Raw genomic sequence first — 57,671 nt, forward strand, 5'->3', positions numbered from 1 at the left:
TGTAGCCCATTCCGCCTGATGCACCTAAAATAACCGCTTTTTTCATCCTTTTTACCTCCGATCTTAAAATTAACCATTGGTCAATAATATGCAAAAAAGTAAATAAGCTTAAGTGCTTATTACTTTTTTCAACTTAAAAATCCTTTGATTAAAAAAGCAACATATTGTTCAGCAAGTCCTTCCATATCTTTATACTCAGCATCGGTCTGTACATATTTCGTTACAAAACCGCTTACTGCAAGAAACAAACACCAAATGACTGTTGGATTTGCTTTATCTGGAGCAAACTGAAAAATAGCCTGCGCAAAACGTTCATATGACTTATTCGGCTCTTGCTCCATCAGCATATCAAGCTCGAGATTTTGTGTTAAAAACATCAGCTTATAATGACTTTTATATGTCAGCCCGAATTCAATAAACTTTAACAAGATCGTTTTTACAGCTTCTTCTTTAGAAGAATACGAGGCTTGCAGCACTTTTTCTAACAGCCCGTCTAAAAATTGAAAATCCGTCTGCACAATTTTATAAAAAAGCTCTGCTTTATTTTGAAAATGATAATAAAGCGCTCCATGTGTGCAGTGCAATTCTTTGGCGATTTCTCGCATGGAAACATGTTCATATCCATTTATGACAAAAAGCTCTCTAGCAGCATTCATAATTGCCTCTTTCGTTAATTCAGTGTCTTTTTTTCTAGGAGCCAATTGTTCCATTCCTTTCTTAACAACAACAAGCGTGCCTCTGATTTTGGCGTGTTGGCATTTAGCTGCATTCTTATTTATTAACCGATGGTTAATTATATTTTAATCCTTTTTTTGTTTTTAAGCAAATGTTTTTCTCTTCTTATGGTACAAACTGCTATAATGTTGTTATAAAATCTTTACAGCTGGATGGAGGTAACAAAATGACAATGAAAAAAGCCTTGACGATCGCAGGTTCCGATTCCAGCGGTGGAGCAGGTTTACAAGCGGACTTAAAAACGTTCCAAGAATACGGAGTTTATGGAATGACTGCGGTCACTACAATTGTAGCAATGGATCCTCATAACGGATGGCAGCATCAAGTATTCCCTATTGAAATCGATACCATAAAGGCCCAGCTCGCAACGATTATAGAGGGAGTCGGTGTAGATGCCATGAAAACCGGAATGCTCCCGACAGCAGAAATTGTCGAGCTGGCAGCAGATACAATTAAAAAATATAATTTAAAAAACACGGTCATCGATCCTGTCATGGTATGCAAAGGGGCAGATGAAGTGCTTTATCCCGACCATGCGGAAGCGATTCGCAATTCTCTGACAAAAGTCGCGACGGTTATTACTCCAAATCTCTTTGAAGCAGGGCAATTGAGCGGGTTAGGTACTATTCAAACGGTCGATCAAATGAAAGAAGCAGCTGCCATTATTCATGATCTTGGTGCAAAATATGTTTTGGTGAAAGGCGGCGGAAAGCTTGAACATAAATATGCTGTTGATGTTTTATATGACGGAAAGGATTTTGAAATCCTAGAAGGCGAACGAATCGACACAACCTATACACATGGTGCTGGGTGCACATATTCAAGCGCGATTACAGCTGAACTAGCAAATGGCAAAACGGTTAAAGAAGCCGTTTATTCCGCCAAAAAGTTTATTACAGCAGCCATCCGCCATTCCTTTCCTTTAAATCAATATGTCGGCCCAACTTGTCATGCCGCATTAAGATTATACGAATAAATAATAGAGCCGAATCGATTAGCTCACGACCATTGTGGCTGTTCGTTCGGCTCTTTTCATGTTAATAATCCATATTTTTAACTTTTTGCTTTACTTCCTCAATATTTCTCATTTTATTTTCCCAGCACAATTCGCTCAGATCAACAGGGTATTCGGCAGGATTTAAAATGCGTTTATATTCATCCCATAACAGCTCCAAATTTTCTTTTACATATGACCGGATTTCTTCCAATGAAGGACATTCATACGTAAGCTCGCCATCAACAAAAATATCGTGATGCAAATCCTTTGCCGTAAAATCGGTTACATATTTTTTGATAAATGTATGGACAGGATGGAACATTTTCAGCCGCTTTTCTTTTTGCGGCTGTTCAAAATGTAATGTAATATAATCTCCTTCAGCCCTCTTATCCTTGTTGTTGATAATTCGATATACATTTTTCAAGCCTGGTGTTGTCACTTTTTCCGGATTTGATGAAATTTTTATTGTATCGACTAATTTGCCGTCGTCCCCTTCAATGGCAACCAATTTGTACACAGCTCCCAATGCAGGCTGGTCGTAGGCGGTAATCAGCTTCGTTCCAATTCCCCACACATCGATTTTCGCTCCTTCAGCTTTTAAATTGACAATCGTATGTTCATCAAGATCGCTCGAAGCTATAATTTTTGCGTTATGGAAACCAGCATCATCAAGCATTTTTCTCGCTTTTTTGGACAGATAAGCCAAATCCCCGCTGTCAAGGCGAATACCGATAAAATTAATTTTATCGCCAAATTCTTTTGCAACCCGAATGGCATTCGGAACACCGGAGCGAAGCGTATCATATGTATCCACCAAAAAAACGCAGTCTTTATGAGTACTTGCATATTTACAAAATGCAACATATTCATCACGATACGTTTGAACAAATGCATGTGCGTGGGTTCCGGAAACAGGAATTCCGAAAATCTTCCCTGCTCGGACATTGCTTGTCCCATCAAAGCCGGCAATATAAGCTGCACGGGTTCCCCAAATAGCTGCATCCATCTCATGGGCTCTTCTTGTTCCAAATTCAAGCGCTGATTCATTTCCAATAATTTGTTTAATTCTTGAAGCCTTTGTTGCGATAAGCGTTTGATAGTTCACAATATTTAAAAGAGCTGTTTCAATAAGCTGCGCTTCCCCTAGAGGGGCTTCCACACGTAAAATCGGTTCATTTCCAAATACAAGCTCTCCTTCTTTCATGGACCGAATCGTGCCGGTAAAACGAAGGTTCTCCAAGTAACGGATAAAATCTTCTTTGTAATTCAGCTCTTCCCTTAAATAAGCAAGGTCCTCTTCTGTGAAGCGGAAATTTTGTATATAATCAATAATTCGTTCCAGGCCGGCAAAAACAGCGTAACCGCTCCCAAAAGGAAGTCTTCTAAAAAACAACTCAAAAACTGCCTTTTTTTGGTGGATGTCATCCCTCCAATACGATTCGACCATGTTGATTTGGTATAAATCGGTATGGAGCATCAAACTATCATCATTATACATTTTCATCATCATGAAACCCCCATAATATTTAATCGCTGTCTGTTCCATACGGAATGTTGAAATGTCCAAGAGGCCCATTTGTGTCTAGCGGTGATGACAGATGGATGAAGCCTGTTCAGCAAAAATTTGAAACCTTTCAGAGCAGGCATCCCCTTCAAGCTTCCTTGCAATCTATCAGATCTTTCTAACGGGCTTAATCGTTGAAACAAATCTCAAGGACGAATCTCCATTATATTATGAAAGCACTAACCGTATTGTACTCCTTTCTATACCGTCATTCAATATTTGCCAAAATTAGTGTCCATTTTAAAAGCCGAAATTACCTAATCCTGCTTCTTTTACTATAAGAGGGCGATTTTGGCAAATTTGTCAAATAATCGGGATAATCCGTAATAATTCCATCGACATTCATGGCCATCAAATGTTGAATATCGTGTATATCTCTAGCTGTATAAGGCATAATTTTCATGCCGCTCTGATGAATCATATAAACTAATTTAGGGGTTACAAGCGCTTTATTCGGATTGATATATGTCGCAAATGCTGCATATTGCTGTAAATGCTCCTCCGTAATAGCGCCATGTCTATATCCGATGAGCACTCCAAGAGAAATCGAAGGCAAGACACTGTGGAATTCCTGTAAAAAAGCGGTATCAAAGGATTGAACGACCACATTCAGTTGCTGATCCCCTTTTTCGATCAGTTCTTTTGCCAACCTCTCTACAATGCCGAACTGCTTTTTCGGTTCTTTAACTTCTATTAAAAAATTGATCTTCCCCCTGTATTTCTTAAGGACATCGCATAAAAGGGGTATTTTTTCTCCGGAAAATTTTCGATGAAACCAGGCTCCAGCATCAAATTGTTTTAGTTCTTCATATGTGAAATTTTTAACTAAACCTGACCCGTTTGTTGTACGATCAATCGTTTCATCATGAATAACGGCGAGCAACCCGTCTTTCGTCATCCGTACATCCAATTCTAAATAATCCGCCTTCATGTCAATAGCGAGATCAAAGGCTGCAAATGTGTTTTCCGGAGCATATCCAGATGCTCCCCGGTGTGCGACGGCAATTGTTTTGTTAGGCTCTTTTTGAAAATGAAATATTTTATAAAAAAAGCGGTGAACATAATAACGAACATAATCAAGCATGCATAACCATCCCCGTTTTTTTGGATTTATACTAAATAATAATCACTTACATTAATTTATAACATTTTTTTTACAATTTTATTTTTCTTTTGCAGGATATTTCGTTTTGGAATAGAATAGTATTTAGAATATAAAAAAATTTTTAATTAACGCATCTTACAACACACCATTGTTTCCAGCCTGCACCTCATGATGAGAAGTTTTGGCCAAATCTCCTCTTCATAACACCCATTTCGCTTTTGTCCCGGATTATGCCCTATGCAAAAAATCTTAAGTTCAAGGAGAGTGATGGGATGATTAGAAAAGACGTGATGACAAAAACATGGGGAAATAAAGAAATTGTGACAAGTCCGTTTTATGGTGTCATAAAAAAAATTATGACCGAAGCAAAAAACCGGATTTATGAATGGGAACCGTTGTTTACCATTCAAACGGATGAGGGTACTCTTGTCCAAATCAGCGTCGGTATTGGAGGAATCATTGACAAGCTGTTCGTCAAAGAGGGAGATCGGGTTATTCCTGGAGCAGTCTTAGCATATATTGATGAAGATTTAATAGTCACTGGCAGCGATTAAGAATTAGGACCCCTAAGAAGAAAAAAGGGGTCCAGTAATAGCTACTTGTATTGAGCAACAATTTTTCTCAACCGGTTATTTAACGATTTAAGCATCCAATCCCGAAAGATCTCCTGTTTTTCTTCCAATGTTAAATAATACTCGGCGCCAGCTCTCCCCTTTGCAAGATCCGTTATATGTTTAATTGACAAGGCAGCAGCAACGGAAATGTTTAAGCTTTGCACAAATCCTTTCATAGGAATTACAAACGTTCTGTCAGCCATGTCAACCGCCTCTTTTGAAACACCGCTATGTTCATTTCCAAAAACAAGGACAGTCGGTCTGCTTACATCAAGCTTTTCAAGAGGAACAGCCTGTTCACTCAAATGGCTAACATATATTTGATATCCTTTCTTTTTTAATTGACTGATGGCTGCACAAATATCTGATTGATAATCAATTGTCAGCCATTTGTCTGCACTTTTCGTCACCAATTCATTAGGAGCAAAAGGCGCTCTTCCTGTTACAACCGTTACATTCTGCACGCCAAAAGCTTCGGCAGAACGAAGAACAGCCGCTTGATTATGGCCGTCATCCACCGCTTCCAACAATATGGATACGTAACGAGTCCGTTCCTTCAATACCTCATATAAGCGATTCAGCCTTTCCGGCACAATCATATCAAGAATTTGGCGATCCTCATCATTTACAATCTTCTCTTTCAGCAATAATTCCACAATATTATTTTCTTTATTAACATTCACATCCCTTTACCTCCTTGAAAGCACGTGCGGGCAAGAAGATCGAACGTTCTCATTTATTATACGTCTTCTCCAAAAAAAATCTACCTCCTATAGCTGGACACGTTATAGATCAGATTAAATATAAACAGTTTATCCACATTATCTTTGTACTGTTTCGTTCGTACTCATTGGGCAAAAACAACAAAGTATCAAAATTTGTTTTTTAAAAGAAGAGAATTTCCGCAAAGCTTCTTTGTATATATCAACGTATATTCACAGGAAATCCCCCTAATATAAACAGCTTTTACACATATTTTATCCACATATCCACATTAACTATCCACATTTCGTATTGGCACATTTGTTCCCTACTACATATATGATTAAATAATTCACATTTGTTGATAAACTTATCCACTTATGCACAGTTTACAAACGGAAAACACTCAATTGCTTGTTTTGAACAAAAAAATCCCGAAAAGAGGTTTCGTAACCTTTTTTCGGGACGCTTATGTTAATAGTGATGTTGATGGCCTAAGGACATAACCCATATAGACCCTGCAACAATGACAATTGCGATATAGATCCCGTAATAAATCATTGTTGCCTGCCAAGAACCGCTCTCTCCTTCTTTCATATGCATGAACAGCAAAAGCTGAATAAACGCTTGGCAAAATGCTAAAACGACAATTAATGTAATAATCGTATTTGTCGGCAGATCGGTTGAAAATGTAATCCACACCGCCAATAACGTCAATATTATAGACAACAAAAACCCGAAGACATGCTTCCAAGGAAATCCTTTTTCGTTTTGTGCCAAGTTAACTCACCATCCCTGTCAAATAGACGAGTGTGAAGAGGAAAATCCAAACGACATCAAGGAAATGCCAATATAGACTTGAAATAAACACTTTTCTTGCCGTATCCGCGTTAAGGCCTCTTTTCAGCACCTGCAAAATGATAATCAAAATCCAAAATATCCCGATCGTAACATGAAGCCCGTGCGTTCCAACAAGAGCGAAGAAGGATGAAAGGAACGCGCTTGTTTGCATTGTTGCACCTTCATGAACAGCATACAAAATGAACTCTTCTATTTCAAAGTACAAAAAACCGATTCCCAACAATATCGTAACAATCAGCCAGCCGATCATACCGGCTTGCTTGCCTCTTCGCATTTCATAAACGGCAAGACCGCAAGTGAAGCTGCTTGTAAGCAGAAGAAAAGTTTCAATCAAAACTGTTTTCAATTCATACAATTCCTCTGGACCTGGTCCGCCCGCTGTTCTGGAGACGAGAACAAGATAAGTAGCAAAGAGGGTGGCAAACAGGGCAAGCTCTGCCCCGAGAAAAATCCAAAAACCTAAAATATTTAATTGATTTTGTTTCGTTGAATACTCAAGTGGAAGATTCGATTGTTTTGGAGCAATTTCCGACATGTTACTCCCTCCCTGCTTCCGTCTGTTTAATTTCTTCGACCGGCACATAGTATCCATCATCATATTCAAAAGAGCGCAAAATCATGCAGATGATAACGCCGATCAATCCGATGATCGCAACCGGCATCCATTCGAAAACTAAACCGAAGCCGGCTATAAAGAAGAAGATCGACATGATGAAAGGCCGCCCCGAATTTGATGGCATATGGATTGGTTTATATTCCGGCTCCTCTTCTTCTTTTCCTTCTTTCCGTTCCTTCTTCATCATCCACCAAGCGTCAAGACCTTTTACCTGCGGTGTTACGGCAAAGTTGTAATGCGGTGCAGGCGACGGAATAGACCATTCCAGCGTCCGGCCATCCCAAGGATCTCCCGTGAGGTCACGCTCGCCTTTAAAGTACGTGTACACAACATTAATACACAGGAAGATAAAGCCGATTCCCATCATAACTGCGCCAATAGTCGAAATGACGTTTAATTCCGTCCAGCCGGCATCTGCCGGATATGTGTAAATTCTTCTTGGCATGCCCATAAATCCTAAAACATATTGCGGCAAGAAACATACATTAAAGCCAAGGACGAAAAACCAGAACGTAATTTTGCCGAGCTTTTCATTTAAAATGACGCCAAACATTTTCGGATACCAATAATGAAGCGCTGCAAAGACAGCAAAGACCGTACCGCAAATTAACGTATTATGGAAATGGGCTACAAGGAAATACGTATTATGATATTGGTAATCGGCCGCAGCCATCGAAAGCATCACACCTGTAACCCCGCCGATGACGAAAGTTGGAATAAACGCCAAAGACCATAGCATCGCAGATGTGAATTTGATTCGACCTTTATATAAAGTGAAGAGCCAGTTAAAGATTTTTACCCCTGTCGGTATGGCTATCGCCATCGTCGATACAGAGAAAAATGCATTAACCGGGGCTCCTGAACCCATTGTGAAAAAGTGGTGCACCCAAACGAGCATACTTAATACAGAAATCGCCACCATGGACCAAACCATGGCTGTATAACCGAAAAGACGTTTTCTTGCAAACGTTGAGACAACTTCCGAAAAAACCCCAAACGCTGGCAAAATGGCAATATACACTTCCGGGTGCCCCCAAATCCAGAACAGGTTCGCCCAATGCATTGGCACTCCATCGCCTGAAAGCGTAAAAAAGTGAGTGCCAAATATTCTGTCCAACGTCATTAATGCTAAAGCAACCGTCAATACCGGAAAAGCGAAAACAACCAATATAGACGTAATAAGTGTTGCCCATGTAAACATCGGCATGCGCATTAAAGTCATTCCAGGAGCTCTCATTTTTAGAATCGTTACAATGAAATTAATACCGGAGATTAATGAACCGATCCCTGAAATTTGCAATCCTAATAAATAATAATTTTGGCCCGGCCCCGGGCTGAGTTCATTTCCAGCAAGAGGCATGTATGCCGTCCACCCTGCATCCGGTGAGCCGCCGATCACAAATGAAATGTTGAACAGCAAGGCGCCAAAGAAAAACGTCCAGAAGCTGAGTGCATTCAAATACGGGAACGCCACATCTCTAGCTCCAATTTGGAGAGGAACTGCAATGTTCATGATCCCGAATATGAACGGCATTGCCATAAATAAAATCATAATGGTTCCATGTGTAGTGAAAATTTCATTATAATGCTGTGAATCTAAAAACGTATTATTTGGCACTGTCAATTGGGCGCGCATTAAAAGTGCGTCTACGCCCCCTCGGAATAGCATTAATACGGCGGAAATAATATACATAATCCCTATTTTTTTATGGTCAACAGTCGTTAGCCACTCTTTCCACAGCCATTTCCATTTTTTAAAATAGGTTAATACAAAAACGATACCAATAATTGTTAATACAATGGCTGCATCCGCCATATATATAAGGGGTTCGCCGGTAACGAAAAATTCATCCCATTTCACAGCACGTTCCTCCTTCCTTCCGATTAATGTCCTTCGTGCTGATAGCTTTCATGTTCACGATTATCATGATGATCAGATTCAACTTCCTCCAATTTTATGGTACCGTGCTTTTCTTTTGCAGGGATATTGTCTAAATGCTCACCTGGCTTCGCAAAATCAACCCACGCCAAATGTGTTCCAGAAAAAGTCAATTTATCTTTTAAAACTCCGACTTGGATGATTTCGTTAAATTGTTTTTTCGTCAGCAATGGAGCTGATGCTTGTGTTTCTTTCACCCATTTATAAAAATCTTCTTTTTCCATTGCGTTCACATCAAATGTTTGATGGGCAAATCCTTCTCCTGTAAAATTTGAATTCCGCCCTTTAAACGTCCCGACATGATCAGCCTGCAAATAAAGAGTCATTCCCATTCCAGCCATATTATATTTTTGTCCGCCCAACTCTGGAATCCATAAAGCGCTCATCCCGCCGACAGCTGTCAATTTAAATTCAACTGGAACATCTTTTGGAATGTTGACATAATTGACTGTTTCAATATTTTCCTCCGGATAGCTGAAAATCCATTTCCAATCGGCTGCTGTCGCATGAATTACAATTGGTTCAACTCCTCTAGATTCCTTCGGCGGTTTTTCAAGCTCAAAAGTCGCCTTAACCGTTGGTATCGCCAATGCAATGACAATCAACACAGGAATAGCTGTCCAAATGATTTCCAGAAGTGTATTTCCGTGCTGGTCAGGAGGCTCATAATCAAGATTTTCCGGTCTCTCCCTATATTTCCATAAAATAACTGCAAATAGCACAAAGATGACAACAATAATAAACAGCATAAACCAAATTGACCAAAGGATTAAATCCTTTTGAACCTCTGCTACAGGTCCTTTCGGATTTAATAAAACAAAGCGTTCACTGCAACCTGTCAACAAAAAAAGCAATGACAGTGGTAAAACCTTCATAAACAAGTTCAACCATTTTTGTTGTTGTGCCGGCATTTTCGATCCCTCTCAAATCAGAAATGTTTTCAATTTTCATAAAAAACCGACTTAATCGATTCAAAAAATAATTGAGTTGTAAATGAACTTTATCACATTTTTATCGAAATAAACTTTAATTCAAAAAACAGTCAAGAAACGATAAATTTTTTGTAAAATTTTTGCCACGAATCTGACACAATATAGAGAAATTCCGTTTTTTCAGGGAATCTTCTCTATATTTTCCATATAAAAGCTAATGGGAATGTATTTTCGAGGGATGTACGTGAAGAAGCTGAAAAATGACGTTTTCATCTGATTTCTTGAACCGATGTATCATTTAAATTTGCCAAGTGAGGAAATAAGCAGAATGGGTTAGCAGCCGATATGCCTAGACCTTGCCTAGTCAGGGGAAAAATAAACAAATTCATACTGAAAGGAAGAGTTCGGATAAATGACTTACATACAATTTTCTGTTCAAAAATAAAGCTCCTATCTTCATAAAATCGAGATAGGAGCTGAAGCTTTAATGTAAATTCAATCCTTTTTTCTCAACAAATTGCTTCATGTACATTCTTGTCGGATTCGAAAGCATGCGAGCCATTTGACCAGTCCAAGTATCTTTGCGAATCCCGTTTGTTCGCTGATCATAATAATTGGATACTATTTCATTATATTGTTCAAGCTCGCGCACATATGCTTCTTGATCTTGCTTATATTCTTCCTCATGATAAATATGCTCAAAAGGTATTCTTGGTTTTTTCGCCGTTTCTTTTGCAGGGTAGCCGACAGTTAATGCAAAAAGAGGGATGACCTTGTTTGGAATTTTCAACAGCTTTGATACTTCTTCTAAATTATTGCGGATGCCTCCGATGTAGCAAATGCCGAGTCCCATTGACTCAGCCGCCAACGCAGCATTTTGAGCGGCCAATGCCGCATCAATAAGCGCAACCATAAATTTTTCTGTGCTTTCCAAGGATACCGTCACGTCTTTATCTTCCATTTCGCCTATTAGTTCGTGCCGGTGCAGATCTGCGCAAAAAACAAATAAATGGCCGCTTTTTTCCACATAGTCTTGGTTCCCCGCCAGTTCCGCAAGTTTTTTTTTCGTTTCCGGATTTTTCACCCCAATGATTGAGTAAGCTTGTATGTAACTTGAAGTCGAGGCCGATTGGGCACATTCCACAATTAAGCGTATTTGTTCATCCGTAAGCGGCCGATCTTCAAATTTTCGAACGGATCGATGGTTTAAAATGGTTTCGATCACTTTATTCATCATCATCATCCTTTCTTTTATATTCTTTTCTCAAAGTTTAACTTTTTTAGACGCCCATTTCATCGATTTTGTTTTTCGGCCAAGCAAAATGTGAAACGTAAGGATTTGGCCGTAATCGAGAGCATTTATAAGGATTTCTTATAAAAAATAAAATAAATTGAATAAAAAAGCTTATTACGACAAATTAATCTGAAAAATTAAACTTTCTATCAATTTTGTTTAAAGATATAATAAAATGTAATCTTTTTTAAAGGGGGATTTGATGAAGAATCGAAACATTATGGATTGGCCGACCTTTATCGGGGCGCTGCTTTTGCTGTTAATTGTAGCCGCTCCATTAGCAGTATTCCCTGAACAAGGCGAAGCCATTGTATTAGCTGCCAGCAGCTTTTTAACACAAAAATTTGGAATATTGTATTTAATCATGGATGCAGCAGTATTGATTTTTATTCTTTATGTTTCTTTTAGCCGATACGGAAAAATCAAACTGGGGGATCCTTTAGAAAAGGCTGAGTTTCCGACATTATCTTGGGCAGCTATGCTTTTTTGCGCTGGAATTGGATCAAGTGTTCTTTATTGGGGAACGATTGAATGGGCTTACTACTATACGGGACCTCCATTTGGCATCGAACCTAGATCAAAAGAAGCCGTTGAATGGGCGGCCGCATATGGAATTTTTCATTGGGGACCGACGGCATGGGCCATCTATTGCCTCCCTGCCCTGCCAATCAGCTATTTCTATTATGTAAAGAAAAAACCGGTGTTAAAAGTAAGCGAAGCGTGCCGGCCTCTCATTGGCAAAAAAGCAGATGGACCAATAGGCAAAATCATTGATGTCTTGTTTATGTTTGGTTTGCTGGGCGGAGCTGGAACGACACTCGCTTTAGGGACGCCGCTCATTACAGAAGGAATTCATGAACTTTCCGGCATCGAACCTTCGATGACACTCCAAACAGTGGTTTTGCTTATTTGTACATTGATCTTCGCAGCAAGCGCTTACTCCGGTTTGCGGAAAGGCATTAAAATTTTGAGCGACATCAACCTATGGCTTGCCGTATTATTGTTGGTGTTTGTCTTCCTTGCCGGCCCGACCGTCTTTCTGGCGGAAACGGCCGTCAACAGCATCGGCATCATGCTTGATCATTACATGCGGATGTCTTTATGGACTGAACCTTTTAACAGTTTAGGACCGTTTGAACGAACAGGCTTTCCGGAATCATGGACGGTATTTTATTGGGCTTGGTGGCTCGTGTACGCTCCATTTGTCGGCTTGTTCGTCGCTAAAATTTCAAAAGGACGCACTGTCCGCGAAATGACGCTCGGAACAGTAGTATATGGAACGCTCGGCTGCATTCTCTTTTTTGGGATTTTAGGAAACTTTGGATTATTTTTAGAACTGACAGGCCAATACCATGTAACAGCTACATTAGATGAACATGGCGGATCAGCAGCCATTATCGGAATATTGAAACAATTGCCGTTAAGCAACATTGTGATTGCCGTATTTACTGTGCTTGCCGTGATCTTTTTAGCAACAACGTTTGATTCAAGCTCTTATATTTTAGCATCTGTTGTCCAAAAAGAAGTTGCCGATGAACCTTTGCGATGGAACCGTTTATTTTGGGCTTTTGCTCTTTCCGTTTTGCCGCTTATTTTAATGTACCTCGGCGGATTGTCCACATTGCAGACTGTTAGCATTATTGGCGGTTTCCCTTTGTTGTTTATTTTTGTCCTTTTAGCCGGTTCTTTTATCAAAGCGGCAAACCAAGATTTTTATTCCAGTAAATCTCAATTATTTAAAATGTATCCTAAAAAGAAAGGCGTGAAAAGAAACCTTCTCTCGAAATAACTGTTTTCCGGAAAAATCCCAACCGCTGTAAAGACCCGCAGAAAACCTTTATGTTCTGGCGGGTTTTTGTCATGTAAAGCGGAAGAAATCGCAAGCCATCTACTTTCCTAAAAAATTTTTCTTTTTAATTGCAAATGTGGTGTTGAAAAATAAAAAAAAATCCTCTATTCTGATAATTATAGTTTCATATGTGTACCAGCAACAGGTGCGTCATATTGCAGCCGCAATATGCGCTTAAAAGGGAAGTTTGGTGAAATTCCAACACGGTCGCGCCACTGTGATGGGGAGCTTTTGATCATCAGCCACTGTTTCTGCCAGAGAAATGGGAAGGAGATCAAAAGCGTTGAACCTAAGTCAGGAGACCTGCCTGTTGTATGCACTACGACCTACGCGTCATAGGGAGGAGTGAGAAGCCATGTTCATGTTGAAACCATTTGGGTGCCTCAACACGAGCTAGGATATCCAGTCCCTCTTTTATTAGCGTAAAGAGGGCTTTTTTATTGTGTTGAGCAAAAATCAAATGGGAGGTTTTCGTAATGGCAGCCATTAGTTCAAATCTTGGCTATCCGCGAATTGGCGAACGCCGGGAATGGAAAAAAGCTTTGGAATTATTTTGGAATGGAGACATTTCTGAAAGCAGCTTACTGGAAACGTTGAAAAAGATCCGTCTTTCCAACTTAAAGAAACAGCATGAAAGCGGAATTGAGCTGATTCCCGTAGGAGATTTTTCGTTTTATGACCACGTTCTCGATACTGCTTTCATGTTTGGATATATTCCTTCGAGGTTCCAGCATATGGATCCCCGTTCCATCAAAACATATTTCGCAATGGCAAGGGGATCCGAAGAAGCCGAGGCTTTAGAAATGACAAAATGGTTTGATACAAATTATCATTATATCGTTCCGGAACTGGAAAATAAGCCGCCTGCTTTTTTGGAAAACCGTCTGCTCAAGCTTTACAATGAAGCAAAAGACGAACTAAATATTGAGACAAAACCTGTTGTTTTAGGGCCGATTACTTTTTTAATGCTGGCGAAAAAATATGAAAAACGAGATTTTTATAAGCATTTATCTGCTTTCATCCCAGTTTATATTCAATTGTTGACAGAGTTGCATCAAGCAGGCGCAAAGTGGGTGCAAATCGATGAGCCTGTTCTCGTTCAGGAAATTGATGAGTCATTGATTCCGTTGTTTAAAGAAGTGTATGAAGCTTTTCACGAAGCGAATCCATCTTTGAACATACTGTTGCAAACTTATTTTGAAAGTCTTTCTCACTATCAACATATCGTTTCATTGCCTGTTGCTGCTATCGGTCTTGATTTTGTACATGATGGGGGAGCCAACAGTGCAAACATCCAAAAATTCGGGTTTCCAAAAGACAAAATATTGGCTGCCGGTTTAATCAGCGGCCGCAACATATGGAGGGCATCATTAGAAGAAAAAGCAAGCAAAATTGATTTTCTCGCTCAGCATGTTGATGTTGATCGATTGATCATTCAACCTTCCTGCAGCTTGCTCCATGTGCCGGTTACCGTAAAAAATGAACACGAATTGCCGGAAATTTTAAAAAATGCTCTCTCCTTTGCAGACGAAAAATTAAGTGAAGTCCATCAGCTGACACAATATGCAAAAGGTGAATTAAGTATAAGCGATTTACGATACGATGACCGTTATTACACGCAATTTATGAATTCTGATTTTCGGACAAACCGAAACGTGCAAGAGGCAGCCGCCAAGATTGAATCCTACCCGACGAACCGTGTGGACTTTTCTGTTCGGCGCAAGCTGCATAAAAATAGATGGAACTTGCCAATTCTACCGACAACAACGATCGGCAGCTTTCCGCAGACGAAAGAAATCCGCCAAACCCGTTTAAAATGGCGGAAAGGCGAATACACAAACGAGCAATATGAGTCTATTATCAAAGATGAAATCAAAAAATGGATTGATATTCAGGAACAGCTTGAACTTGATGTATTGGTCCACGGGGAATTTGAACGAACGGACATGGTGGAATATTTCGGAGAAAAACTAAAAGGAATTGCTGTTACCAAAAACGGCTGGGTGCAATCTTACGGTTCGCGCTGCGTCAGACCGCCGATCATTTATGGCGACGTTGCCTTTGATCAGCCGATGACCGTCAAAGAAAGCGTCTATGCCCAATCATTGACGGACAAACCTGTAAAAGGAATGCTGACTGGACCTGTCACCATCTTAAACTGGTCTTTTGTCCGTGATGACATTAGCTATGCGGACGTTCTTCGCCAGATTGCCCTTGCCATCCGCGAAGAAGTATTAGCTCTGGAGAAAAACGGCATAGGAATGATTCAAGTTGATGAACCTGCTATCCGTGAAGGGCTGCCGTTAAAAAGATCGAAGCAAAATCAATACATCGAAAACGCCGTCGAAGCTTTCAAACTTGCCACCAGCTCCGTCAAACCGGAAACACAAATTCATACTCATATGTGCTATTCCCAGTTTGAAGATATGATGGAAGCGATCGATAAGCTTGATGCAGACGTTATCTCGATTGAATCGTCCCGCAGCCATGGAGAGCTTGTTCATGCTTTTGAAACGTATCAATATAAAAGAGAGATTGGCTTAGGCGTATATGACATTCACAGCCCGCGAATTCCATCCGTTGAAGAAATGGCAAAAAATATCGACCGCGCCTTAGCAGTGCTTGACGTGCGCCAGTTTTGGGTTAACCCTGACTGCGGCCTAAAAACAAGATCAGTGGATGAAACGATTAGTGCTTTAAAAGTCATGGTCGAAGCTGCGAAAACCTATCGAGAAAAAATAACTGCTGCACAAATTTAAGAAAAGTGTAGGCCGATTCTCTCAGCAGTCAAATCCCGATAAAACCGGCAGAAATGTCAGTTTCTATACTTTCATTTAAAAAAGGAGCCTTGCCGCTCCTTTTTTACGTTTATAAAAGAAATCCCCTTTCGCCGACTTTCAAAAGCCGAACCTATATGTAAATATTTTATATCCACAAAATCTTATTGAAAGAAAATGTTTCACATCGTTGCTTTCTTCAGTTGAGCTGCACTTTCCTTAACATCATCCGCTAGACAAATGGCAGAAATGACGGAGATGCCGTCTGCTCCGCTAGCGATCACCTGACCGGCGTTGGCGATGTTGATCCCGCCAATTCCGACAATAGGGATGTCGATCCCTTGTTTGCGCATGCTTTCAATCAATTTTGGACCTTGTGGCTTTTTTGCATCCTCTTTCGTGTTTGTAGAAAAGATTGGCCCCACACCGATATAATCAGCGCCTTGGACAACCGCCTTTTGCGCCTCTTCAATTGTATGTGCAGAAACGCCTAAAATTTTGTCACCGATTTTTTTCCGGACAAGATCAGCCGGTTCATCCTCTTGCCCAATATGAACGCCGTCTGCATCTAGTTCAATAGCCAGATCAACGTCATCGTTGACAATAAACGGAATGTGATGTTTTTGGCAAATAGCCTGCAGCTCTTTTCCAAGCCGCCATTTTTCTTCGCCTGTTAAAGCCCACGCACCTTTTTCACGGTATTGAAAAAGCGTAATCCCGCCTGCAATCGCCTCTTCAAGCACATCAGCAGGCTTCCTTTTGCAGTTTACACTGCCCATAATAAAATACACCTTTAGCAGCTCCCGCATTTTATTTGCCGACACTCGCGCCATGTTTATCACCTTTGCTTTTATTTTTTTATAAAAGACCCTTTTTTCAGCAACTCGTCTCCCGTCACCTTTGCCAGCTGGTTCAATAATTCGATTTGAAAGCTTCCCGGTCCCCTGCCTTCTGTCACACTGTATGCTATTTCCGCCGCCACACCATAAGAGACAAGGCTTGCCACTGAGGCAACGAGCAAATCTTGTTCAACTGCGGAAAAAGCGCCGATAATGGATGATAACAGACAGCCTGTGCCCGTTACTTTTGTTAAAATCGGATGTCCGTTCTGGACTTGATATGTCGTTTGGCCATCTGTCGCCACGTCTTCTTTCCCGGTTATGACGACAACAGCGTTTAACTGCTTTGCCGCTTTCTCAGCCAATAAAACTGGATCGGCAGCTGAACCAACGGCATCCACTCCTTTCATTTGGAGCTTTTCGCCGATAACATTGGCAATTTCAGGCGCATTTCCGCGAACGATGGAAACACGAACCTCTTTTAATATTTGTTGGGCAGCTTCTGTCCGGTAAGGTGTGGCGCCAGCGCCAACAGGGTCTAAAATGACCGGTACGCCGTTTTCGTTTGCCGATTTTCCCGCAAGTATCATCGCTTCCACGACATCACTTGTTAACGTCCCGATATTTAAGACGAGTGCGCCGGCTATTTTCGCCATATCCGCCACTTCTTCCTTTGCATATGCCATTACCGGTGAAGCCCCAATCGCCAGCAAACCGTTTGCTGTAAAGTTGGTGACGACGACATTCGTAATGTTGTGGACGAGAGGATTTTGGGCGCGAACCTTTTCTAGCGCCAAAATCAATTGTTCTTTATTCATTTTCTCACTCCTTCTAGAAAGCTAAAGCATCTTGTCCAAGCTGCAAAGCGCATCATGTATTGGAAATTATTCCAACAAATTCCGTAATTCCCCAACAAATTTGAACGATAAGACAGAAGAATTTGTATTTTCAGGTTGGTGCCAAAAGTTCTGCACCTGCTTTTTTATGATAATTTCTGCCAATCATTATACTCTCTTTTTATTTACAATCCAAATTTTCGTCTTCTTCATGAAAAATTTGCTCTTTATCCGCCTGCAATTGTTCATTTTAACATGACACTTTTTATGATATAATTTCAAATAAAACAATCATTTCGAATCAATATGCATGTTATTGAAAGAATATACATCTTTCATTTATAATAGACCAGTAAATGTCGAAACGAATTTCATTCTTTGATTCATTTATAAGGAGGTACTTATGAAAAAATATTTTAGCAAAATAATTGCACTTGCTGTTTTTATAAGCCTAATGCTTATACTTTCAGCATGCGGTGCAGGAGGTTCTGAAGACGATAAAGGAGCAAGCAGTGAGAAGAAAGAAACGTTAAAGGTTGTTACAAACGCGGCATACGCACCGTTTGAATATATGGACAAAGGTGAAGTTGTCGGCTTTGATATCGATTTTATCAACGCAGTGGCGAAAGAGGCCGGATATGATGTAGACATCAAGCATACCGGATGGGATCCAATGTTTGCAGAAGTTCAAGGCAAACAAGCCGACTTGGCAGCTTCTTCTGTGTCCATTACAGAAGACCGCAAACAAACATACGATTTTTCGGTTCCATATTTTGAATCTACACTTATGATTTTAATTCCCGAAGACAGCGATATTCAAAATGCGCTTGATCTGAAAGGAAAAACGGTTGCCGTCCAAAATGGCACAACCGGCCAGACCGCTGCCGAAAAAATACTTGGCGGCGATGGAACGGTTAAAAAATTTGAAGACAACGTCCTCGCGATCATGGAACTTCTGAACGGAGGCGCAGACGCAGTTGTGGCCGATAACGCGGTTGTCAACGAATATATTAAAAACAATCCTGACAAAAAATTAAAAGCCATTAAAGATCCGGAAAACTTTGATTCGGAATATTACGGTTTGATGTTCCCGAAAGGAAGCAAATTGAAAGCAGAGCTTGACAAAGCGATCAATTCAATATTGGAAAACGGAACGTACAGTGAAATTTACCAAAAATGGTTTGGTGTAGAACCAGATATCGATATATTAAAAAATCAGCAATAATTTTTAGCATTTCGCCGGCATTTTGCTTGTCCGGCAATGCATGCGGGGAGATATATGTATGAATTTTCGTTTTGATCTCATAGCTGAATATGCACCCTTTTTCTTCCAAGGAACGCTTGTAACAATTGGACTCTCTCTTGGTGCAATCGCCATCGGCACCATTTTGGGTCTTTTTATCGGCATTGGGAAAATTGCTCAAAATAAATTTATTCGCCTGCCCTTTTCATGGTACGTTACATTTTTCAGAGGCACGCCTCTTTTTGTCCAGATGCTGCTCGTTCATTTCGGGCTCGTACCGCTGCTAATCGGTGATACGAATGGAATTATAGCAGCAATTGTTGCACTTTCTTTAAACTCTGCCGCCTACATTGCAGAGATATTCCGTGCAGGTATTCAATCGATTGATAAAGGACAGATGGAAGCTGCAAGATCTCTCGGTATGAGCCATAAACAGGCGATGCGCTATGTCATTTTGCCGCAGGCGACGAAACGGATGATTCCGCCTCTTGGCAATGAATTCGTCATTTTAATAAAAGAGTCGTCAATCGCCGCCATCATTGCCACCCCTGAGCTGATGTATTGGGGACGGGCTATGCAGGGGCAATATTATATCGTTTGGGAGCCATACCTCACCGTTGCGCTCATCTATCTTGTTCTGACATTGTCCTTAAGCAAATTATTAAGCTTTGTTGAAAGGAGAACAACAACCGGATGATTCAAGTAAAACATTTAAAGAAAAGCTTTGGGAATCTTGAAGTGTTAAAAGACATCAGTGTAGACATTAAAGAAAAAGAAGTTGTATGCGTCATTGGTCCATCCGGTTCAGGCAAAAGCACGTTTCTTCGCTGTTTAAACAAGCTTGAGGACATTACGGCAGGACAGGTTATCGTGAACGGTCAAGATATTACAAATCCAAACTTGGACATTAATAAAGTTCGCCAAGAGGTTGGAATGGTGTTTCAGCAGTTTAACCTATTTCCGCATAAAACAGTGTTGGAAAATATTACACTTGCTCCGATAAAAGTAAAAGGAGTCTCGGAACAGGAAGCAAACGAAAAAGCTTTGCAGCTGCTGAAAAAAGTGGGATTAAGCGAAAAAGCTTCAAGCTATCCAAGCGAATTATCAGGGGGCCAAAAACAGCGCGTTGCCATTGCCCGCGCTCTTGCAATGAATCCTAAAATCATGCTTTTTGACGAACCAACTTCCGCACTTGATCCGGAAATGGTCGGTGAAGTGCTGAATGTCATGAAAGAATTGGCAAACGAAGGAATGACAATGATTGTCGTAACACACGAAATCGGATTTGCCAAAGAAGTTAGCGATCGAGTGATTTTCATGGACGGCGGATATATTGTAGAGGAAAACACACCTAGCGAGCTTTTTAACAATCCTAAACACGAACGAACAAAAGCTTTTTTAAGCAAAGTGCTGTGAATAAGGCAAGTATCCGGCATGCGGGTTGACTTAAACTCCTTTTCAATCAAATCTCATACGAATTCATTTCGGACAAGCCGAAAAGCTTGTCCTTTATCTTTTTCTCAATGGAGCTTCTCCCCTCTTACGCACTACGCACTCGTTCTTCATATATTATTTGCCATCAGCATCCAGAAGTGTTCGGACGGTAAGCCTTTCGTATATTTCCCAGCCTGAAGTTCCTGCTTGAAAGTACTATTTGAATTGTCGTAGCATCGCGGCTTGTACCAAAGTTGTTCAGTTTTTGAAGACTGACATTTCTCATCTTGGATTAGAAAGCAGAAGGCACAGATGCCGATAACACATCCAATTTTTTAGGTCAGTAACTTTTTTTCAAAAAAACAGGGTCTAAGGCCCTGTAAGCAAAAAAAACATTAAATTTCATATTTAAACTCACGGTATGCATCGATCAAAAGGAAAATTGCCGTTATGATATGCATCACCATTCCAACAATCGGAATCCATGCAATGCAGGAAGTAATAATTCCTAAAATGCTGCCATGCTTGTTTTTATTTGTTATAATGGCAAAAATCAACGTCACAAGGTGCAGTACAAACATAAACGCCAAAGGCGTCCATAGGAAAGATAATATAATCGTTCCACCTATAACTGGAATTCCGAAAAATGCTTCAAGACCCCCGCTTACCCATTTTAAAATGTTGACTACTGACATATAAATCCACCTCTGTATTCGTTTTTTCAATATACGAATTGGCGAATTGAAATGTTTCAAATATTCTTCAGCCCGGCACAAAAACTATTTTTGCAAGACAATTCATCTTGCTAGAGTTTTCACAATTTTTATTTTATGATAAAATCTTACAACAAAATAAATTTTAACGGGAGTTTATAGAGATGACATATAAACTTTTATTTTTGGACATAGACGGAACAATTTTGACACCGGATGATCAAATTCAAGAATCTACGAAAAGAGCTGTAGCTGCAGTTCAGAAACAAGGTGTAGAGGTCTTTCTGGCAACAGGGAGACCTTTGCATGAAATTTCGCATATCGGCAAAGAGCTGAACGTTCAATCGTTTATTGGCTATAACGGCGCATTTACGGTTTATAGGGGCCGCGAGATTTTAAAAGAGCCGATGAATCCAGATATTGTTCAAAACTTTGTGCATATCGCCAAACACCATGGACATGAGCTCGTCATGTATACAAGAGAAAAAAATGTCCTTAGCTCGTTTGATTCCCCTGCCATAAAAGATTTCATTCAAAAATTTCATTTACAAAAAAATGAGTTGTTTTCGTATGATATCATCGATCAAGTTTTAGGAATGACGATATTAAATTTAGCTGATCGCGATGTTTCTCTTTATGAAAAAGACGATCTTATATACTTGTCTCAAGTAAATATCGAAGGCCTGGCCCAATGCTACGATGTCATTAGGGAAAAGGTCAATAAAGGCAAAGCTGTCAAAGCAATATTAAATTATCTTGGCGTGCCAAAAGAAAGTGCCATTGCCTTTGGCGATGCCATGAATGATAAAGAGATGCTCTCAATAGTCGGCGAAGGTTTTGCAATGGGGAACGCAGATCCAAACCTTTTGCCATATGCGAAGCACCAAACAACAGACGTAACAAATTCCGGTGTCTATCACGGTTTGAAAAAGCTTGGTCTCGTTGAATAAGTAAGAAGACTGTGTAAATAGTCTTTTCCCTGCCAAATAGACAGTTGTAAAAAAAGATTATGCAAAACTGTGTTTCGGTATTCAGCTGGAGCACAATGCAAAAATTGTTCATGATGTTGTATTACAGTGAGAAAAATACAACATTTCTATTTTAAGGTAAAAAAAGGACTCGATGCAGCGTGATCCAGGCAGCTGTCTTTGCCAGAACGGCTGCCATGTGACCGAGTCCTTCTATTCTGCTTAGACGAATACCAGAAAAGAGAAAACTGGCCTTCCCTCATCTTCAAGACCGGAGTGAGACATCTTTGTTTACATTGGAGAGAAAAAACGGGCGATGAAGGTTTTGCGGCAGGGAGAGGACCGAATTTATTTGACGAAATGAACTGAAAGGTCAGGAAATGTGCTCCTAATTATGAGCGCGAACCGATACAATATATATTCCTTTATCCGCATAAAAAAAACGATTAGACTATTATTGAAATCATGAGCAATCGATTGGTGCTCAGGATTGCTGGAACATACTGAGTTAACTTTATTGCATATAGTTTATGAAGGTGTATTTATTTTATCCTCATGAGTGGAAAGGAGAAAAGGCTTTGATAAAAGCAATTATTTTTGATTTCGACGGTTTAATTATAGACACAGAGACTCCCTGGTTTGAGGCTTATAAAGAAACTTTAGGTTATTATAATGTTGATTTGCCCCTTGAACATTATGTAAAAAGCGTTGGATCAGATAATACTGTACTTTACGAGTTTTTCAAACAACAATTGGGAGAAAGCTGTAATATTGAGGAAATTGATGCCAAAGCAGAAAGCATTTATAAAGAAAAGATGAAAACACCTCAGGCACGTGAAGGTGTAAAGGATTATTTGCAAGAAGCAAACGATTTAGGATATAAAATTGCTATTGCTTCAAGCTCCACAAGGGAGTGGGTAACTCATTATTTAGATGAACTTGGGATGTTAAACTATTTTAATACTATTATCACGCAGGATGATGTTGAGAAGGTAAAACCGGCACCTGATTTGTATTTAAAAGCAGTTGATGCCTTAAACATCAGCTCAAACGAAGCATTAGCATTTGAAGATTCTTTAAATGGGCTCCAAGCAGCTCTAGCTGCTGGACTGAAATGCGTAATTGTGCCAAATCCAGTAACGGAGTCTTTACCTTTCGAAAATTATGATTTGCGACTTCAATCCATGGCAGAAAAAAGTTTAAGTGATGTCATAAAACTTATTGAACAATAAAGAATTAAAATCTCGTATTAATGCTAAGCTCTATCAAATAATATTTGATAATTCGCTAGATAAAGAACCCCCAAGGAGGTCCTTTATCTAGCTGCTTCCTCAATGAACACCACCTGCAAATGTTTTCGTGAAATCATTTACGTGTGCACTCATTTCTTTATAACGAGTCCAATGAAGATAATGATTTCCTTCTAAAGTAACTATTTTACTTGAAAAACTGTGGCTTAATTTCGTTTGATAAAAAGTTACATTGGATTTCCCATCTTCGTTCACTCGATCTTCTTTCGAAGTAAAAATCAAGACAAAGGATACAACAAGAAGCAAATGAAATAAAAAATATATTGAGCAAACAGTCAATTTAACTTTCCCGCCTGATATGCCTGGTCATTGTTAAATTCTCTTCGGAATAAGTACCTTTTTCAGCCACTAGGAAGGAAATCATCAGGAATGATATATAATGCCAATCGTGCAATTCCAGTTGGTGAAAACATACTTCATATATTCGGACATTGTTGGAGCTGACTCGCCGAAATACTCTAAAACCTGCGGCAAGGTGAAATCAATCCCTATAACTGCTTTCACTTCATCTGGATATGCATTAGCATAATACATGCTGTATATGCCAGAAATAGAGGGCGGCATCAATATGTATGGACCTTCTATATTTGATTTTTTTAGAGCGGTTCAAATTTCCTCCACTATATTTTCCACTGTTCGTTCCTTATTCGTTACGTTGCTCCAACCATATCCAAAGCTCTCTACTACGACCACTTTATGATTCTTTGCCAATTCATTTACTAAGGGGTCGAAATCTAACACGGGAGCTGCTGTGCCTAAACCGCTTAATAACACAATCGTGTTTTCTCCATCACCTTTTGTATAAACGTGCATATTCTTTCCATCTACTTCAACTAATTGTCCTAATGGTGGATATTTTGCTTATACACTGTCATGATGTGATGGAAAACGCCTCAAATCAGAGCCGCTGTAATCATAAACAAAAAAATATTTTTTGGAATTATCCAAAATCAAGATTTCTTTTTACTGTTCATTCTTTCACTTCTCTCTATAAAACATTCTATTGGATCGGCTATGCCAACGCCATTCGAACCATCTCTCCCGCCCTGATTCCTTTGCAATAGGCCAATTGCTTGCAGAGGTTAAACAATAGCCAATGTTAAAAATAAAAAACGCGAATTTTCTAAAGGGTGCTTTTCGTCAATAAGGAAGCAGAGCCTTTTTCTTAATAATGACGAAATGTTTGCTCTTTTCGTTTCAAAAAAATCCCCTCTAAGTATATGGGCCTTGTCCACTGTCTACTTAAAGAAGATCTTATCAAAATTGGTTCTTTTTTCTTTTACCTTGTCAAAAAATATTTATATAAAAATATTTGAATTCGAGATATTTTTCGGTTATGATAATATCAAAACAAAAGGAGGAAAATAAAAAATGGCAAATTTTCAATTAGATAAGGTGCACAGCTCTATTTCTTTCCAAGTAAAACACTTAATGGTTTCCAAAGCAAAGGGAGAATTCACGCAATTTGATGTAGAAGTTGACGGTGATGTCGATCAGCTCGAATCTGCAAAAGTAAAAGTAACAGTTCAAGCTTCTTCTATTGACACAAAAAATGAAGACAGAGACAACCATCTTCGTTCCGGGGATTTTTTTGATGTCGAAAACTATCCGGTCATCACGTTTGTCAGCGAATCTATTAAAAAGGTTTCCGACGATGACTATGAAGTAACAGGAAAATTGACAATTAGAAATGTTACTAGAACCGAAACGTTCAAAGTAGAATTCAACGGTCAATCGAAAAACCCGTTGGACGGAAGCATTGTCGCAGGATTTGATGTAGAAGGAAAAATCAATCGCGAAGACTATGGTTTAACATGGAACGCTGCTCTTGAAACAGGAGGATTCCTCATCGGCAAAGATGTAAAATTATTCGGCAGCTTCGAATTTGTCATTAGCTAATCTTTCTCAGGCAAGTGATTTGCCCTTGGCCGCACATGGCGGCTGAGGGCTTTTATTTTATGAAAATTTATCAAAAAATGGCATTCATACCTCTCTAATGAAAAATCCCCTTGCTTATAAAGTTTACTTTTCTTTTATTTTTTGTTATTATTCATAATATTTCAACCGGAGAAGGAGGAAAACAGCATATGTCCCATCAATCATTGCAACGCCACTTGCCGCCTTACCGAGCAGATCATGTAGGCAGTCTGTTAAGAACAGACCGAATTAAACAAGCCCGATTGAAAAAAGCAAATGGGGAAATAACAGCTGAGCAATTAAGAGAGGTGGAAAACGAAGAAATCACACGCATCGTCGAAAAACAAAAGGAAATTGGCCTCAAAGCGGTGACAGACGGCGAATTCCGAAGAGCTTGGTGGCACTTTGACTTCCTTGAAAATTTAGTAGGTGTTGAAGGATACGACACAGAGACCGGAATCCAATTCCATCAAAAACAAACAAAATCTCATTCTATTAAAGTTGTTGACAAACTAGATTTCAACGGCCATCCGATGCTTGAAGATTTTAAGTTTCTAAACAGCATCGCTTCCGGCCATACAGCCAAAATGACTATCCCTAGCCCGAGCATGCTTCATTTTAGAGGGACGATTGAAAAAAGCGCTTATGAAGATCAAGACGAGTTTTTCCACGATTTAGCCCAAACGTATAAAAAAGCGATTCAAGCATTTTACGATGCCGGTTGCCGTTATTTGCAGCTGGATGATACATCATGGGCATATCTTTGTTCAGAAGAGCAAAAGGAGCAAATGCGGGCCCGCGGCTTAAATCCGGATACGTTAGGACAATTGTATGCGAAAACAATTAATGAAGCTGTTGCCAATCGTCCTGATGATATGAGAATTACGATGCACATATGCCGAGGCAATTTCCGTTCCACTTGGATTTCATCCGGCGGCTATGAGCCAGTGGCGGAAATATTGTTTGAAGGCGTAAATGTGGACGGCTTCTTTTTGGAATATGACAGCGAAAGAGCCGGCGGCTTTGAACCCCTTCGCTTCGTAAACCGATCAAATTTATCCATCGTTCTCGGCTTGATCACGTCAAAATTTGGAGAATTAGAAAATAAGGATGAAATTAAACGGCGCATTGATGAAGCATCCCGATTTGTTGATCTCAATCAGCTTTGCTTAAGCCCTCAGTGCGGTTTTGCATCAACTGAGGAAGGAAACCTGCTCACAGAGGACGAGCAATGGGCAAAACTTCGCCATGTCGTAGAAATTGCCGAAGAGGTTTGGAAATAATCGTTTACTAAAGAAATACTTACATAAGTGTGTAATGTTAAGAGCCCGTTGAGCGTGAATTTCGTGCAATGAACTATCGATTAAGCGAGGCTTGCGGACAGAATGTGGCGGAATTTCGATAAAGGGCAGCAGCTTGCTTTACCTATATTGATTGGTTTCATCGTTCATTCCGAAGCAATCGCAGCATGTAAGAGTTCCAAATTGAACCTTTTTCTGCTTTGCGAAAGCTCTATTCGGGTTATGCATAAAGAATCAATATTTCTAGAAATGATACGCCAGGAAACCGTAAATTGCAGCAGCTCTGTTTTTCTTTTGGAAAATTTGATTGCAAATCGCCGACAATTTATTTTTGCAAAATAAGGTGCTGCCCGCTCATCAGTTTATTTAGGAAAATCACCGTAATGACCTGTTTCTTCCGTTCTATTATTCTGGAAAATATGTAAAAAGGGGTGTTTAATAAGTCGTTTTTACGGCTTATTGACGCCCCCATTAATGTTTTAGAAACGTTGTGATTTTTTGTTTTCAATGGCGATTTGACTTTCTAAGAGCCCCTTTTTCTTTTTGACAGTATCATCATCAGATGTTTCTGAACAATTTACGAACTTAACAGCAAATATTTATGCTTTACAGCAGAGCTTAATTCGTCGGGAGAGCCTTCAAACACGATCGAGCCTTTGTTTAAAATATATATGCGGTCTGCAAGCTCAAGCGCCATCGATAAATTTTGTTCAACTAAAAGCATTGTAAGACCTTGCTTCTTTAATTCACGAATAATTCGTTTCACTTCCTGAACCATCAATGGGGACAATCCTTCTGACGGCTCGTCAAGCAGCAGTAATTTAGGATTCGTTAGCAAAGCGCGTCCAATTGAGAGCATTTGCTGCTCTCCCCCGCTCAAAGCCCCTCCCATCGATGCTTCTCTTTCTTTCAGCCTTGGAAACGTGTCATAAATTTGTTCTAATGTCCAGCCATTTTCGGCAGGCCTATAAGTGGTCATTAAATTCTCCTTTACAGTCAAATTCGGAAATATTCTTCTCCCTTGTGGAACAAGAGCAACGCCTAATTTCGAAACCTGGAAGCTCGTCTTTGATTGAATTTCCTGTTCTTCAAGCACAATTTTTCCTTTTTTTGATTGAATGATTCCCATGATAGAATGAATCGTTGTTGTTTTCCCCATTCCGTTTCTTCCCAGCAGGACGGTTACCTTGCCTTGTTCAACCGTTAACGAAACATTATGGAGGACGTGGCTGTCGCCGTAAAATGTATTTAAATCTGAAACTTTAAGCATGTGCTGCCGCTTCCTCCTTTCCAATATATATTTCGTTCACCCTCCTGTCGTTTCTCACTTCATTTGGATCGCCGTCAATGAGAATCCCTCCGTCATATAAAACGACCATTCTATCCGCCAGTCCAAATACGACCTCCAAATCATGCTCAATAATTAAAACGGTCAAGTCCTTCGGCAAATTGTGCAGCAAATCGACAATATAATCCGTTTCCGCCTGCGACATGCCGGCAGTCGGCTCATCTAATAATAAAACTTGCGGATTGATCGCAATGCCAAGCAAAATTTCGATTTGCCGCTGTTCGCCGTATGACAGCTTTTTCACTATTTCATTTGCACGCTTTTCCAATCCCCAAGTTTTGATCAATTGGTTTGCTTCCTCGAAAAGCTTCGGGTATTTTTTTTCGTTTCTCTTTTTAAACCACACGTTTTGCAAATGATGTTTCCGCTGTAAAACTAATAATAAATTGTCAAGCACCGTCAGTTCATTCAACAAATTGTTTCGTTGAAAGGTGCGGACGATTCCGGCGTTTGTACGTTTAAAGTTGGAAACATTCGTTATATTTTCTCCTTTATAATAAATAGACCCGCTGCTCGGCTTCAGGTCGCCGGTTAAAATGTTGAAAAAGGTCGTTTTCCCGGCTCCATTCGGACCGATAATGCCTATCCGCTCACCTTTTTTCACTTCCAATGAAACATCCTTAAGAATTTCAAGACCGCCAAAATGCATGCCCACGCGATCAATCTTCAAGATTACATGATTCTCCATGCCCCATCCCTCAATTCTTCACATCATTGTTATACAACGCATTGGATTTTTTTCCGGAAATAGCTGACAGCTTGTTGGATTTTGAAAACGACTGCAAGAGCAATTTTCCAAGCCCGACAATTCCTTTTGGGAAAAATACGACAAACAAGATAAAGATAATCCCGATAATCATCATCCACATGGTCGTATAAGAGCTGACAATCGTTTCTAAAATGACGATAAAAGCTGCGCCCAAAACGGGCCCGATCATTGTTCCAGAACCGCCGATAAGAACCATAATTAAAACAGAGCCAGACATCGTCCAATATACATCGCTAGGCGAAATGAAGCTGTTAAAGCTTGTATATAACGATCCTGCTACTCCGCCGAGCCCGCCGGCTATAACAAATGCGGCAAGCTTATATAGTGTTGTATGATAGCCCATCGATTTCAATCTTGTTTCGTTTTCGCGAATCCCTATTAATACTTGCCCAAAAGGGGAGTGTACGATGAGGCTTAAACCGCCATAGATCAATATAAACAAAAGCAATATCAAATAATAAAAGTAAACCGGGTTTGAAAAATCAAGTGATCCAATTAAAGGGCTTGGAATGCCTGATAATCCGTTTGAACCGCCCGTGATAGTCGTTGACTGGTGGACAAATGAATAAATCATTTGCGAAAAAGCCAATGTTAACATAAGAAAATAAAAGCCGCTCACCTTTACGCAAAAAATTCCGATGATGGCGGATGCAATGATTGCAGCCGCAAGTGAGGCGAAAAGAGTAAGGAAAAAGTTTGGAGATATCTCCCTTGCAAGAATGGCGGACATATAAGCCCCGACTCCAAAAAACGCCGCATGGCCAAGCGAAACCAGCCCGGTATATCCGACCAAAATATTTAAACTAAGAGCGAAAATAGCTAAAATTAAAATTTCAGTTACCAAATTTAAATAAAACAAAGAAAAGATAAAGGGGGAAAAGATGAGCAACATAACTGCGGCAATAAGAGCGAAACCTTTTTTGTTCAATGCTTAACCACCTGCCTTCCGAGCAATCCGTTCGGTTTGACGATTAAGACGACCGCCATTAATCCGAAAACAACGAACAAGCTTAACTCAGGAACTAAAAATCGGCAAAAAGTCTCAACAATCCCAATCGTTAAGCTGGCCACAAACGTTCCAGCGATCGACCCTAAGCCCCCTATAACGAGAACAACTAATGCCAAAATAAGCGTTTGGAATTCCATGCTTGGATAAAGCCCGAGGATCGGCGCAGCAATGACTCCGCCAAAACCTGCTAAATATCCCCCTATGAAAAACACGACGGTAAAAACTAGTTGAATATTTACGCCTAAAGCACATATCATCTCTTTATCGCTCAGTCCAGCGCGAATGATCGCCCCCCAGCGCGTTTTTTCTTGAATGAACCACAACAGCCCCGCTAAAATTAAACCTATTGCAATTACAGCTAAACGATAGACAGGAAAGGCTTGATTAAATAAGGTTACCGTACCTGATAAACTTTGAGGCAAAGGGATCGATAAAACATCCGATCCCCATATCGCCGCTGTCATATCATGAATGACATACGCAAGTCCAAATGTTAACAATACTTGTGACAGGTGCCCTAGCTGATAAGTCGGCCGCAATAAGATCATTTCAATAATGAGAGAGCAAACGGCTACTGCTAAAGGTGCAATGATTAAGGCAAGCCAAAAATTTTGTCCAGAATGGACGGTAATCGAATATGAGACATAAGCTCCTATCATATACAACGATCCATGCGCCAAGTTCAATACTCCTAAAATGCCAAAGACGAGCGACAATCCGCATGTAATGACGAAGAGCAAAAGCCCGTATGAAATGCTGTTTACTAGCTGCGCCCCGATAATATCCATGATTATCACCTCTTTTTTTACTATTTTCCTGGATCTCTCACCTCTTCAATAATTTCGATCACTTCGTTTTCCGTCTGTCCATTCACAAGCTTGGTTTCAATGATATACATGTTTTGAATAACGTGGTGGGTCTCCTTGTCAAACTTAATCGGGCCTCTCGGGCTTATGAATTCAACATTAGAAATCGCTTCTACCACTTTATCTGGATCTGAGGCGTCGCCGTCAAGCGTTGTCAGCGCTTCTGCGATAATTTTGGCAGCATCATAGCCTTCCAATGCTTCAATGGTCGGGCGTTCATTATATTTCTTTTCAAAAGCCTCTTTAAACTGTCTATTTTCTTCTGTTTTTATACTATAATCCCAGAAAATAGAGGAAATTGTTCCAACTCCTGCGTTTCCTTGTGATTTCCGCACGTCCTCTGAAACAAGCCAGCCGGAACCAATTAATTTCTTATCTTCTTTTAACCCGAATTGATCGTATTGCTGAACAAATCTCACCGCATCACTTCCTGCGAAAAATGCATATACTGCTTCAGCCTTTGCATTTTTAATCGTGGTCAAATAAGAGGAATAATCATTGTTTCCGAGAGGCGGGTAAACTTCACCGACAATTTTTCCTCCTGCGGCAGTATAAGCTTCTTTAAACGCTTCAGATACTTCCCGTCCAAACGCATAATCTGCTGCTGCAATGTACATTGTCTTTCCTACGTTATGAAACGCCCATTCTCCTAATGAATTGCCAATCTGCCACGAGGAAAAAGAAGAACGCCAAATATAGTCACTTCGTTTGCTTCTCGTTAAATCATTTCCTCCCGCATGCGAAACAAGGAACGGAATTTTTTTCTTATCCACTTCATCGCGAATGGCATAGGCTACCGCCGTGCTTACCGTTCCTGTTAAAATGTCCACTTTATCTTGATCAATCAATTTTCTCGCTTTCCTTAATGCTACTTGCGGATCAGCTTCACTGTCTTCTTTAATAATTTCGATTTTTTTGGAGCCAATTTTCCAATCAATGCTGTCAAAATACAGCTCCATACCTTTGTGCAAATGCTTTCCAAGTGAAGCATAAACCCCCGAATCTGGAAGCAGCACACCAATTTTTATTGTTCCTCCGCTTTTGCTCCCGCCTTCTTCTTTTTTCGATGTTGACTGAATCGCGCTGTTGCCACAAGCCGATAAAACAGCTAAGAAAACAACAAGCAAAATCAAAAATAACTTCTTTTTCATCAAAATCCCCCCGTACTTGTTAAGTAAAACGCTTTCAAAATTCGCCTTCCCCTTTTTTTAAAACGCTTTCATTTTCCTGGGTATCTTTTCTCCTCCCTTTTCCTCCGGAGCTAATATTTCAAATATTATAATATATCTGAATTTTTAAAATTTCAATATTTTTTATTCATTTCGTCAAAAAAACATATAGTCAATGAAATCTATGATCGTCGCAGAAAACGCTGGAAATTCTTGTTTTCCTCATCATTCAATCTTCATTTTTTCTTTAAAAGCGAAAATTTTATTATTTATTTTTTTTACACTCGTCATACAAACAAATGGCTTGATGAATAAATTTTATTCGTAATTGCTTGAGAAAGACAGATGAATATCCTAAGCTTTTATTTGCAGAGGACTTTCCGCAAAAAAATTCGCATTAAAAGTGATGCCCATCGTAACCCAAATAAAAAAACCTAGGGACTCTTAAAATTCCCTAGGGATTGCCTTTACAATATGACTGTTATGCCCACCACATTTCAGCAACTTCTTCTTTAAAAAGAATTTGCTTTAATAAGCTTACTGCCTTTCCTAATCCTTCATCAATGGATGCCAGCATATCCTCATGTTCAATTGAAAGAACATAATCATATCCGGCAGCACGCAAGGCACTTACAATATCCTTCCACACTTTTTCACCTTGGCCATAGCCAACCGACCGAAATGTCCATGATCGGTCCAAAATTTTACTGTAATGCTTTGTATCTAAAACGCCATTCACTTGTATATTTGCTTGATCCAAATAAGTATCTTTAGCGTGTACATGAAATATGGCATTTTCACGTCCTAATTTTTTTATTGCTTCAACAGGATCAATGCCTTGCCAAATGAGATGGCTTGGATCAAAATTCGCTCCAATACTTGGCCCTACATTTTCTCTTAACTTTAATAAAGTTTCAGGATTGTAAACAATAAAACCTGGGTGCATTTCAAAAGCAATTTTATAAAATCCCGTTTGAACGTACAGCTCCCCCGCCGACAACTAGATGATTATAAAGCAATACTTTTTCTACTTTTTTAAAAATTAATTGTTTGTAAAACTTTATTAGCGTTAAAAGGGAAAAAAGGTTTTTAGAATAAAAAACAAATTGTTATATATTCCGAGGCGGCATTTTAAATGATTGACAAAGTCAATTCTTCAAACTACGCAACACATTGTATCCGATGGCAAATATCCAATCACAGCAATAACTGAACCATTGGGTGCCAATAGAAAAAAACCGGGTTTCTGGTCATAACAGGTAATCCAATATTATTCATCCAGACAGTTTAGCAGTCTTTTTTTCAGCAAAATGCAGATGTAAAGTGTAAAATATACTGCCAATTGCAAGAGACATCCAGCATACATGCACGTGTACAGTAATGAAATATTGAAAAACAAAACTCGAACAACTCTCCAATCAAAAAAATAGAATTTTTTATTTATGAATGCCCATTGGATCTTACTATGAAATAATTTGAAATCGACATCGCCTTAATCTGCAATTAAAGCCCCAAATTTATCATTCAATTACCGCTCATTTAACTTCATTCAAATGCTAAATGAACAGTTACCGATAGACGGCTGAATGACTTTATTAAAACAAAAAAGAGCCCTTGATGCTTTATAGCAAGGGCTCGTTTTTCCACTGAATTATGCCGGTACCGCATAAATAATATATCGCTGTGGCGCATTTCCAATATAACCGAACGGATAGCATGTTGTTAACGTTAAAACTTCGTTTGGAGCAGTAGATCGGATCACTGTTCGATCATCGGCATCAACAATCTCTGTTTCCTGAATTAAATATGTGAAACGACCATACTCCATTTCAACAATGAGTTCATCTCCAATTTTTAAATCGCCAACATTGCGAAAAACTGTATCCCGGTGTCCTGATAAAACGATTTGGTCGTTTTGCCCAGAAAAAGCAGTTCCTCTGTAATGACCGACGCCTTTCTCCAATTCTTCTGCATCCGTCCCCTCCACGATCGGCAATTGTGCTTTAAGTTTCGGGATGTGCAAAATGCCAATCACCTCGTCCATTTTCGGTTGAAAGTCGCTTGGTACAACTTCGCTTCTCTCCTTTTTCTTTAGACCTTCTGCACCAACAAGCTGATGGGCTTCCTTCAACGCCTCATTTTGTGCGCTGTGCATTGACCATAACTTCCATCCGCCATATGCGACACAAAACAAACCACAGCCAATTAACAAAATGGGCAGCCAATTTTTCACATGCATCCTCTTCCTTTAATTGAGACTGTTGTTAATTATTTTACCATAAAAAGTCGAGAAGACATCCGCTTCATTTTGCGGAGAAAACCAAAAAATAAAATAATCGGACCCCAGCTACTGTTCCTAGAGAAACCTGTTAAAGCAGCCCATAAAAATGCTGGGCGTCGGTCTGTTTTCAATTGATCTGAAATAAGTAAAAAAGTTAGAACGTCTCAAAGGCAGAATTTAAAATTGTTGTGAAAGACAAAGGGGCTTGTCTATAAGACTTTTTCAGCTTATAGACGGCCCCCTTTAATATTTTAGAAACGTTGATATTTGATGTTTTTTGTTTTCAATGGAGATTTGACTGTCTGAACAGCCCCAATATTGTCTATATTTCTTCAAACCCACATTAATTAACAAAAATGAAATTTGGCTCGTTCAAATATTTTTTAAGCTCGTTCAATGCTTTTTGTGCCAATACTCCGTCCATTATCCGGTGGTCATAACTGAGCGATAACGCCATCATGGATGCAATTTCAATTGAATCATTGACCACAATAGGCTTTTTCTCGATCCGGCCGATGCCAAGAATACACGATTGCGGATGGTTGATAATCGGTGTAAACCATGCGCCATCAGCTGATCCAATATTCGATATCGTACATGTAGAGCCTGTCATTTCATCCGCTTGAATAGAACCATCTCTTGCCTTTAGGGAAAGCTCGTGAATTTCTTTAGCAATTTGAAATAATGTTTTTTGGTCTGCATGCCGTATGACCGGAACGACAAGACCGCGGTCTGTATCAGCCGCAAAACCGATATGGTATTGTTTCTTCAAAATGATTTCTTCACGTTCTTCATGAAAGGAAGCGTTTAATTGTGGATATTTTTTCAAAACGATCGTCAATGCTTTCACAACATAAGCTAAATAGGTGAGTTTGATTGCTTCCTCTTCCGCAAATGATTTTACGCTTTGCCGATGCTGAACAAGCTTTGTAACATTCACTTCATCAAAATGTGTTACATGCGGAATCGTCTTTTTCGAATGAACCATTGAACGTGCAATGAGTTTGCGAATGTTTGAAAGCGGAATATATTCATCTTGTATCGAATTGATCTTTGTTTCTTCCTTCGGATTTTTTTGCGGACTTTCCATCTCATGCAGCTGATTTTTGCGTCTTTTGATCACGGCCTCAATATCTTCTTTTAATATTTTGCCGTTTGGACCCGATGGAGTTACCTCTTCAAGATTCACTTGATGTTCTCTTGCAAATTTGCGCACGGATGGAGCGGCAACTATGAATGAAGAATTTGTTTGCTTCTCTTTTTCCCTTTTCTTGTGCTCGTTGCGAATATCCTCTTCCGTTACTTTCCCGTTTAAACCAGTCGGCTCCACAAGCCGCCAATCCACCCCTAGCTCTTTCGCTAATTTCTTCACGCGCGGCGTCGCCTTTTTCTCGACTTTTTGCTCCGTCGCTGCTTGTCCTTCCGATCTTTCTTGTTCTTTCAATCTTTCATTCGTTTCTTCTTGTTTGATGTCAGGCTGCCCGTCGCGTTCAGCTGTTTCAATTGTTGCAAGCACTTCGCCGACAGATGCTGTATCTCCTCTTTTTTTGCGGATTTCCTTCACGATTCCGCTTGCAGGTGCATGCAGCTCCGAAACCGCCTTTTCCGTTTGAACTTCAACAAGTATGTCATTTTGCTCCACCGCATCCCCTTCTGACACATGCCAAAATGCAATTAAGCTCTCATTATATTCTTCCGACAATTGCGGCAATTTAATTTCAATAATCATGTTGGCCTCCTGTGAAAGAAATGGTAGATTTATTCATTAACGAGTTTTACAGCTTCTTGATAAATTTTTTCTGCATTCGGTAAAACAAACTGTTCAAGCGGGCGGCTGAAAGGAATCGGCACGTCTGGTACAGCCAATCGTTTGACCGGAGCTTCTAAGTCATACAAGCCTTCCTCTGCAGCTATGGCAGCGATCTCCGCCGTCATGCCGTATGATAAATAATCTTCATCTACTACAAGTAATCGATGAGTCTTTTTAATGGATTGCAGGATTGTTTCACGATCTAACGGGACAAGTGAACGCAAATCGATGACTTCTGCTTCAATTCCTTCTTGCTCCAGCTTTTTGGCAGCCTCCAATGCATGATGAGTCGTCATTTGAATCCCTACAATTGTTATATCTTTCCCTTCCCTGACAACGTTTGCTTTTCCTAGCGGCACCGTGTAGGCTTCTTCCGGCACATGACCGACTGATGCGTCTAATTGATCCATCCATCCTAAGCCTTGCAGCGTTTTATGGAACATAAAGACTACAGGATTATCATCCCGAATGGCTGAAATCATCATCCCTTTTAAATCATATGGAGTGGATGGAGCCACCACTTTCATTCCCGGCAAATGCGCAAACGTTGCATACAAAGTTTGAGAGTGCTGAGCAGCATCACTATACCCTCCGCCAACAGCGGTCATTAACACGATTGGCAGCTTCACTCGGCCGCCCGACATATAAGGGATTTTTGCCATATGGTTATAAATTTGATCCATACAAACTCCGAAGAAATCGACAAACATCAATTCAACGATCGGCCGCATTCCTTCGGTTGCTGCGCCAATGGCCGCTCCAATAAATGCAGTTTCAGATATCGGGGTATCAATCACTCGATCTGATCCAAATTGTTGAAATAACCCTTCTGTCGATCCGAAGATACCCCCGTAAACTCCGACATCCTCCCCCATGACAAACACGTTTGGATCTCGCTCCATCTCCAATTTAATCGCTTCCGCCATGGCCTTATTTCCCGTTAACAAGCGCGTTTTTGTTCCTTGCACAGCTTATAACCCCTTTCCTGTTTATTTACGAAACGTATAAATCTTTTAAAGCATCTTCCGGATTCGGATAATTGCTGCTGCGTGCAAATTGATAAGCAGCGTCTACTTCCTGTTTTGCTTTATTTTCAATGATGTCAAGATCGTTTTCCGCTATGTTTTGTTCAGAGATTAATAGATTTCGAAGGCGGACGATCGGATCTTTATCCCGAAGAAGCGACACTTCATTTTTATCTCTATACAACTCCGGATCCCCTTGGAAATGTCCCAAGTAACGATATGTTTCAATTTCAATAATCGATGGACCTTCGCCTCGTCTGGCGCGTTCCACTGCTTCTTTTGATACTTCGTACATGCTGATCGGATCGTTGTCTTTGACGTAATATCCTTTAATGCCATATGCAGCTGCACGAACATCGTTAGATGCTACAGATGTCGATGCTGTTTTCGGAACAGAAATTCCGTACTGATTATTTTCAATCACCACAATAAGAGGTAAATTCCAAAGTGCTGCCATATTTAATGACTCATGGAAAGCTCCTTGATTGGCAGCTCCCTCTCCAATAAATGAAACCGCAACCCAGTCTTTCCCTTTTTTCTTAGCAGCTAAAGCTGCTCCAAGAGCGTGTGGGATTCCTGCTCCAACAATTCCTCCACAGGAAAACTTGACATCCGGATCAAACAAATGCATATGTCCTCCCTTGCCTTTGCCAAGCCCGGTTTCTTTTCCGAAAATTTCAGCCGTCATTTTATTTAGGTCAACGCCTTTCGCGATGGCATGATGATGAGGCCTGTGCGGCGACGTAACCGTATCTTCTTTTTTCAAATGAACACATATGCCGACGGCTGCCGGTTCTTGCCCTGTTGCCAAATGCATCTCGCCAGGAACAGGACCCGCCCCAATATTGAAAACCGGATTTTTCCCTTCAGTATAAGCTTCTGCCATTTTGTCTTCGTAATAACGGATTTTGTACATGTTTTCATACATCCATAAAAGATCATTTTTAGAAATTGCCAATGTATTCTCTCCCTTCTACCAAAATAGAAAACGGTTTCAAATAGTTAAATGCAAAAATTGTGCCAAACTACATTTTTTATGATTGATATATTTAGTTTCATTGAAAATGAATAAGATTTTTTATGCTACAAAAAAAACGTCCCGTTTTGGGACGCTTTTTAGAGACACAATGATACAATTTGATACGAAATGAAACAAAATGATATTAATAAGGGATTTGAAATCTTTGCATTTGCCGATAAAAAGTGCTTCGTGATATCCCTAAATATTGCGCAGCTTTTGTGATGTTGCCGTTATATAGACGTAAAGCTTGCAAGATCGACTGCTTTTTCATTTCATCTCGATGAATAAACACCGTTTCCGATTTTGGCTTGGAGTCCGTTTTTATAATTTCCTCAGGCAAATCTTTAATAGTTAAAACAGGCTTCGTCAATTTGTTTAAAGTTCTTTCTACTATATTTTGCAATTCTCTAATGTTTCCCGGCCAATGATAATGTATTAACGCTTGAAAAAAATCCGGTTTGATTTCAGGAAAAGGCTTATTTAACTTTTCACAATTTTTTTCAATAAAATGATGAACAAGGAGCGGTATGTCTTCTTTTCTTTCTCGCAATGACGGCAAAGTGATCGGCATGACATTAAGCCGGAAAAACAAATCCTCCCGAAAGCTTCCTTTTTCGACCTCTTCCCGAAGATTTTTGTTCGTCGCTGCGATGATGCGAACATCAACAGGCAAAACTTTATGCCCGCCGATTCGCACCACTTCCTTTTCTTGTATGACTCGCAAAAGCAATACTTGCATTTCCAAAGACATTTCTCCAATCTCATCTAAAAAAAGCGTACCGCCATCGGCAAGCTCAAATTTTCCTGCACTTCCCCCTTTTTTCGCTCCGGTAAAAGCACCGTCCGCATAACCAAACAGTTCGCTTCCTAATAAATCTCGAGGAATTCCGCCGCAATTGATGGCTATAAAAGGCTTATGCTTTCTGTCGCTTTCATTATGGATCGCTTGTGCAAACATTTCTTTTCCCGTACCGCTTTCTCCTAAAATTAATACATTTGAGTCCGTTTTTGCTGCTAGCTTCGCTTCGTTTACTTTTTGGAGAAACTGAGGATGCTTCCCGATCATATCAGAAAAAGTGATTTTCGCCTGATTGCCAGATAAATGATTAATAAATTGTCTTATCTTTTGAATCTCTTTTATAATCATCATTGAACCGATCCATTGGCTGTCTTTATAAATGGGGAGTTTATCAACTAGAACATGAAAAACGTTGTTTGACTGTTTTATTTTTAAGTGCAGTTCATGATTTTGAAGATGTCGAGGGCGATTGGAAATAATCGATTTGTTGCTAAAAACTTCGCTGATCTTTTTCCCTTCCAGGCAAGAATGATTCAATTGAAGCAGCTTTTTTAATTGATCATTCACTTTAATAATGAGCCCTTCCGTATCGAAAATGAGGATGCTCTCTTTCATATTATTGGTAGTCGCTTCAAGAAATCTTTGCATCATAATGTTTTTTTCTGTCTTTTCAATCAGCTCCAGCTGGTACTCAATGGCTTTCACTGCTGACACTACCATGCCTAAAGTATGTGGATGAACCTTTTCATATGGGCCTGAAACATTTAATACGCCGATTATCTTTCCTTTTGAATCGTGAATGGGCGCGGCCGAACACGTCCATGCCTGGCAAATTTCCGAATAATGCTCCTCAGCATATATTTGTACAGGTTGATTGATCACAATCGAAGTGCCGATTGCATTCGTTCCCATTGCTTGTTCACTCCAATCGGCACCTTCCACAAATTGAATATCAGCTGCCATCTTTAACGTATCAGCGTCGCCAATTGATTTTAACAACTGTCCCTTTTCGTTGCAAAGAATCACTAAAAAACCCGAGCCCTTTACGATTGAATACAATCCTTCCATAAACGGAACCGAACATTCAATTAAAGGCTTGTAATGGTCTATTTCAATTTTTTTTATTTGACCGTATCGCTGAAAAGGGTCAACTTCCATTTCTTTGGAACGAATCCATGAATCTTTTACAATGGGAGATAATTTTTCGTCGAGCTTATTTTCAAAAATAAAGCGCTTCCAACATTGTTTGACATACTCTCTTTTCTTCATCATAAAACACCTCCTTCAATTGTTGATTGAAGCTTCTCCGTCCAATCGCATCACATGCCAGCTTACAATGTTTATCGTATTTTTTAATATTCTCCTTTATTGTAGCATTACAAAAAAGCTGTGAGAACTAGCGATCCACTGAATGAAGCTTCTTTTATTTTTGAAACTTTTTAAACCAAAAATGCTGGAAATCCCCTTTTATTTTTTCAATCATGAGAAATTGGGGCGCCCTTCTTTTGATATCCCGCAAATACAGAAATTTACAGTTGCCGATCGTACTGGACGCATCGACAAAATGGGTCATAAAAAAACCGATTCCAAAAGATTGGAATCAGTCTTTCTTGCTGCTGCACGGAAGGCCAAATCATTCTCTTTTTTCCGTTATGCATGTGTTTGGAAATTTGTATTGCCAGTTATCAACTTGATCGGATGGTGATTTGGCAAAGCTCTGTTTTTTCTAAAAGAAACGGTTTCATGGCATTTAAACAGTAATTCCTAATGTTTAAAATCAGTGATTTTTTAATATGTTTCATAAAAAAAGACGAAACGACTTTCAAACGACTCCCTATTGTGAACAAATATTGATCAGTATGATGATGTTTTTCAAACGTCTTCCTTCATTACATAACAACTGAATTGAGCTGATAAAAAATATATACAATGTAGGAATGTGGGCAGCTATAAAAGAATAAAGGTTTTTGGCAATGGGAAAGAAGTATAATATATTGAAATAATAAAATGCTCTATATTCTGGGAGGATAACATAAAGTTATAACGGAGGAACGTGAATCGTATTAAAACGATCATAAAAATTATTGTGAAAAAATTATCATCGGAGCTGTCCTATTCATTTATATTATGTTTTCTTTCTCCTTTTCTTTCGTTAATTGTTTTAATTTGTTGGACAGCTCCATAAACCAATTTTCATCTTTTGTTAACAAGGCTAAATCAATTAATGCTTTAATCTGCTCTTCATTTTCTATTGGAGATACGGGCAATTTTTTTACCCAATGATTTAATGTTTCAACTGTTTTACCAACGACGATTTCATTGTCGCAAGCCATAACTTTTACTCTTATAATCTTTTGTGATGAATCTATCGTTTCAACATAACCGTAAATAAATTCGCCGCTTTTTGTTTTTCCTTTTACCCAATCCCCTACTTTCACTGGCAACTGATTGATTCCTTCCATTTTATACACCACCACTTGCAGTATTATAGAGATCTGTTTTGAAATACTAAATATCTAGTTGTTAACAGAAATTATTACATGATAATAAAGGGAACGCAAACAATTTAACCTGGGAAATAATAAAAATTTTAAAATTCCATTTTTTCAAATATATAACTTATAATAAATGTTTTCATATTTATTGCAATAGACAAACGTTCAGCACATTTGTTCCATGTGAAACATAAATCAGACAGCCGGCTCAAATTTTACCTGTTGTGCGGCAAATCGTTATTGAAGGAAGGTGCAACTTTCGGCTGTCCTTTCGTTTAAAGATGAAAAAATCTACCCTTTGTGATCAGCTGAGCAATAGCGAGAAAAAAGTTTTTTTAAAATAATTCTTCATGCAAATGAACCATTACATGCTCTTCCTGAAGCATGTACACAATCGACGAAGGAAGCCCGTTAATACATCTTTTCCAAAGCTGGCGCACGATCTATCCACAAGCAATCTCATACTGTATTTCCCATTTAAAAAAAATTTCCAATTAGCCGCTTCCCACTCTATGATAAGAAAAACTATTGTATTTCTTCCGTCTTTTCCTTACTGTAGATGAGCAAATTCACTAACATAAATTTACATCCGAACAAAAAAGGAGACATGAACCCGATTCCTTGATTAGAATAGATGTGTCACCAAACCATTCTCAAGGAGGTTCATGTCTCATGAATAGACTACCACATCACCAAGGAATCGACAAGTTTTTCGCAATGTTGGGGCTGGCCCTTTATTTCTCTAAGCCGGTCATGAAGCATCTCGTTCATATTATCGATGCGCTGACAACGAAAGGATTTGTGGGAACCTTGACCGATCTGCATCATGAGAGCTTTCATCCCAACCATCGAACGACACTGAGCCATTTTTTCACGAAAAGCCCTTGGGATGAAGAAATCTTGCTTCGCAAACTCCAGCAGTGGATGCTTCGTCATGTGGAACGAACGGCCAAGCGAAAGAATCACCCCATTTTTGTTTCGATCGATGATACGATCTGCCGAAAAACGAAGCCTTCGTCACAGGCGAAACACGCTATTGAAGGGTGTAATTGGCATTATTCTCACGCGGACAAAAAGTCGATTTGGGGACACTCTCTCGTCTGGCTCATGGTTCATACGATGACGCAAGCCTTTCCCTTTGCGTTTCGCCTCTACGACAAGGCGGATGGGAAAAGCAAGGGTCAATGGGCCATCGAGATGCTTTCTTCTTTGGATGTGCACGGTTCTGTTTATGTGCTGATGGATTCTTGGTACCCATCGAAAACACTCGTGGAAGCCTGCCTGAAAAAAGGATTCCACGTCATTGCGATGCTCAAGACGAATCGGGTTCTTTATCCAAAAGGCATCGCCATCCAAGCCAAACAGTTTGCCCGCTATATCGAACCGAACGACACCCATCTCGTCACGGTGGGAGAAGAGCGTTATCGCGTGTATCGCTACGAGGGAGCGCTGAAAGGTCTCGATGATGCCGTTGTGTTGTTGGCTTGGAAAGCCGATCAGCCGATGACACCTGAACATCTTCACTGCGTCTTGAGCACCGACCGGGAGCTAAGCGATGAAGAGATCTTGCGCTACTATGCCCAGCGTTGGTCGATCGAATGCTTTTTTCGACAAGCGAAAGACCAGCTGAAGCTCGATGGGTACCGCGTTCGTCAACGTCGGGCGGTGAAACGGTATTGGATCTTGGTGCAACTCGCTTATGTGTACAGTATGGTCGAATCCAACAGCGATTTCTCTACCGGGCTTGACTTCCTTCGAAAGAAGAAAGGACATAGCCTCGTGGAGTTTATTTACGATGCAGCGAAACAAGATATTCCCATTGATGTCGTTAAAAAACAGCTTCATGTGGCATAAGGGGTACTCCGTTTGTCTCTTTTTACATGGTAATTATTGTAATGAAAATTGCTCAACTACAGTTCCTTATTAAGTATCACTATGAATCTACAAAAATGAACATTTAGCATTTATTGATTTAAATAACCTTTTTTGTAGTCGGTGATGTTGGAAAAGGCGGCACAAATTCACTTAATAAATATTCATAAATTGCTTTTTCAACTGATAAGCCACTTTTTGTGATGCCCATATTACCAAAAAGCACATTAAACTCGAGAATATAAAAATGCCCTCCGCTTACCAGCACATCAAAGCCGGCATGATTAATGTTCAATTGTTTCGAGACATTCAAAACAAGATCACAAGCTTCTTGCGGTATAAATTCAAAACAGAGGCTTCCGCCTTGGGCAACATTGTGGAGAAACTCCCCTTCCGCCCCAACCCGCCAATAGGCGGTGAAAATATCTTTTCCAATGACACAAATGCGTAAATCTTTTCCGTCGTTTTCTAAATATTCTTGTACGTACAGCACATCATTTTGATTGGCATATTGATAAAAATCATACTCATTTTTTATTAAAAAGGTTCCTCTTCCCATTGAATTCCGGACTTCCTTTGCAACAAATGGGAACGGGAACGTTTCTAATACTTTTTCGATATTGCTTGGGGTGCTTGCCAATATTTCTGTATATGGAACATGCTCAGGCGCCACCGTCCAAAGCGCTCTCGTCATTTCTACTTTGCTAAAGCCCAGCTGCAATGATTCAATGCTTGGAAAAATTTTTTTCTTTAATCCGTATACAAGAGCAGGGGCTTGCCACGTTTCAGGAAAAAGAACAATATCCGCTTGTCGAATGGTTTCTAATTCTTTAAACATATTGTCAGGCTTTATATAGTGTACACCTGGAATTCCGATTGTTCGGTATGCATTAAAAGGAAACCATTTTCATAAATACATGACCACACTCCAAAACATATAACAATTTCTAAATAAATAATAGAATCTTCATGAAATTTTCGCAAATAAAATTTTCAATAGTTTCCCCTTTCAAATGCCGTGAGAAATTTTTTACTTCATTATGGCATCTTGAAAGGACGTAGAACAGGCGGATGTTTTTTTGCTATTACTTCGACTCTGAAGCGGAAAAAGGGAATCCCCTTGTTTTTATTTATAGTGATCCCGCCAGTGCTGCCTGAGAAAGCGTATCACCATTGCTCCCGGGGCGCAGGCAATATTTTATGATCTGCCATTCCGTCATTACTAAGTATCCGAGAGCTGCGCAATTGCGGCAACGACTCGGAAGTCCTTCTGACGTTTATGGACGATCCAATCAGTATTCGGAGCGTGATGTATGCGACCAATGTAATCGAACAGACGATCAAGGAGATTCGGAAACGTTTGAAGTCGATGTACAGTTTGAACTCAAAAGCTGAGGAAAACAATTCAGGATTTTAATGAGAAATAGCGGAGAGAAAGCTTCAAGAATTTGCCGAGGCTCATGAAGGGATAACCGTCATCCGCCAGCTGTTTTCTAGTAAAAATTGTAAACATATACAAAAGCCAGTATAGAAAAATGAGCTGTTTTTCTATACTGGCTTCATCTTATTAGGACTTATCGAACCGTCCCTATATTAACTAAATAATGTAAAAAGGGGCATATAAGGAACACCGCTTTTCCACGCATAAGAGTGAATATTTAGTCTTATGTTTGGAGACAATCTCCTTCTTTCAGCTGAATAACATTTTAGTGATACCTTATCGAATGGTAATGTAAACATAATTATTACACCTGTTGCAAAATACTGTTCTAAAACCTGATACACACTAACACATTTTCAATTTGTAAATGCTATCTCATAGCTACCTTCTGCGTGAGAACGTTATTGCCCGAACCTAGTCGCAGGCGAATATAGGCTTCATAAGCCGATACATTTGGATTGATGCGCATCATGATCGTTTTCTTTGCTTTTCCATTTTCATCTGCTGTCAGTTTGCCGATATTGAAATAACCGTAAGTGGTTGGCCATGTTCCGTCCTCAAATTGGATTTGCGAAATGCTTTTGCCGCCTGACAAATATATTTGGATTTGTGCATTTGCTACTGTTTGGCCAGGTGTTAAACCATTCATCACCACTGCTACCGGAAATGGTATACCACCGAGCGGAATGAATTTCGGTGTTAACAATTGATATTTTTCTCCACCGCCAGGCGGCGTCTCAACATTTGACTGACCGATACCGACTGTTTTGGTAAAGACGTTGTTTCCAGCCCCTATGCGAAGACGAATATATCCTGTTGTTCCGTTTTGTACCATTGGGTTAAGCCTCATTGTCAGTACTTTTTCCGCCACACCATGCTGATTGGCTTGAATGCTCCCAACACTTTGATAACCGTAAGTGGTTGGCCATGTTCCATTCGGAAGCCGAACTTGCGAAATTGATGTACCACCTTCTAAATATACTTGAATTTCTCCATTTTCAATGACTTGTCCCGGTTTCATATCTGTTAATTTGAGTGTTACTTGAAAAGGTTCTCCGCCAGTTGGCAAAAATTCAGGTGTTTCAATGTTATATTTAATGTCTTTTGGAGGATCCATTTCCGAGCCAAATGAACCGTCAGCAAATGTCGATTGGTCATACCAAAGATAACCTTCATTCGGTGAACGCCAAGGCTCAGGCTTCAGCTCCTCAGAATGCTCTGGGGTTTCCATTTCTAATATTGGTGAAGGCTGATCAAGCGGTATACCAAGTTCAGAGAAGGTCAGATAACTTTCTTTATAAGACAGCCATTCGACAATTTTCATTAGCAATTGGCCATTATCTTTTTCAGTAAATCCGTCGTACGTTCTCTTGACTCCTCCGTGTTCTTCATTTCGATATTTAGGGGTGCTGTCTTCCACCACAGAAGAGTCGCCGATGAAAGCGGCCTTTCCTCTTTCTTTTTTTCCTATCGCTACAAAGGGCCCTTCATGAATTCCGCCGCCAAAATAAACCCCTTCGTCAACTGCATTGCTCCATTTGTTTTCTTCTACAGTAAGCCCATCAGGCAAATAAACAATCCCTTTAGCAATTTCAGGATTCATAATAGCCAGTGTAGAACCAGCATGAATCGAAATTTCATCAATGCCACTCGTTATACCAAAGGATTCATCAGATGGTATAATCACATTTGCTGTTGTGTTATCTATCGAGTTAAAACGAAATCTTACACCAAATTCTTCACTTAGCCAATCGGTGCTTTCAACACCAGCCATTGCAGCTTGTTCACCTTGATCCATTCCTTTTGTTGGATTATCAAAAGCCCCTCTGCGCCAACCATTCATAATTTCATTTGAATCCCAACGGTTAAAATTTCGGTCGGCATTATAGTGGTCGGCAATAAAAAATACGCCTCCCCCTTGTTCTGCAAACTCGGCAATAGCATCTTGTTCAGACTTCTTAAAAGGAATTTGTGCCTCTGGAATAATAAAAACATCATAACCTTCTAAATCCTCCAGAGTAAGCGGATCTAAACTCCGATGCTCCTTCACTGTATATCCCGCTTCAAGCAATGCATTGGCAAAATCGGAAAATGCACCATCAATCACCCAATCGGACTGGCCTGCTGTTTGCCCATGGCTGTTATCAAACAAAACTTTCTTGCCGTTCGGATCGCTAGGAACTAAGATTGGGGCCGGATCATTCGGACCTTCTGCACTTACAGTTACGTTTTCCAAAGCAAAAATTAAAAACGCCAATACTGCCACAAGGCCCTGCAACAGCATCTTTCTCATAATTACTCTACCTCCATAATTTATTAACTCAACGAGGCAAAAGCCTTTTATTGAGTTCAGCCGCTATTGCTGGAGCTTTCGATATACATTGCTGCCTTATGAGCATCTGCTAAACCACCTTCTTGCGCAAATAGCCGGAAATGATATCGACGATCGTAACCATGGCAATGATTCCTAATAAAATTATACCGACACGACTCCAGTCGCGAGACTGCATGGCAAATATAAGCGGTGTACCGATTCCGCCTGCACCGATGATTCCTAAAATGCTTGCGGAACGGAGGTTAATTTCAAAACGATATAAGGTGTAAGAGATAAACCCAGGAATGATTTGTGGAACAACGGCAAACCACAGCGTTTGCAAGCCGCTTGCTCCTGTTGCTTTCAAAGCTTCAATTGGTCCGAAATCAATATTTTCCACTTCTTCTGAAAACAATTTGCCAAGCATCCCGATGGAATGGAGTCCGAGCGCCAACACACCGGCAAAAGAGCCAGGGCCTACTACTTTAATAAATAACAACGCCATCACTAGTTCCGGAAATGTCCGGATAAAGCTTAAAATAAATTTTCCTGTTCCTGCCGCAATCTTCCCCTTCGTCATATTGTTAGCCGCCCAAAAAGCAAACGGTATACATAGAAAAGCTGAAATAAATGTGCCTAATATGGCAATCGCTAATGTATCTAATAGCCCTCGGAGCAGATCTTCGCCTTCGGGCAAGTAAACATATCCCCAATCAGGAGAAAGAATGCCGGATAAAATCGCTTTTGTAATTTGGCCGGCCGTTTCTTTAAATCCTTCTATTGGAATACCGGATAATGCCCATATATAAATAACAGCCAACAACACATATATACTCCAAAGCATGAACCGGTTCTTTTTTGGTTTAACTGGTCTTGCAACACTCTTCATAATAGTTTCTCCCGCAATTTAGTACTAATATGGTCGATCAACAAAACAACCATTAATGTAAAAATAATGATTGTACTCACTTTGTCGTATTCAAGAAAACCTAATGTTTTATCATAATATTCTCCGATTCCTCCTGCTCCCACTAGTCCTAATATAGCTGCAGCCCTTATATTAATTTCAAAGGTGTAAAGAACGAAAGAGACAAAGTAAGGGGACACTTGCGGAACGACAGAGTAGACGATCCATTGAATTTTATTGGCGCCAACTGCCGTCATCGCCTCCAATGGGCCTTTATCAATACTTTCCATCGCTTCATAAGTTAATTTCGCAATAATGCCCATTGAGAAAACAGCTAATGCAAATATTCCTGGTAATGGCCCCAATCCGAAAATCGCAACAAATATAGCGGCTAAAAGAAGTTCAGGAATGGTACGAATTAAATTTAAAATAAATCTGAACGGGTAATAAATCCAATTGCTGGCAGCGATGTTGCTTGCGCATAACAAAGCAAATGGAACCGCAAGCAAAGCTCCCATCGTTGTCCCAATAACCGCCATGCGGAATGTGTCAAGCATTGCCGGAACAATATCATCAAAATATGACCAGCTGGGAGGATACATTTGTACAAGCAAATCAAACATATTTGGAAACCCTTCAACAAAATCGATGAAAGAACTTTCCGTTTGATAGGCGCTCCAGCCGATCAGCAGCACAATCAACGCTGTTGTCAAGTAATGCTTTATTTTAGTAGGTGCTTTAGGAATTTCTTGTTTAGTTAATCGATTCATATTTAAACTCTCTATCCGCTTCATTTGTTCCCACCTCAAAAGGCTTTCCATATATTTCAGAAAACCGTTTATCTGTCGCTTCCCTAGCAGATCCGTCAAACACAATTTGTCCTGCTTTCAGGCCGATGATCCTTGTGGCATATTGTCTAGCTAAATCGACCGAGTGCAGGTTGACAACAAGCGTTATTCCTAACTCTTGATTGATCTTTTTTAAATCATCCATTACTTGTTTTGTTGTCAAAGGATCTAAAGATGCTACAGGCTCATCCGCTAAAATGATTTTAGCTTTTTGCGCCAAAGCTCTAGCAATCGACACTCTTTGCTGCTGTCCTCCTGAAAGTTGATCCGATCTGGTGTACGCTTTTTCAAGAATATTCATTCGTTCCAGAGCATTCATGGCCAAATCCACATCTTCTTTTGGAAACCATCCCAAAACGGTTCGGAGAGTAGAATGGTAGCCAACTCTTCCAGATAAAACATTTCGCAAAACAGTCGACCTTTTCACTAAATTAAAATTTTGGAAGATCATCCCAATGTCGCGACGGATGCGGCGGAGTTCCTTCCCCTTTGCTTTCGTGATGGATTTCCCGTCTATTGTTATTTCTCCGGAACTAATTTCATGCAATCTATTAATAGAACGTAGCAACGTTGATTTGCCAGCGCCAGATAAACCGACAATCACAACAAATTCCCCTTTTTCAATTTTCAAATCAATATTTTCCAATCCTACTACACCATTAGGATAAATTTTTGTAACACGATGAAATTCTATCACTCTGCATACCAACCTTTTTTAAATATTTATCTAAACATCCCGACGTTGCTTTATCTATTCATAGAGGATTAGCCAGTACGAACGATTCGCCTGGCTATATTTTATGAAAATACATTATTCAGTTTTCACTTTTTCAGCATACTCCCTGACGATATCGAAGTTACTGTCTTTCGATTCTATGTAGCCTTCATGCGTGTAAATGTCTTTTATAATCGCATGCCCTTCTTCGTCTTTTCCAATATCAATGAAAGCTTGCTTGATTTTTTCAACCCATTCTGAATTCATGTCGGAACGGACGGAAATCGTATCGTTCGGAATCGGTTCTGTAAACTCAATGACTTTCGTATCTTCGAAAACAGTTGGGTAATCTCCTGCTACGGTATTGCGGGCATCTTGGAAAACAACCGCACAATCGACATCACCGTTCAAAACAGAAATAATTGCTTGGTCGTGCCCTTTTACTGTTATTCCTTGTACATCTTTTAATGGATCAATCCCATTATCCATCAGCGTTGCGGCCGGCCAAACATAACCTGCAGATGAAGTGACATCTTGAAAAGCGATTTTCTTTCCTTTTAAATCTTTCACACTAGTAATACCAGAATCTTTTTTCACTACGAAAATTGATTTGTAATTGTCTACTAGTTCATCTGTTGGCTGCCCGGTCTCATCATCCACTCCGTAACGTTGCGCTTGAAGAATTACTTCAGCAGCTCCTCTTTCTTTCGCCAGCACATAAGCATTTGGCGGCAAAAATCCTACATCTACTTTTTTGGATTCCATTGCTTCAACAATGGTATTATAGTTCGTTGAAACACTTACCTCTACAGGTATACCCAAACGATCTCCCAATAACTTTTCAAGCGGCTTTGCTTTGGCCTCCAATGTATCTGCATTTTGAGAAGGTACAAATTGTACAGAAAGGGTTTCCGGAATATATCCATCTGATTCTTTGCTGCTATTAGTTTGTTGGGAATTGCTGGATTCCCCGCATCCGCTGATGACCACCGCTGTTAAAGCTAGTATTGTTCCAAAAGCTACTAATTTTTTAAACATATTAATTTCCCCCATATCTTTTTGAAAATCTAATTTCCATTTTAGCACCAAATTTTTAATTATTTGTAAATTTTGTTACAAAATATCACGAATATTTTATTAACTTTGTAAATTATTTCTTTTCATTTAATTATCTATTTTATTTTTACAACGATTTGTTATGATGAAAAAAAAGGAGGAGGAAAATAATGGAGAAAGAAACTGCGATTCATCTGCTTGTAACCAGCGATCTTCACGGCTACATTTACCCGACCAATTACAGAGACAAAGAAGAACAAAATTTCGGACTGGCTAAAATAGCCACGATTATAAAAGAAAAAAGAAAAAAAGGCAATGTACTTTTACTTGATAATGGAGACTTGATTCAAGGAAGCCCGTTGACTTATTACCATGCAAAAAACAGGCCCGACAGTGAAAATCCGATGATTCAAGTTATGAATGATCTCCAATATGATGCATGCGTATTGGGAAATCATGAATTTAATTATGGACGAAGTTATTTACAAAAGGCGATTGATCAATCAGCTTTTCCTTGGCTGTCCGCTAATATCTTGAAGCAAACAACAGGAGAGCCCGCTTTTGGAACACCTTATCTCGTCAAGGTATTGGACGGAGTCAAAATTGCTGTACTTGGTATAACCACTCATTTCATCCCTAATTGGGAAGAGCCGCGAAATATTGAGGGACTTGTTTTCAAAGATGCATTGCAAACGGCTAAATTATGGGTGAGCGATATTCGCCAAAAAGAAAAACCAGATGTGATGATCGTCTCATATCATGGGGGATTTGAAAGAGATCTACAAACTGGAGAGCCTATAGAACAGCTGACAGGAGAAAACCAAGCATACCAAATGTGCCAAGAACTAGAGGGTGTTGATATTTTAATCACAGGCCATCAGCACCGCCCACTCGCAGATAAACTAAACGGCATCACAATCATTCAGCCAAGCCATAAGGGGCAATTTTTGGGTGAAGTGACGATGAAAGTTAGACAGAAGGCAAATGGAAACAGCCCCGCAATCGTTAGTCATTTCAACTTAATCAAAATTGATGAAAAAATGGAAGCGAATCAAGATGTTTTGGCATTGATATCCGATATTGAACAAGAAACGCAAAAATGGCTGGATCAGCCGATCGGAACCGTTATTGGTGACATGACCGTATCTGATCCATTGAAGACCCGATTACAAGACAATCCTTTTATAGAATTTATCAATAAGGTGCAAATGGAAACAGCCAAAGTTGATATTTCTGCCACTGCCTTATTCAATAATGACTTGCCTGGATTCAAACAACATGTTACAATGCGCGATATTGTTTCCAATTATATTTATCCGAACACATTAACTGTCATCCGCATCAGCGGCCAAGATATTAAAGATGCTTTAGAGCAAAGCGCCAAGTATTTTACGGTTCAAAACGGAACAATCTCTGTCAATCCCGCTTTCTTATATCCTAAACCGCAGCATTACAATTATGATATGTGGGAAGGAATTGAATACGAATTAAAAATCTCTAATCCAGTTGGCCAACGAGTTGTGAAGCTAAATTATCACGGCAGCCCATTGGAGCTTGACAAAGAATATGATGTCGTCATGAACAGCTACCGCGCAGGTGGAACAGGCAATTTTGATATGTTTAAAGAAAAACCGATCGTTAAAAATATCCCCATCGACATGACCGAACTCATTGCCAACTACATATTAGAGCACAAAACTATCATCGCAGCTTGCAATCATAATTGGAGGGTAGTTTTATAGTAGTAAAAGCATTTTCCGATTTGCCCGCTTTTTATTTAAAACAAATGCCACTAATAGGTATCAAAGAATACTTGTCCAAATATCACAAAGGCTTACAGCAACAAAAAGTCATTAATAACAAATTTGATATCAACGATGATTATATAAAAATGATTTTTTCGTTATGAAAATGTGAAGCGTTTTATTCGCACACATCAAAAAAGAAGATTTAGGATTTTCCTAATCTTCTTTTTGCATGAAAGTATATTTCACCATTCCCCTGAACAGGACATGGATTATTTAAGCAGCTGTCTTAACTCTTCGGTCATTTGTTCAACCAATTCAGGTCTGCCATGAAACTGGGCTGGAGTATTTTGAAAAAGTTGAATACGCCAAATTCCTTCCGTTTTCACTGCAACAAGTGTATGATGAGTGTTCACATCAGGATTTAAATCGGACTGGCCGTGAGGAACCATACCGGCAATCGCTCGTAAAATAGCGATATCAGGAGCTAGAAACCGGACATTTTTCACTTTGCTGACAAATTTAGCTGTCTGGTGGTGTTCAAAGACGGACTGGAGATGTGCGAATATTTCATCGCGTCCAATCGACTGACTGCCATCGAAACCAATGCTTTCGCCATCCTTAGTAAACAGATCCGTCATTCCGCTAGCAGTTCGATTGTTCCACGCATTAATTAGTTGCTGGTACAGCTCTTGAACTTCATTTATTTGAGAATTTTCCATCGTTTATCACTCCGAAATGTAATTCTTTGTTCTATGATAGCCAATCAACTGAAAAATTATTTTTTATAAAATGTTGCCGATTTAATATTTACGTGCAGTTTTTTCTTTTGAAACCTCTGCTTTGAAACGCTGAGACGAATGATCAAAAGCATTTTTTATAGAAGCTTGACAGCGTATAATACTTCAAAATGAAAATTTTCTTCTTTTTTCACTTCAAACGACATTTATTTGATGTGCAATCACTTTAAAAGGGCATTATTTTTCCTTCTGTTATTGTAAGAATATGTTTGTTCTTCAATTAATCTGTTGGAGATGAATGCCTGAGACAGTCTGCAAATACCTTCCGATCCTCTAAAGCCACTACATAATCAGCAAACAATCATTCTTTCAATCATATTGCCATTCATTTACTGGGAGTGTTGCTACTGACGGCTCTTTTTTTCTATTTCCATACTGCTGCATATTTTTTTTGATATTTCGGATCTTCTTCCTTTTCAATTAAATCGAAGGCAAGCTGCTTGATCGCTTCATCCTGCACTTTATCATACAAGTTTCGCAGCCCTTGAATAATATCGAACCGAATAAGTGTCGCATGTTTTTCGTCAACACAGTTGTCAAACCGAGCTGCCAAATGACGGATAACCATCTCTTTTTGCTTTTCCCCAGCTAAACCAATCCTCCAAATAGCCTGCAAACTATGTCTGGCAGTTACAAACTTTTTATCATAGGTTACTTCCCAAACTTGAGGAAAATCCTCCAACATTCGCTGTTCGGGATCGCTGATCGCTAAGCGGCTTAAAAACTGAGCAGCACGCGAGCGCTTATGAGGGTCTTTACTTGTCAGCTCTTCCTTCAGCTGATCCCATACTTCATACGCCCAATCGACTTTTTCTTCAGTGATCTTCATAATGCTGCTGTACGCTTCGTACTGCGCATTTTTATCACTTGACTGCAATTCCGCAAAATAATGCCTCGTTCGTTCATCCACTATTTATCGCCCCAGTCATGCCTTATTATGCTTGATTTTACCTTAGGCAAAAGTGAATAGGCAATGGCTGCAATATGTAAATGCCGAACGATCATATCGGAAGTACAGATCCAAAAAGCCGAAGTTTGATATGGAAACTGGCTCATATTCCATGTGAATGCAAGTTTAAAATATTAGCAGAGAGCGAGCATGAAAAAAAGCCGCTGTATCACCAATAATTGGCGTTCAAGCAGCTTTTTTCAATTACTTATTTAAACGGATTTTTCCATTCCATTAGAACAGCATAGTTACGGGATTCCTCATCCTCCAAATAATTAGCCACAATTCCAAGAGGCGTCCGTCCGCAACGGAGAAGGAATGAAATAACCGGGTCTTTTAAATTTCCGCTGACGACAGCATCGACATATTGTTCAGCTGACATCTCATCCGCATATTTATAATATCCCGGCATTCTGCCGCCGCCGAGCAAGCGATCCAATCCTTTATGGACAACTACTTCGTACATTGATTGCATAAGCCATTTTCCTAAATCCAGCTTTCTGTGGGACGGACGGATGCAAATATCCACAACATATAAAGTGTTGCCATTCGGATCATGGTTACGGATATAGCCGTTGTCCGTTATCTCTTCCCAAGTATGATCAGGATGGGCGGGATCAAAATTCACGATTAAAGATGTCATCGATCCTGCTAACGTTCCTTCTACCTCAACACATAAAGCGCCTTCCTGAAACAATGTCACGTGATTCGTTAATTGCTCTTTATTCCACCAAAGTTCTGATGGAAAAGGCGGCGGAAAGCTTTCCTTTTGAATTTCAATTAATTCATCAAAATCTGCTTCATTATAATTCCTTATCACCACTTCGACATTGCGGCCTTGATTATTCAGATAAAATCTCTTTCTGTAGCGGCTCATCTCCATTCCCCTTTCGTCCATGAACACTTAAATCAGGATATAAATCAAAGCGGCGGTCTCTCCAAGTGGTGACAGATCCGTTTTCTCTCACTTTGTATAAGAGAGATAAATCAAGATCCGCCGTAATAATCATATCGTGGTTTATTTCCCCCTCCATCAAAATCCCGTTTTTCGGAAATGGGACGTCGTTCGGAGTAATGACCGCTGCCTGGCCGAAATTTGCCCTCATAAAATCAACGGTAGGAAGCGAACCTACTGTCCCTGTTGTCACCACATAGATTTGATTTTCAATCGTTCTGGCGTGGCTTGTATACCGCACTCGTTGAAATCCGTGGCGGTCATCTGTACAAGACGGACAGAACACAACGTCAGCTCCCATTCCTCGTACAATTCGAACGATTTCTGGAAATTCGATATCATAACAAGTCAACATGGCAATTTTTCCTTTTTCGGTCTCAAATATTTGAACCGTTTCTCCGGGAGTCAGATGCCATTCTTTCACTTCCGTCGGCGTCAAGTGAAGCTTCGCTTGTTCAGCTATCCGGCCATCGGGATAAAATAAATGGGCTGTATTATACAATCGTCCCTCTTTTTCGATAATATGAGTGCCTCCAATAATATGCATGCCCGTTTCTTTAGCAAGCGATGTAAATAGTGAATAATATCGGTCCGTATAATGAGGTAAATTTTGAATCGTCTGCTTTTGATTCGGAATGGACAGCAATTGAGTCGTAAAAAATTCAGGAAAAAGAACAAAATCAGCATCAAACTCTTCTGCGGTTTTCACATAATGCGTTACTTGGTTTGCAAAATCTTCAAAGCTTTCGATGGAATGAAGATGATATTGAACAGCAGATACACGTATTTTCATGTAGCCTCTTTCCCTTCATCATAATCTGTTCCCCGCTTATTACTGAACAAAGTATAACATAAAACCAGTTTATTTTAATTTAATTTGATTTTGTGTAAAGCATTTTGCTGGAACAAAAGAGAATACTTGAACTATTTATTTAGAAGTGAAATAATTCACTCAAAATTAACAGACAAAACGAAAACAAGCCGTTTGACTGCCGGTGATTTGGCGTTCAAGCGGCTTGTTTTATTCCATTTTTAAATGCTTTGCTCGTATTTGGCAATAAGTTCTTCGTTTTTTCCGACTAAACCGAGTTTAAATGCTTTTTGAATAATTTTTGCTACTTCAGCATTGAAAAATGGATCTCCACCATACCTCATCTTATCATCCAAAATTTTATTATGGAAATGAGACGTTTCTCTGGCTAAATCTTCATTTACAATTTTCCCTTCCTTTATTGCGTCCATAAATTCATAAAAATCCATTTTGCTGTTGTATTCTTCTCTTGTCTCGTTGCCATAAGGGCTGCCTGTTTCCAAATGTTTTTTGAACGGAGCTACAAGCGTCAATTGCGTATAAGCAGCAAAATATTGAGTTTCAGTAATATTCATATAAGATCACTCCCTAACAATTGTAAAATTTATGTGATCATAAAGTGTTTTATTTGAAAAATAATCTAACGCTGAAATGCTGATCGATTCTGTAGTCAATAGCCTCATAGGTATTTCATAATATTTGATCCACCCATACACAATTTTGTCAGATCCTGATAAAGGTTCATCCGCTAAAGGTTTACGAGTTTGAGAAGTAATATCCCTTCCACCATTATATATTCTAAGAAAGCCTGGACGCTCAGTACCTTCAACATAAATGGCAATTCTTATGTTTCTCCCTTTTAAAGGAGTGATTGCCGACAATTGATTTGGTGAAATGATTTCCCATTCATTATCGTTTCCATCCGACGTAATACCAATTATCTGTAAATCCGTTAATGGTGGTGCGGATGCAGCTGAAGTTTTTGCAGGAAAGAATGCAAATACGAACGAAAATGATAGAACAGCCAGCGTAAAAATAACTCCGACAATTTTTTTCATAATAACCTCCTCCATATTTTATAAAATTTCCATTTTTTATATCGGTATAAACTGGAATATTTTTAATATAAAAACAAAATTTAACAATAAGTATTCTGACCTCACATCCGCCTTTAATAAACCTTTAAAACTCTTAAACGAGTTGAAAAACGGCTCATCGCAACATTAAACCGTTTCAATTACCTTGTAAAATCAATTATAATAAGGGCAAAGATCATTTTTTTACCCTCGGGAACAGCAATCTTCAGAAAGCCGGAAAATGATTTAAACAATCAATTATAGAAAAATCGCAAAAAAACACCGCTATCCGCTCAATCATGCACAATATAGGACAGCGGGAAAAAGTCTAACAAACATAAGTGAAAAAAGTGTGGTGAAAGCATTGTTTAAAATTTTGCTCATTGAAGATGACACCACCCTGTTTCATGAAATAAAAGAACGGTTATTACAATGGTCTTATGATGTATACGGCATTACTGACTTTGGAAAAGTGATTGAAGAATTTACAGCCATCAAGCCTGATTTGGTCATCATTGATATTCAGCTGCCAAAGTTTGATGGATTTCATTGGTGCCGAATGATCCGCTCCCATTCAAATGTTCCGATTATTTTTTTATCATCGCGGGATCACCCGACCGATATGGTGATGTCAATGCAGCTTGGAGCGGATGATTTTATACAAAAGCCGTTTCATTTCGAGGTGCTTATCGCAAAAATACAAGCAATTCTCCGCCGAGTATACAACTATAATACAGAACGAATAAAGCTGAAGGCATGGTGCGGGGCGACGGTCGATTATGAGAACAATACGGTCACAAATGATAAAGGAACAATTGAACTAACTAAAAATGAACTATTGATATTAAAGCATTTGCTTGAGAAGAAAAACAAAATCGTCAGCCGGACAGAATTAATCAAAAGCCTGTGGGAGGATGAGCGCTTTGTCAGCGATAATACCTTAACGGTCAATGTCAATCGTTTGCGAAAAAAATTGGATGAGCTCGGGTTGGGACGCTTTATTGAAACGAAAGTCGGCCAAGGCTACATGGCAAAGGAAGAGGC

At 39.6% G+C, this 57,671-nt stretch carries 52 protein-coding genes, 2 pseudogenes and 1 riboswitch (2 of these 55 cut by a window edge); of the genes and pseudogenes, 15 read left to right on the forward strand and 39 right to left on the reverse strand.

Translation table 11 applies throughout. From position 1 onward, the window contains the following. Both NST97_RS12275 and NST97_RS12280 read right to left on the reverse strand, forming a co-directional pair. Window positions 1-46: the 5' portion of an SDR family NAD(P)-dependent oxidoreductase gene (locus tag NST97_RS12275; RefSeq protein ID WP_341343306.1), read on the reverse strand. The gene continues 902 nt to the left of window position 1, outside the view; 46 of the gene's 948 nt are visible here — the first part of the coding sequence; its start codon is at window positions 44-46; the stop codon falls past the left edge of the window. A gap of 82 nt (window positions 47-128) precedes the next feature. Next, complete coding sequence (locus tag NST97_RS12280) at window positions 129-701, reverse strand: TetR/AcrR family transcriptional regulator (protein WP_341343307.1); 573 nt, start codon at window positions 699-701, stop codon at window positions 129-131. A gap of 200 nt (window positions 702-901) precedes the next feature. Here NST97_RS12280 and NST97_RS12285 point away from each other — a divergent pair, with 200 nt between their 5' ends. Beyond that, window positions 902-1,711 carry a bifunctional hydroxymethylpyrimidine kinase/phosphomethylpyrimidine kinase gene (locus NST97_RS12285; RefSeq protein ID WP_066251370.1) on the forward strand — a complete coding sequence of 270 codons (810 nt, stop codon included), beginning with the start codon at window positions 902-904 and terminating at the stop codon, window positions 1,709-1,711. A 61-nt stretch (window positions 1,712-1,772) separates the two neighbouring features. On the opposite strand, the gene NST97_RS12290 is transcribed toward NST97_RS12285, so the two are convergent. Next, complete coding sequence (locus NST97_RS12290) at window positions 1,773-3,239, reverse strand: nicotinate phosphoribosyltransferase (protein WP_066251373.1); 1,467 nt, start codon at window positions 3,237-3,239, stop codon at window positions 1,773-1,775. Between the two features lie 310 nt (window positions 3,240-3,549). After that, a complete protein-coding gene (locus NST97_RS12295; protein WP_240326740.1) occupies window positions 3,550-4,380 on the reverse strand; it encodes a glycerophosphodiester phosphodiesterase in 831 nt (276 codons plus the stop codon). Between the two features lie 293 nt (window positions 4,381-4,673). On the opposite strand from NST97_RS12295, the gene NST97_RS12300 reads away from it, so the two are divergent. Beyond that, window positions 4,674-4,955 (forward strand): biotin/lipoyl-binding protein, encoded by a 282-nt coding sequence (locus NST97_RS12300; protein WP_235600486.1) that lies wholly within the window; start codon window positions 4,674-4,676, stop codon window positions 4,953-4,955. Between the two features lie 41 nt (window positions 4,956-4,996). Here the strand turns inward: NST97_RS12300 and NST97_RS12305 are convergent, their stop codons facing one another. From NST97_RS12305 to nfsA, 6 genes are all read right to left on the reverse strand, one after another. Then, entirely contained in the window at window positions 4,997-5,698 is a 702-nt protein-coding gene (locus NST97_RS12305) for a TrmH family RNA methyltransferase (protein WP_063389076.1), read from the reverse strand. A 493-nt stretch (window positions 5,699-6,191) separates the two neighbouring features. After that, entirely contained in the window at window positions 6,192-6,497 is a 306-nt protein-coding gene (gene qoxD / locus NST97_RS12310; protein WP_063389077.1) for a cytochrome aa3 quinol oxidase subunit IV, read from the reverse strand. A gap of 1 nt (window position 6,498) precedes the next feature. Then, window positions 6,499-7,113, reverse strand: a complete 615-nt coding sequence (gene qoxC / locus NST97_RS12315) for a cytochrome aa3 quinol oxidase subunit III (RefSeq protein WP_063389078.1) — start codon at window positions 7,111-7,113, stop codon at window positions 6,499-6,501. A gap of 1 nt (window position 7,114) precedes the next feature. Further along, window positions 7,115-9,055 (reverse strand): cytochrome aa3 quinol oxidase subunit I, encoded by a 1,941-nt coding sequence (qoxB, locus tag NST97_RS12320; protein ID WP_063389079.1) that lies wholly within the window; start codon window positions 9,053-9,055, stop codon window positions 7,115-7,117. A gap of 23 nt (window positions 9,056-9,078) precedes the next feature. After that, complete coding sequence (gene qoxA, locus NST97_RS12325; RefSeq protein WP_341343308.1) at window positions 9,079-10,044, reverse strand: cytochrome aa3 quinol oxidase subunit II; 966 nt, start codon at window positions 10,042-10,044, stop codon at window positions 9,079-9,081. A 505-nt stretch (window positions 10,045-10,549) separates the two neighbouring features. Then, entirely contained in the window at window positions 10,550-11,299 is a 750-nt protein-coding gene (gene nfsA, locus NST97_RS12330) for an oxygen-insensitive NADPH nitroreductase (RefSeq protein WP_341343309.1), read from the reverse strand. 262 nt (window positions 11,300-11,561) lie between these two features. Between nfsA and NST97_RS12335 the strand changes: the two genes are divergently transcribed. Continuing rightward, complete coding sequence (locus tag NST97_RS12335) at window positions 11,562-13,148, forward strand: BCCT family transporter (protein WP_341343310.1); 1,587 nt, start codon at window positions 11,562-11,564, stop codon at window positions 13,146-13,148. A 186-nt stretch (window positions 13,149-13,334) separates the two neighbouring features. Further along, window positions 13,335-13,533: riboswitch (cobalamin riboswitch) on the forward strand. Between the two features lie 151 nt (window positions 13,534-13,684). Further along, window positions 13,685-15,967: a 5-methyltetrahydropteroyltriglutamate--homocysteine S-methyltransferase gene (gene metE, locus NST97_RS12340; RefSeq protein ID WP_341343311.1), complete on the forward strand. Its 2,283-nt coding sequence runs from the start codon at window positions 13,685-13,687 to the stop codon at window positions 15,965-15,967. A 200-nt stretch (window positions 15,968-16,167) separates the two neighbouring features. Here metE and thiE read toward each other — a convergent pair whose 3' ends face one another. Continuing rightward, window positions 16,168-16,818: a thiamine phosphate synthase gene (gene thiE / locus NST97_RS12345; protein ID WP_117016874.1), complete on the reverse strand. Its 651-nt coding sequence runs from the start codon at window positions 16,816-16,818 to the stop codon at window positions 16,168-16,170. 17 nt (window positions 16,819-16,835) lie between these two features. Further along, complete coding sequence (thiM, locus tag NST97_RS12350) at window positions 16,836-17,642, reverse strand: hydroxyethylthiazole kinase (protein ID WP_341343312.1); 807 nt, start codon at window positions 17,640-17,642, stop codon at window positions 16,836-16,838. Window positions 17,643-18,063: 421 nt separating this feature from the next. On the opposite strand from thiM, the gene NST97_RS12355 reads away from it, so the two are divergent. From NST97_RS12355 to NST97_RS12365, 3 genes are read left to right on the forward strand one after another with little or no spacing between them, the layout of a single operon-like run. Then, on the forward strand, window positions 18,064-18,885 hold the full coding sequence (locus tag NST97_RS12355) for a basic amino acid ABC transporter substrate-binding protein (protein WP_341343313.1): 822 nt from the start codon (window positions 18,064-18,066) through the stop codon (window positions 18,883-18,885). A gap of 58 nt (window positions 18,886-18,943) precedes the next feature. After that, complete coding sequence (locus tag NST97_RS12360; RefSeq protein WP_063389085.1) at window positions 18,944-19,600, forward strand: amino acid ABC transporter permease; 657 nt, start codon at window positions 18,944-18,946, stop codon at window positions 19,598-19,600. Continuing rightward, window positions 19,597-20,319, forward strand: a complete 723-nt coding sequence (locus NST97_RS12365; RefSeq protein ID WP_341343314.1) for an amino acid ABC transporter ATP-binding protein — start codon at window positions 19,597-19,599, stop codon at window positions 20,317-20,319. The genes NST97_RS12360 and NST97_RS12365 overlap by 4 nt, the downstream gene beginning before the upstream one ends. A 413-nt stretch (window positions 20,320-20,732) precedes the next feature. Here the strand turns inward: NST97_RS12365 and NST97_RS12370 are convergent, their stop codons facing one another. Continuing rightward, window positions 20,733-21,032, reverse strand: coding sequence for a hypothetical protein (locus NST97_RS12370; RefSeq protein ID WP_063389087.1), 300 nt, complete (start codon window positions 21,030-21,032; stop codon window positions 20,733-20,735). Window positions 21,033-21,214: 182 nt separating this feature from the next. Between NST97_RS12370 and NST97_RS12375 the strand changes: the two genes are divergently transcribed. Together NST97_RS12375 and NST97_RS12380 are read left to right on the forward strand one after the other, a co-directional pair. After that, window positions 21,215-22,000: an HAD family hydrolase gene (locus tag NST97_RS12375; protein ID WP_341343315.1), complete on the forward strand. Its 786-nt coding sequence runs from the start codon at window positions 21,215-21,217 to the stop codon at window positions 21,998-22,000. Window positions 22,001-22,599: 599 nt separating this feature from the next. Continuing rightward, window positions 22,600-23,250 (forward strand): HAD family hydrolase, encoded by a 651-nt coding sequence (locus NST97_RS12380; protein ID WP_341343559.1) that lies wholly within the window; start codon window positions 22,600-22,602, stop codon window positions 23,248-23,250. A gap of 99 nt (window positions 23,251-23,349) precedes the next feature. On the opposite strand, the gene NST97_RS12385 is transcribed toward NST97_RS12380, so the two are convergent. Together NST97_RS12385 and NST97_RS12390 are read right to left on the reverse strand one after the other, a co-directional pair. Further along, complete coding sequence (locus tag NST97_RS12385; protein WP_341343316.1) at window positions 23,350-23,607, reverse strand: hypothetical protein; 258 nt, start codon at window positions 23,605-23,607, stop codon at window positions 23,350-23,352. A gap of 327 nt (window positions 23,608-23,934) precedes the next feature. Beyond that, on the reverse strand, window positions 23,935-24,141 hold the full coding sequence (locus NST97_RS12390; RefSeq protein ID WP_341343317.1) for an alpha/beta fold hydrolase: 207 nt from the start codon (window positions 24,139-24,141) through the stop codon (window positions 23,935-23,937). Window positions 24,142-24,699: 558 nt separating this feature from the next. On the opposite strand from NST97_RS12390, the gene NST97_RS12395 reads away from it, so the two are divergent. Further along, window positions 24,700-25,227, forward strand: a complete 528-nt coding sequence (locus NST97_RS12395; RefSeq protein ID WP_063389090.1) for a YceI family protein — start codon at window positions 24,700-24,702, stop codon at window positions 25,225-25,227. 188 nt (window positions 25,228-25,415) lie between these two features. Further along, window positions 25,416-26,528, forward strand: a complete 1,113-nt coding sequence (locus NST97_RS12400) for a cobalamin-independent methionine synthase II family protein (RefSeq protein WP_063389091.1) — start codon at window positions 25,416-25,418, stop codon at window positions 26,526-26,528. Window positions 26,529-27,123: 595 nt separating this feature from the next. Here the strand turns inward: NST97_RS12400 and NST97_RS12405 are convergent. The 12 genes and pseudogenes from NST97_RS12405 to NST97_RS12460 all read right to left on the reverse strand — a co-directional run bounded on the left by NST97_RS12405 (window position 27,124) and on the right by NST97_RS12460 (window position 41,105). Then, a complete protein-coding gene (locus NST97_RS12405) occupies window positions 27,124-27,816 on the reverse strand; it encodes an ABC transporter ATP-binding protein (RefSeq protein ID WP_130156897.1) in 693 nt (230 codons plus the stop codon). After that, the gene (locus NST97_RS12410; RefSeq protein WP_341343318.1) at window positions 27,809-28,582 is read right to left on the reverse strand and encodes an ABC transporter ATP-binding protein; all 774 of its coding nucleotides are present in this window, start codon (window positions 28,580-28,582) and stop codon (window positions 27,809-27,811) included. Before NST97_RS12410 ends, NST97_RS12405 begins: the two co-directional genes overlap by 8 nt. Window positions 28,583-28,592: 10 nt before the next feature. Further along, window positions 28,593-29,591 carry a branched-chain amino acid ABC transporter permease gene (locus NST97_RS12415; RefSeq protein ID WP_117016885.1) on the reverse strand — a complete coding sequence of 333 codons (999 nt, stop codon included), beginning with the start codon at window positions 29,589-29,591 and terminating at the stop codon, window positions 28,593-28,595. After that, on the reverse strand, window positions 29,588-30,460 hold the full coding sequence (locus NST97_RS12420; protein ID WP_063389096.1) for a branched-chain amino acid ABC transporter permease: 873 nt from the start codon (window positions 30,458-30,460) through the stop codon (window positions 29,588-29,590). Before NST97_RS12420 ends, NST97_RS12415 begins: the two co-directional genes overlap by 4 nt. Window positions 30,461-30,480: 20 nt before the next feature. Further along, window positions 30,481-31,689 (reverse strand): ABC transporter substrate-binding protein, encoded by a 1,209-nt coding sequence (locus tag NST97_RS12425; RefSeq protein WP_341343319.1) that lies wholly within the window; start codon window positions 31,687-31,689, stop codon window positions 30,481-30,483. Window positions 31,690-32,188: 499 nt separating this feature from the next. After that, window positions 32,189-32,677: pseudogene (locus NST97_RS12430) on the reverse strand (sugar phosphate isomerase/epimerase family protein); the annotation flags it as partial. Window positions 32,678-33,358: 681 nt separating this feature from the next. Continuing rightward, a complete protein-coding gene (locus NST97_RS12435) occupies window positions 33,359-33,940 on the reverse strand; it encodes a class D sortase (protein ID WP_445684598.1) in 582 nt (193 codons plus the stop codon). A gap of 391 nt (window positions 33,941-34,331) precedes the next feature. Continuing rightward, window positions 34,332-35,717, reverse strand: coding sequence for a 2-oxo acid dehydrogenase subunit E2 (locus tag NST97_RS12440; RefSeq protein ID WP_340882397.1), 1,386 nt, complete (start codon window positions 35,715-35,717; stop codon window positions 34,332-34,334). Between the two features lie 29 nt (window positions 35,718-35,746). Further along, on the reverse strand, window positions 35,747-36,766 hold the full coding sequence (locus NST97_RS12445) for an alpha-ketoacid dehydrogenase subunit beta (RefSeq protein ID WP_144597637.1): 1,020 nt from the start codon (window positions 36,764-36,766) through the stop codon (window positions 35,747-35,749). Window positions 36,767-36,791: 25 nt separating this feature from the next. Next, window positions 36,792-37,781 (reverse strand): thiamine pyrophosphate-dependent dehydrogenase E1 component subunit alpha, encoded by a 990-nt coding sequence (locus NST97_RS12450; protein WP_066251437.1) that lies wholly within the window; start codon window positions 37,779-37,781, stop codon window positions 36,792-36,794. Window positions 37,782-37,986: 205 nt separating this feature from the next. Next, complete coding sequence (locus NST97_RS12455; protein ID WP_341343321.1) at window positions 37,987-39,915, reverse strand: sigma-54-dependent Fis family transcriptional regulator; 1,929 nt, start codon at window positions 39,913-39,915, stop codon at window positions 37,987-37,989. 848 nt (window positions 39,916-40,763) lie between these two features. Continuing rightward, complete coding sequence (locus NST97_RS12460; RefSeq protein WP_063389111.1) at window positions 40,764-41,105, reverse strand: IDEAL domain-containing protein; 342 nt, start codon at window positions 41,103-41,105, stop codon at window positions 40,764-40,766. A 705-nt stretch (window positions 41,106-41,810) separates the two neighbouring features. Between NST97_RS12460 and NST97_RS12465 the strand changes: the two genes are divergently transcribed. After that, window positions 41,811-42,992 carry an IS701 family transposase gene (locus NST97_RS12465; protein WP_063388773.1) on the forward strand — a complete coding sequence of 394 codons (1,182 nt, stop codon included), beginning with the start codon at window positions 41,811-41,813 and terminating at the stop codon, window positions 42,990-42,992. Between the two features lie 118 nt (window positions 42,993-43,110). On the opposite strand, the gene NST97_RS12470 is transcribed toward NST97_RS12465, so the two are convergent. Further along, window positions 43,111-43,848 (reverse strand): ATP-grasp domain-containing protein, encoded by a 738-nt coding sequence (locus NST97_RS12470; protein WP_341343322.1) that lies wholly within the window; start codon window positions 43,846-43,848, stop codon window positions 43,111-43,113. A gap of 420 nt (window positions 43,849-44,268) precedes the next feature. On the opposite strand from NST97_RS12470, the pseudogene NST97_RS19310 reads away from it, so the two are divergent. Continuing rightward, window positions 44,269-44,541: pseudogene (locus NST97_RS19310) on the forward strand (hypothetical protein); the annotation flags it as partial. A 280-nt stretch (window positions 44,542-44,821) separates the two neighbouring features. On the opposite strand, the gene NST97_RS12480 reads toward NST97_RS19310, so the two are convergent. From NST97_RS12480 to NST97_RS12500, 5 genes are all read right to left on the reverse strand, one after another. Further along, entirely contained in the window at window positions 44,822-46,744 is a 1,923-nt protein-coding gene (locus NST97_RS12480; RefSeq protein ID WP_341343324.1) for a DNA-binding protein, read from the reverse strand. Between the two features lie 109 nt (window positions 46,745-46,853). Next, window positions 46,854-47,657, reverse strand: a complete 804-nt coding sequence (gene phnE, locus NST97_RS12485) for a phosphonate ABC transporter, permease protein PhnE (RefSeq protein WP_375293581.1) — start codon at window positions 47,655-47,657, stop codon at window positions 46,854-46,856. Further along, window positions 47,651-48,442 (reverse strand): phosphonate ABC transporter, permease protein PhnE, encoded by a 792-nt coding sequence (gene phnE, locus NST97_RS12490; protein WP_339200060.1) that lies wholly within the window; start codon window positions 48,440-48,442, stop codon window positions 47,651-47,653. Before phnE (NST97_RS12490) ends, phnE (NST97_RS12485) begins: the two co-directional genes overlap by 7 nt. Further along, window positions 48,426-49,217 (reverse strand): phosphonate ABC transporter ATP-binding protein, encoded by a 792-nt coding sequence (gene phnC / locus NST97_RS12495; protein WP_063389115.1) that lies wholly within the window; start codon window positions 49,215-49,217, stop codon window positions 48,426-48,428. The genes phnE (NST97_RS12490) and phnC overlap by 17 nt, the downstream gene beginning before the upstream one ends. Before the next feature lie 114 nt (window positions 49,218-49,331). Then, complete coding sequence (locus tag NST97_RS12500; RefSeq protein ID WP_082830382.1) at window positions 49,332-50,273, reverse strand: phosphate/phosphite/phosphonate ABC transporter substrate-binding protein; 942 nt, start codon at window positions 50,271-50,273, stop codon at window positions 49,332-49,334. A 188-nt stretch (window positions 50,274-50,461) separates the two neighbouring features. On the opposite strand from NST97_RS12500, the gene NST97_RS12505 reads away from it, so the two are divergent. After that, the gene (locus tag NST97_RS12505; protein WP_341343325.1) at window positions 50,462-52,033 is read left to right on the forward strand and encodes a bifunctional metallophosphatase/5'-nucleotidase; all 1,572 of its coding nucleotides are present in this window, start codon (window positions 50,462-50,464) and stop codon (window positions 52,031-52,033) included. 275 nt (window positions 52,034-52,308) lie between these two features. On the opposite strand, the gene NST97_RS12510 is transcribed toward NST97_RS12505, so the two are convergent. From NST97_RS12510 to NST97_RS12535, 6 genes are all read right to left on the reverse strand, one after another. Continuing rightward, window positions 52,309-52,758, reverse strand: coding sequence for an SgcJ/EcaC family oxidoreductase (locus NST97_RS12510; RefSeq protein ID WP_063389118.1), 450 nt, complete (start codon window positions 52,756-52,758; stop codon window positions 52,309-52,311). Between the two features lie 442 nt (window positions 52,759-53,200). Continuing rightward, the gene (locus NST97_RS12515) at window positions 53,201-53,746 is read right to left on the reverse strand and encodes a hypothetical protein (protein ID WP_311066683.1); all 546 of its coding nucleotides are present in this window, start codon (window positions 53,744-53,746) and stop codon (window positions 53,201-53,203) included. Window positions 53,747-53,993: 247 nt separating this feature from the next. Then, on the reverse strand, window positions 53,994-54,662 hold the full coding sequence (locus NST97_RS12520; RefSeq protein ID WP_311066684.1) for a GNAT family N-acetyltransferase: 669 nt from the start codon (window positions 54,660-54,662) through the stop codon (window positions 53,994-53,996). Then, on the reverse strand, window positions 54,628-55,533 hold the full coding sequence (locus NST97_RS12525; protein ID WP_311066685.1) for a carbon-nitrogen hydrolase family protein: 906 nt from the start codon (window positions 55,531-55,533) through the stop codon (window positions 54,628-54,630). The genes NST97_RS12520 and NST97_RS12525 overlap by 35 nt, the downstream gene beginning before the upstream one ends. A gap of 239 nt (window positions 55,534-55,772) precedes the next feature. Then, the gene (locus tag NST97_RS12530; protein WP_066251453.1) at window positions 55,773-56,126 is read right to left on the reverse strand and encodes a hypothetical protein; all 354 of its coding nucleotides are present in this window, start codon (window positions 56,124-56,126) and stop codon (window positions 55,773-55,775) included. A gap of 6 nt (window positions 56,127-56,132) precedes the next feature. Next, on the reverse strand, window positions 56,133-56,609 hold the full coding sequence (locus NST97_RS12535; protein ID WP_162877013.1) for a DUF4879 domain-containing protein: 477 nt from the start codon (window positions 56,607-56,609) through the stop codon (window positions 56,133-56,135). A gap of 382 nt (window positions 56,610-56,991) precedes the next feature. Between NST97_RS12535 and NST97_RS12540 the strand changes: the two genes are divergently transcribed. Continuing rightward, on the forward strand, window positions 56,992-57,671 hold the 5' portion of the coding sequence (locus tag NST97_RS12540) for a response regulator transcription factor (RefSeq protein ID WP_339195863.1). It continues 16 nt past the right edge of the window; only the first 680 of its 696 coding nucleotides appear in the window; its start codon is at window positions 56,992-56,994; its stop codon lies off the right edge, out of view.

The sequence above is a fragment of the Aeribacillus sp. FSL K6-1305 genome (genome assembly GCF_038050115.1).
GTDB lineage: Bacteria > Bacillota > Bacilli > Bacillales > Aeribacillaceae > Aeribacillus > Aeribacillus composti.

Coding starts and splice junctions, on each gene's coding strand:
- NST97_RS12420 (WP_063389096.1), bottom strand. CDS start 30,460: ATGGATATTATCGGGGCGCAGCTAGTAAACAGCATTTCATACGGGCTT.
- nfsA (WP_341343309.1), bottom strand. CDS start 11,299: ATGAATAAAGTGATCGAAACCATTTTAAACCATCGATCCGTTCGAAAA.
- NST97_RS12520 (WP_311066684.1), bottom strand. CDS start 54,662: ATGAGCCGCTACAGAAAGAGATTTTATCTGAATAATCAAGGCCGCAAT.
- NST97_RS12530 (WP_066251453.1), bottom strand. CDS start 56,126: ATGAATATTACTGAAACTCAATATTTTGCTGCTTATACGCAATTGACG.
- NST97_RS12390 (WP_341343317.1), bottom strand. CDS start 24,141: ATGCACGTTTATACAAAAGGTGATGGAGAAAACACGATTGTGTTATTA.
- NST97_RS12480 (WP_341343324.1), bottom strand. CDS start 46,744: ATGAGAAAGATGCTGTTGCAGGGCCTTGTGGCAGTATTGGCGTTTTTA.
- NST97_RS12505 (WP_341343325.1), top strand. CDS start 50,462: ATGGAGAAAGAAACTGCGATTCATCTGCTTGTAACCAGCGATCTTCAC.
- NST97_RS12355 (WP_341343313.1), top strand. CDS start 18,064: ATGAAAAAATATTTTAGCAAAATAATTGCACTTGCTGTTTTTATAAGC.
- NST97_RS12500 (WP_082830382.1), bottom strand. CDS start 50,273: ATGTTTAAAAAATTAGTAGCTTTTGGAACAATACTAGCTTTAACAGCG.
- NST97_RS12360 (WP_063389085.1), top strand. CDS start 18,944: ATGAATTTTCGTTTTGATCTCATAGCTGAATATGCACCCTTTTTCTTC.
- NST97_RS12365 (WP_341343314.1), top strand. CDS start 19,597: ATGATTCAAGTAAAACATTTAAAGAAAAGCTTTGGGAATCTTGAAGTG.
- NST97_RS12425 (WP_341343319.1), bottom strand. CDS start 31,689: ATGAAAAAGAAGTTATTTTTGATTTTGCTTGTTGTTTTCTTAGCTGTT.
- NST97_RS12290 (WP_066251373.1), bottom strand. CDS start 3,239: ATGATGAAAATGTATAATGATGATAGTTTGATGCTCCATACCGATTTA.
- thiM (WP_341343312.1), bottom strand. CDS start 17,642: ATGAATAAAGAACAATTGATTTTGGCGCTAGAAAAGGTTCGCGCCCAA.
- NST97_RS12460 (WP_063389111.1), bottom strand. CDS start 41,105: ATGGAAGGAATCAATCAGTTGCCAGTGAAAGTAGGGGATTGGGTAAAA.
- NST97_RS12440 (WP_340882397.1), bottom strand. CDS start 35,717: ATGATTATTGAAATTAAATTGCCGCAATTGTCGGAAGAATATAATGAG.
- NST97_RS12525 (WP_311066685.1), bottom strand. CDS start 55,533: ATGAAAATACGTGTATCTGCTGTTCAATATCATCTTCATTCCATCGAA.
- NST97_RS12535 (WP_162877013.1), bottom strand. CDS start 56,609: ATGAAAAAAATTGTCGGAGTTATTTTTACGCTGGCTGTTCTATCATTT.
- NST97_RS12400 (WP_063389091.1), top strand. CDS start 25,416: ATGTCCCATCAATCATTGCAACGCCACTTGCCGCCTTACCGAGCAGAT.
- NST97_RS12375 (WP_341343315.1), top strand. CDS start 21,215: ATGACATATAAACTTTTATTTTTGGACATAGACGGAACAATTTTGACA.
- NST97_RS12510 (WP_063389118.1), bottom strand. CDS start 52,758: ATGGAAAATTCTCAAATAAATGAAGTTCAAGAGCTGTACCAGCAACTA.
- NST97_RS12370 (WP_063389087.1), bottom strand. CDS start 21,032: ATGTCAGTAGTCAACATTTTAAAATGGGTAAGCGGGGGTCTTGAAGCA.
- NST97_RS12470 (WP_341343322.1), bottom strand. CDS start 43,848: ATGTTTAAAGAATTAGAAACCATTCGACAAGCGGATATTGTTCTTTTT.
- NST97_RS12410 (WP_341343318.1), bottom strand. CDS start 28,582: ATGGAGAATCATGTAATCTTGAAGATTGATCGCGTGGGCATGCATTTT.
- qoxA (WP_341343308.1), bottom strand. CDS start 10,044: ATGCCGGCACAACAACAAAAATGGTTGAACTTGTTTATGAAGGTTTTA.
- NST97_RS12285 (WP_066251370.1), top strand. CDS start 902: ATGACAATGAAAAAAGCCTTGACGATCGCAGGTTCCGATTCCAGCGGT.
- thiE (WP_117016874.1), bottom strand. CDS start 16,818: ATGGCGCGAGTGTCGGCAAATAAAATGCGGGAGCTGCTAAAGGTGTAT.
- NST97_RS12335 (WP_341343310.1), top strand. CDS start 11,562: ATGAAGAATCGAAACATTATGGATTGGCCGACCTTTATCGGGGCGCTG.
- NST97_RS12300 (WP_235600486.1), top strand. CDS start 4,674: ATGATTAGAAAAGACGTGATGACAAAAACATGGGGAAATAAAGAAATT.
- NST97_RS12455 (WP_341343321.1), bottom strand. CDS start 39,915: ATGATGAAGAAAAGAGAGTATGTCAAACAATGTTGGAAGCGCTTTATT.
- phnE (WP_339200060.1), bottom strand. CDS start 48,442: ATGAATCGATTAACTAAACAAGAAATTCCTAAAGCACCTACTAAAATA.
- NST97_RS12405 (WP_130156897.1), bottom strand. CDS start 27,816: ATGCTTAAAGTTTCAGATTTAAATACATTTTACGGCGACAGCCACGTC.
- qoxC (WP_063389078.1), bottom strand. CDS start 7,113: ATGTCGGAAATTGCTCCAAAACAATCGAATCTTCCACTTGAGTATTCA.
- NST97_RS12395 (WP_063389090.1), top strand. CDS start 24,700: ATGGCAAATTTTCAATTAGATAAGGTGCACAGCTCTATTTCTTTCCAA.
- metE (WP_341343311.1), top strand. CDS start 13,685: ATGGCAGCCATTAGTTCAAATCTTGGCTATCCGCGAATTGGCGAACGC.
- NST97_RS12465 (WP_063388773.1), top strand. CDS start 41,811: ATGAATAGACTACCACATCACCAAGGAATCGACAAGTTTTTCGCAATG.
- NST97_RS12295 (WP_240326740.1), bottom strand. CDS start 4,380: ATGCTTGATTATGTTCGTTATTATGTTCACCGCTTTTTTTATAAAATA.